The sequence below is a fragment of the Nakamurella endophytica genome (genome assembly GCF_014646215.1).
GTDB classification, from domain to species: domain Bacteria; phylum Actinomycetota; class Actinomycetes; order Mycobacteriales; family Nakamurellaceae; genus Nakamurella; species Nakamurella endophytica.
This window is the reverse complement of the sequence record NZ_BMNA01000002.1, coordinates 1-57,671: the sequence shown is the minus strand read 5'-3', so window position 1 is coordinate 57,671 and position 57,671 is coordinate 1. Positions and strand designations below refer to the sequence as shown.

The window sequence follows — 57,671 nt, the reverse complement described above, 5'->3', positions numbered from 1 at the left end:
GAGCGACCCTCTCGGCACCTGGCGGCACGCCGTGGTGGCCAAGGCGGCGGCCCACCAGTCCGGCGAGGAGATGGCCAACGACCTGGAGACCGGCGCCCGGCTGCTGGAGCGGATCGCCCGCCGGCCCGGACAGCAGCACGCCGGATCCATCCGCGCCGCGGTGGCCGCGCTGCGCGACGCCGACCTGCCGGTCGCCGAGCGGATCGGCCCGGCCCTGTCGGGCAGCCTGTGGCCAGTGCTCGTGGCCGACCCGATCCGCGAGCTCATCACCCGCTCGCCCGCCTACCAGGTCTGGGTCGACCGGCCGCTGGCCGAGTTCGGTTCCTGGTACGAGTTCTTCCCCCGGTCGGCGGGCGCGGAGGTGGACGCAGAGGGCCTGCCGCTCCGGCACGGCACCTTCGCGGACGCGCAGCGGGAGCTGCCGCGGGTGGCCGCCATGGGGTTCGACGTCGTCTACCTCCCGCCGATCCACCCGATCGGCCGGGTGAACCGCAAGGGACGCAACAACCCCGCCGAACCCGGGGGCACCGTCCATCCCGACCCGCGGGACGTCGGCTCGCCGTGGGCCATCGGCGCCGAGGAGGGTGGCCACGACGCGGTCCACCCGGAGCTGGGCACGCTCGAGGACTTCGACGCCTTCGTCGCCGAGGCCGAGCGGCTGGGGCTGACCGTGGCGCTGGACCTGGCCCTGCAGTGCGCGCCGGACCACCCGTGGGTGGCCGAGCACCCGGAGTGGTTCACCACCCGGCCGGATGGGTCGATCGCGTACGCGGAGAACCCGCCGAAGAAGTACCAGGACATCTACCCGCTCAACTTCGACAACGACCCGGTCGGGCTGTACGCCGAGGTGCTGCGGGTGGTGAACCACTGGATCTCGCACGGCGTCACCGTGTTCCGCGTCGACAACCCGCACACCAAGCCGATCAACTTCTGGGAGTGGCTGATCGCGCAGGTGCACGCGGCGCGCCCGGAGATCGTCTTCCTGGCCGAGGCCTTCACCAAGCCGGCGATGATGCACGAACTGGCCAAGGTCGGGTTCACGCAGTCGTACACCTACTTCACCTGGCGGACCGCCAAGCAGGAGCTCGTCGACTACGGCGTCGAGCTGGTCGAGGCGGCGCACTACATGCGGCCGAACTTCTTCGTCAACACGCCGGACATCCTGCACGCGTCGCTCCAGTACGGCGGCCGTGCGATGTTCGCGATCCGCGCGGTCCTGGCGGCCACCATGGTCCCGACGTGGGGCGTGTACTCGGGCTACGAGCTGTTCGAGCACGAGGCCGTGCGGCCGGGCAGCGAGGAGTACCTGCACTCGGAGAAGTACCAGCTGCGCCCGCGCGACTACCAGGGCGCGCTGGAGCGCGGGGACTCGCTCGAACCCCTGATCACCCGGCTGAACCAGATCCGTCGCGAGCACCCCGCGCTCCAGCAGCTGCAGGGACTGTGGTTCCACGGCATCGGCAACGACGACCTGCTCTGCTACTCGCGCCACGACGACCGTACGGGCGACACCGTGATCGTCGTGGTGTGCCTGCGCTCCGAGGGTCAGCACTGGGGCGAGACGGACCTGACCATGCCGGCGCTCGGGATGGACTGGAACGACCGCTTCGACGTGGTCGACGAGCTGTCCGGCGAGGTCTACCACTGGGGCGGCCGGAACATGGTCATGCTGGAACCGCAGTACCGCTCCGCGCACATCCTGCACGTCCGGCGCTGAGCCGGACCGATCCGCGACCGCAGCACGACCCTCCACCGCCACGCCGCCCGGCCGCACCGTCGCGACGGGTCCGGCGGGCGTCCGACCACCTCGCACGCCTAGAGGAACGACATGACCGACACGCTGGGACGGCCCCGGTCGACGGCCGACAGCCGGCTGCCCACCCCGCACTACGCACCGGCCGCGTCCGGCACCGCGGAAGAGCCGTCCGCGGAGCAGTTCCGCCCGGCGCGGACGCTGCCGACCGACGGCGACTGGTACAAGCGCGCGGTCTTCTACGAGGTGCTGGTCCGCGCGTTCGCCGACTCCAACGGCGACGGCACCGGCGATCTGCGCGGCCTGATCGACCGGCTCGACTACCTGCAGTGGCTGGGCGTGGACTGCCTCTGGCTGCCGCCGTTCTACGACTCGCCGCTGCGCGACGGCGGGTACGACATCCGCGACTACCGCAAGGTGCTGCCCGAGTTCGGGACGGTGCAGGACTTCGCCGACCTGGTGGACGCGGCGCACGCCCGGGGGATCCGGGTGATCACCGACTTCGTCATGAACCACACCAGCGACACGCACTACTGGTTCCAGGAGTCGCGCTCCAACCCGGACGGACCGTACGGCGACTTCTACACCTGGGCGGACGACGACTCCGGGTTCCCCGACGCCCGCATCATCTTCGTCGACACCGAGCCCAGCAACTGGACGTTCGACCCGGTGCGCAAGCAGTACTACTGGCACCGCTTCTTCTCCCACCAGCCGGACCTGAACTTCGACTGCCCGGCCGTGGGCGACGCCATGCTCGACGCCATGCGGTTCTGGCTGGACCTGGGCATCGACGGGTTCCGCCTGGACGCCGTGCCCTACCTCTACGTGCGGGAAGGCACCAACGGCGAGAACCTGCCGGAGACCCACGAGTTCCTGCGTCGGTGCCGGGCGGTCGTCGAGGAGGAGTACCCGGGGCGCATCCTGCTGGCGGAGGCCAACCAGTGGCCGGCCGACGTCGTCGACTACTACGGCGATCCCGCCAAGGGCGGCGACGAGTGCCACATGTGCTTCCACTTCCCGTTGATGCCGCGCATCTTCATGGGCGCCCGGCGGGAGTCCCGGTTCCCGATCTCCGAGATCCTCGCCCAGACACCGCCGATCCCCGAATCGGGGCAGTGGGGCATCTTCCTGCGCAACCATGACGAGCTCACCCTCGAGATGGTCAGCGACGAGGACCGCGACTACATGTGGGCGGAGTACGCGCGGGACCCGCGGATGAAGGCCAACATCGGCATCCGCCGGCGGCTGGCACCGCTGCTGGACAACGACCGCAACCTGCTCGAGCTGTTCACCGCCATGCTGCTGTCGCTGCCCGGGTCGCCGTGCCTGTACTACGGCGACGAGATCGGCATGGGTGACAACATCTGGCTCGGCGACCGGGACGGCGTCCGCACCCCGATGCAGTGGTCGCCCGACCGGAACGCCGGCTTCTCCCGGAGCGATCCGGCGCGGCTCTACCTGCCGGCGATCATGGACCCGGTCTACGGCTACCAGACGGTGAACGTCGAGGCCCAGTTGAACACCTCGGCATCGCTGCTGCACTGGACCCGCCGGATGATCGAGATCCGCAAGCAGCACCCGGCTTTCGCGCTCGGCGAGTTCATCGACCTGGGCGGGTCGAACCCGACGGTGCTGTCCTACCTGCGGCGCCACACCGGACCGGACGGCCGGACCCAGACCGCGCTGTGCGTGAACAACCTGTCCCGATTCCCCCAGCCCGTCGAGCTGGACCTGCGGGAGTACCAGGAGTGCGTGCCGATCGAGCTGACCGGTGGCACCCCGTTCCCGCGGATCGGCGAGCTGCCGTACCTGCTGACCCTGCCAGGGCACGGCTTCTACTGGTTCGACGTGACCCCGGCCGCGCCGCGGGGTCCGGAAGGGGCGTAGCCCGATGACCACACCGGAGAACACCCCCGCCGCCGGGCCGCCCGGCGACGGGCGACGACCCGTGCCGCCGCCGACGGAGGGTGTCGGCGGCGAGAGCGACGACACCCGCGGCGCCGGGGACACGGCCGCCGACAGCGGTGCCGCGGGAGGCGCCTCCGCCACGCCGGGCACCGGCGGCGGTGACGACCGGGCCGGCGCCTCTGACGAGGTCCTGGTCGAGCTGCTGACGGGCTGGATGCCGGCGCAGCGCTGGTTCTCGGGCAAGGGACGCACCCTCGGGCCCGTCGAGGTCCTCTCGCGCACGCCGGTGGCCGTGGTGCGCGGCGACGCGGTCATCGACCACGTCGTGGTCGCCGTCGACGCCGGGGGGCAGCGGCAGCGGTACCAGCTGTGGATCGGCTGGCACCCCTGGCTGCCGTCGATCCTGGACCACGCCCGGATCGGTTCGTCCGGCAACTGGACCGCCTACGACGGCCTGCAGGACGGCGAGGTCTCCGCGCTGCTGCTGGACGCGCTGGCCACCGACCGCACCGTCGGCGACCTCCGGTTCCGCCGCGAGCCGGACGCCGAGATCGACGCCACCGCGCCCGGTCTGGTGATCGGGGCCGAGCAGTCCAACACGTCGGTCATCTACGGCCAGAGTTCGATCCTGAAGATCTTCCGCCGCCTGGAGCCCGGGCCGAACCCGGACGCCGAGGTGCACCGGGCGCTGCACGCCGCCGGCAGCACGCACGTCGCGGCGCCGCTGGGCGAGATCACCGGGCCGGTCGAGGGTGTCGAGACGACGCTCGGTCTGCTGACGTCGTTCTTCGCCGGCAGCGCGGAGGGCTGGGCGATGGCCACCGCGAGCGTGCGCGACCTGATGGCCGAGGGCGACCTGCGCGCCGACGAGGTGGGCGGCGACTGGGCCTCGGAGTCCCGGCGGCTGGGCCGCGCCGTCGCCGAGGTGCACGCCGACCTGGCCGCCGCCTTCGGTACCGCCGAGCTCGGCCCCGAGGAACTGGCCGGGCTGACCGACACGATGATCGCCACGGCGGAGGACACGGCGGAGCACGTGCCGTCCATCGCGCAGGCCCTGGACCGGATCCGCGCGGCCTTCCGGGCGGCGGCCGGCGTCGGCGGCCCGGTGACCGTGCAGCGGATCCACGGCGACCTGCACCTGGGCCAGACGCTGCGGGTGCTCAACGGCTGGGCGATCATCGACTTCGAGGGCGAGCCGTCCAAGCCGCTGGACCACCGGAGGTCCCGGCACAGCCCGCTGCGGGACGTCGCCGGCATGCTGCGGTCCTTCGACTACGCCGCGCACCACTCGCTCGCCGGCGGCCCGTCCGACGCGCAGCACCTGTACCGGGCCACCGAGTGGGCGAATCGCAACCGGAACGCCTTCTGCGAGGGCTACGCGGCCGCATCGGGTGTCGACCCGCGCAGCTTCGGCCCGCTGCTCGGTGCGTTCGAACTCGACAAGGCGGTCTACGAGGTCGCCTACGAGCATGGCAACCGACCCGGTTGGGAACCCATCCCGCTGTTGGCGGTCAAGCGACTGACCGAGAGCGGACCCGTCTCTGGAGGTACATCGTGACCACCCCCCCGTCCCGCCGCCGGAAGGGCAGCGGCGCCACGCGCGGCGCCGCCCCGACCCCGGACAAGGGCGCGGCAGAGCCGGTCGCCGGCGTCGCGGGAGGCACCGACCCCGCGCAGGCCGCCGCACCCACCGCCGGCATCCCGGATCCCGCCACCGAGCGGCAGCGCTCCGGCGGCGGCCGACGTGCCGCGGACGACCCGGAGGGCGCCCCCGCGGCCGCCGACCCCGCCGGCAGCGACCCGGCCGCCGCGGCCGCACCGGCCCCCGGCACGCCGTCCGGCGACATCGCCACCGTCCCGGCGCCGGGTGGCGCCGAGCCGCCGAGCGCACCAGCCGTCGAGGTCGGGACGCCGGAGTCGGCGTCGGTGTCGGCGTCGGGGCCGGACATCCCGGAGGAGGAGCCGGCCCGCGGCTGGTCGCCGCCGCCCGGACCGGGCAACGACGTCTACGAGAAGGTGCTCGGCGGCGACACCGCGGATCCGCACGCGGTTCTCGGCATGCACCCGCAGTCGGACGGGTCGACGGTGGTGCGCACCCTGCGGCACCACGCCCGCGAGGTGACGCTGCTGACCGACGGGCACGAGCATCCGATGGTCAGTGTGTACGGCGGCATCTGGGCGGTCCAGGTCGACGGCGCGGTCGGCGACTACCGCATCCGGGTCAGCTACGGCACCGGTGACGACTCGGCGACCTATGTCGTCGACGACCCGTACCGGTGGCTGCCCACCCTCGGCGAGGTCGATCTGCACCTGATCGGCGAGGGACGCCACGAGTTCCTCTGGCAGGTGCTCGGCGCGCACGTGCGGACCTACGACACCCCCGGCGGCCCGGTCACCGGCACGTCGTTCGCGGTGTGGGCGCCCAACGCGCGCGGCGTCCGGGTCAGCGGCGACTTCGACCACTGGTCGGGTGCGGGCCAGCCCATGCGCTCGCTCGGCTCGTCGGGCGTCTGGGAGCTGTTCGTCCCCGGGGTGGGCGTCGGCACCCACTACAAGTTCCAGATCCTGGGCCAGGACCACGTCTGGCGGGAGAAGGCCGACCCGCTGGCCTTCGCCGCGGAGAACTACCCCAGCACCGCGTCCGTGGTCACCGCGAACACGCACCAGTGGGGCGACGAGGACTGGATGTCGGCCCGCACGCAGCGGGACCCGCTCGCCGAGCCCATGGCCATCTACGAGCTGCACGCCGGCTCGTGGCACAAGGGCATGCGCTACCGGGAGATGGCCGACGCGCTGATCGAGGAGCTCGCCGACACCGGGTTCACGCACGTCGAGTTCCTGCCGCTGGCCGGCCACCCGTTCGGCGGTTCGTGGGGCTACCAGGTCACGTCGTACTACGCCCCGGACCCGCGGCTGGGCTACCCGGACGACTTCCGGTACCTGGTCGACCGGCTGCACCAGGCCGGCATCGGCGTCATCCTGGACTGGGTGCCGGCGCACTTCCCCAAGGACGAGTGGGCGCTGGGCCGCTTCGACGGCACCGCGCTGTACGAGCACGCCGACCCGCGGCGCGGCGAGCAGCCGGACTGGGGGACGTTCGTCTTCGACTTCGGCCGGCGCGAGGTCCGCAACTTCCTCGTCGCCAACGCGCTGTACTGGCTCGAGGAGTTCCACCTGGACGGGCTGCGCGTGGACGCGGTCGCGTCGATGCTCTACCTGGACTACTCGCGCAAGGAGGGCGAGTGGCTGCCGAACCAGTACGGCGGCCGCGAGAACCTCGACGCCGTCTCGTTCCTGCAGGAGACGAACGCGACGGTCGGCAAGCGCGTGCCCGGCGCCGTCATGATCGCCGAGGAGTCGACCTCGTGGCCCGGGGTCACCCGACCCACCCACCTCGGCGGCCTCGGCTTCCACCTGAAGTGGAACATGGGCTGGATGCACGACACCCTCGAGTACATCTCGCGGGACCCGATCCACCGCTCCTGGCACCACAACGAGCTGACGTTCTCGATGGTGTACGCGTTCTCGGAGCAGTTCGTGCTGCCGATCTCGCACGACGAGGTCGTCTACGGCAAGGGATCGCTGTGGGGCAAGGTGCCCGGCGACGACTGGCGCAAGGCCGCCACCGTCCGGGCGTACCTGGCGTACATGTGGAGCCACCCGGGCAAGCAGCTGCTGTTCATGGGGCAGGAGCTGGGCAACCCGGCGGAGTGGAACGACGCGCAGTCCGTGCCGTGGGAGCTGCGGGAGCAGCCCCTGCACAACGGGATCCGCACCGCGGTCGGCGATCTCAACCGGATCTACCGGGCCAGCCCGGCGCTGTACTCGCAGGACTTCACGCCGGCCGGCTTCAACTGGATCGACGCCAACGACCGCGAGAACAACATGATCGCGTACCTGCGCTGGGGGTCGGACGGCTCGTCGCTGGCGTGCGTCGTGAACTTCTCGGCGGTGCCTCGCTCCGGGTACCGGATCGGCCTGCCGTTCAGCGGGGTGTGGCGCGAGGTGCTGAACACCGACTCGACGCAGTACGGCGGGTCGGGCGTGGGCAACATGGGCGCCGTGGTGGCGTCGGACCAGTCGTGGCACGGCCAGCCGGCGTCCGCGTCGATCACCGTGCCGCCGCTGGGGGCGCTCTGGCTCGTCCCCGAGTCCGCGGCTGACCACTGACCGCGGGCCCGGCCGGGCAGCGGGCAGGTCCGGCCGGCCCGCCGGGCGCCGCAGGTCCGCGCGGCGTCGGGACCGGTCCACGGTCCTGACGCTGGCGGCCGCGCTGGTGCTGGTCCTGCTCGTCACGGTCGCGACCGCGGCGGCGCAGGGTCCGGAGGCCGCGGCGGGCACGCCGGTCGCGGCGGCCCGGATCGACCCGGTGGCGGGCGGTGGTGCGGTCCGCGACGCCACCGCACCGGCACCGGGACCGGCCACCGACGGCGCGGTCGCCGGCGTGCTGGCGGACCTGGTCGAGTTCTGGCGGACCGGCGCGCCCGCCGCGCTCACCCGGCGGATGACGCCGCTGGCCGGTGGGGCGGTGGCCGTCGACTCCTCTGCCGCGCAGCTCGGGCCGGGCGGCGCGCCGTGCATCGGCGCCCCGGGCGACATCGCCGGCAACGCCTACTACTGCCCGTCCGCGGACGCCATCGTCTACGACTCGGCGGGCCTGGTGCCGGTCCTGCTGGGCCGGTACGGGGTCGCCGCGCTCGCCGCGTCGTTCGGACATGAGTACGGCCACGCCGTGCAGGCGCGGCTGGGTCCCACCGCCGCGCAGCGGTCTGCCCAACCGGCCCGCTACCCCGGGTTGCTCGTCGAGGCGCAGGGCGACTGCTACGCCGGCGCCTTCCTGGCCTGGGTGGTCGCCGGCCGGTCGGCGCACGTGCACCTGCCGCCGGAGTCGCTGCTGGTGGCAGTGGCGCCGCTGCTCGACTTCCGGGACGCGCCCACCGTCCGGCCCGACGCGCCGACCGCACACGGCCTGGCGATCGACCGGCTGCGGTCGGCTCTGGTCGGGCTGCGCCGCGGCGCAGCGGCCTGCCGAGCGCTGAACCGCGCCGCGCTGCACCCCGCGCTCGGCACGGCCGGCACCGTCGCCGACGGGGCCGCCCGGTTCCCCGACGCCGGCGCCGCGCTGGCCGCCGGCCGCCCCGGCATCCAGGCACTCGCCGCCCGGTGGTCCGCGGCGTCCGGCTCCGGGTCCACCACCGGCCCCAGGCCGTCGGGTGCGGCACCGACCGGGACGACCGGCGGCTCCGCGGCCGGGACGTCCGTCACCCCGGATCCCGCCGACCTGGCGGCGGCGGCACCCCTGGGGCAGTTCGCGGAGGCTGCGGCGCTGGCGCTCGCGGTGGGCCGCACGCTGCCCGGACGGGACGGGGCGCGGGCGTCCGACACCCTGCCCTCCTGCTTCGCCGGCGCCTGGACAGAGACGGTCTACGGCCACGCCCGGCCTGGGCAGCTCGGCAGCTGGGCAGGCGACGTCGACGAGGCGCTGGACCTGGTGCGCAGCCGGCCGGGCGCCCGCTTCGCGGACCTCGCCGCCTTCGCCGACGGCTACGACCGGGGACTCGCAGGCTGTTCCTGAGGCGGTCCCCGCGCTCGGCGCCCGCGGACGCTGCGCGGTGCGGCGCGAGCCGGGCGACGGGCCGACCGGGTGGTACGACGGTCATAGGCCTGCGGTTGGCCGGTCGTCGATGCCTCGCCCGCACACCGGACGGCGTCGTTGCGGCCGCCGCCCGGACGGACCAGGCCGGGCGGGCCGGTCCTCTACCCTTGGGCGCATGCCGGCCGCCGCCCTGGACTTCGGCGTCCTCGGCGCCGTCCGGGCCCTCCGCGACGGGCAACCGCTGGACCTGGGCGGCCCCCGCCAGCGGTCGGTCGTGGCCCGGCTGCTGATCGCCGAAGGCCGCGCGGTGTCCGCCGAGGTGCTGGTCGCCGACCTGTGGCGCTCGGACCTGCAGCCCCGGGCCATCGCGCTGCTGCAGGCGCACATCTCGCTGCTCCGCCGGGTCCTCGAACCGGACCGTGCACCCCGGTCGCCGGCCATCGTGCTGGTCACCGAACCGCCGGGCTATGCGCTGCGTGCCGGCGGCGCCGTCGACGCCGCCGACATGGCGGCCCTGACCGCCGACGGCGACAGGCTGCTGCCGGCCGACCCGGCCGCCGCGGCGGATCGGTACGCGGCGGCGGAGGCGCTCTGGCGGGGGCCGGCGTACGCCGACTTCGCCGACGAGGCGTGGGCGGCGACGGAACGCATCCGCCTCGAGGACCTGCGGCTGGCGCTCGTGGAGCGCCGGGCCACCGCCGAGCTGGCCGCGGGGCGGACACCGGACGCGGTGACCGCCCTCCGGGCGCACGTCACCGCGCACCCGTTGCGCGAGGAGGCCTGGCGGCTGCTGGCGCTGGGCCTGTACCGGTCGGGCCGGCAGGGCGACGCCCTGGGCGCCCTCCGCGAGGCCCGCGCCCGGCTCTCCGAGGACCTGGGCGTCGACCCGGGCCCCGAGCTGCGCCGGCTGGAACAGGACATTCTCGCCCACGCCGACCACCTGGTGCTCCGGACCGCCGCGGCGCCCGGGCCGGCTGGCGCACCCGGCTCCGGGAGCGGTTCGAGCCCCGCGAGCGCTGCCGGCCCCGCGAGCAGTCCCAGCCCCGCGAGCAGTTCGCGCCCCACCGGCTCGACGCCGGACGGTCCGTCCGACGCCGCTCTCTCGTCCCTGGTCGACACCGCACGTCCGGCTCGTGGCGGCGGGGCACCGCACCGCCCGACGCCGGGTGCCGAACCCACGGCGCCCGCGACGGATCCAGGCGACCCGGCAGCAGCGGCGTACCCCGCGGTCGGCGCGACCGCGGTCGGCGAAGCCACTCCGGCAATGGTCCGCGGGATCGCGCCGGCCACCGGCGACGGCACCGCACCGGCCGCCGGCCAGGCGTTCGGCCGGTCGGACGGCCTGGTGCCCCAGGTGCCTGTCACGCCACTGATCGGCCGCGCCGCCGAGGTCGCCGAGCTGTCATCCGCCGCCGACCGGGCACGGCGGGTCGGGCTGCAGGTCGCGGTCGTCGCGGGCGAGGCGGGCGGCGGGAAGACCGCACTGCTCGACCACCTGGCCGGCCGGCTGCGCTCGGACGGCTGGCGGGTCTGTGCCGTCCGCTGCCCGGAGACCGACGGCGCGCCGAGCGGCTGGCCGTGGATCGACGCCCTCCGCCGGCTCGCCGCGGACCTGCCGGACCGGCTCGGTCCGGACGCGGCGACGCTGGCCCCCTGGCTGACCGATGTGGCCGGCGACGGCGACGCCGTGGGCAGCCGGTTCCGGGTGCACCGGGCCGTCGCCGACTGGCTCGGCACGGTCGCCGGCGACCGGCCGTTGCTGGTGACGGTGGACGACCTGCACCGGGCCGACGACGAGACCGCTGCGATGACAGTGGATCTGGTCGAGACGCTGAGCTCCGCGCGGGTGCTGGTGGTGGCCGGGCACCGGCCGGAGCCGTCCCCCGGGCTGACCCGGACCCTCGCGGCGCTGGCCCGTCGCTCCCCCGCCCGGCTGGAGCTGGCCGGGCTGCGGCCGGACGCGGTGGACGCACTCGTCGACGAGTGGGCGCTGGTCGGCATCGACGCGACCACCCGCGCGGTCATCGCCGACCGCAGCGGCGGCAACCCGTTCTACGTCCGCGAGCTGGTGCGGCTGATCGCCTCCGGCCAGGACGTGGCGGCGGTGCCGGGCGGCGTGCGCGACGTGGTGCGGCAGCGGCTGGCGGTGCTGCCGGCCGAGACCGTCACCCTGCTGCGGGTCGCGGCCGTCGGCGGCCGCGAGATCGACACCGACGTGCTGCTCACCGCTGCGGCGGCCGGCGGCACGGCGCCCGACCTCGACGACGGGGCGGTGGACGCCCTCGAGCTGGCGCTGGTCAGCGGTCTGCTGGTGGAACCGGCGCCCGGCCGGGTCGGGTTCGGCCACGCCCTCGTCCGCGACACCCTGTACGACGACCTGTCCTCCGTGCGCCGCGCCCGCTGGCACGGGCGCATCGCCTCGGCACTGGAGGTGCTGCGGCCGGACGACGTCACCGCCCTCGCACACCACCACGAGTCGGCGGGGCCGTCGCACGCGGCTGCGACGGCGCGGTACGCCGCCGCCGCCGCCGACCTGGCCGAGCACCGCTGGGCCTACACGGATGCCGCCGACTGGTGGGCCCGGGCGGAGTCCGCCCGCCGCACGGCCGGACCCGACGACGTGGCCGGCGTGCTGCGGCTGCGTGCCCGGCAGATCCGCGCCGCGCAGCTCGCCGGCGACGTCGCGCGGTCGCGGAGCCTGCGGGAGGACATCCTCCCGGTCGCCGCCGCGACCGGCGACCACGAGCTGACCGCGGAGATCATCCTCGCCGCGGACGTGCCGACGATCTGGTCGCCCCGGTCCGTGCACCCGCAGGACCACTACCTGCTCGGGTTGACCCGCGCCACGGCGGACCGGCTCGCCGGACGGCCGGACCTGCGGGCCCGACTGCTGGCCGTGGTCGCCACCGAGCTGGAGGGCGACCCGGACGACGCCGGCTACCGCGCGGGTCTCGAGGCCCTCGAGGTCGCCCGGGCGCACGGCGACCCCACCGTCCTGGCCCACGCGCTGTACGGCCGGTACCTGCACACCTACCGCGACCTGGTCGACGGCATCGAGGAGCGACGGGCCGTCGGCGCGGAGCTGCTGGACCTCGCCCGGCGCCACGGCCTCGGCCAGTTCGAGGCGGCGGCGCAGCTGATCCTGCTGCAGGCCTGCTGCGCGCGGGCGGACTGGGCCGCCGCCGATGTCCACGCCGCCGACGCCGTCACCCTCGCCGAGCGGTACGGACTGCCGCTGCTGGCGGGCATCGGGCTCTGGTACCGCGGCCTGCGCCTGGCGCTCGCCGGCCGGTGGGCCGAGGCCGAGGCCGCCTACGACACGGCCAGCGCCGCGGTGAGCACCACCGGGTTCTACCGGCAGTCCGCGGAGCTGACGTGGTGGGTCTCGGTGTTCTGCCTGCGGCTGTCCGCCGGCCGGTACGCCGAGCTGCTGGACATGACCAGATCCGTGCTGGACGCCACGTCACCGGACCTGTCGGCCGAGACGGTGGAACTCCTCGCCGTGGCGCTGCTGGTCGACGGCCGGCCCGAGGAGGCCCGCGAGCTCCTCGACCGCAGCGGTCCCCCCTCCCCCGTCCGTGACGACTACTTCGGACCCGTCCGCTGGGCACTCCGGGCCATGGTCGGGCTGGGCCTGGACGACCGGGCCCGCGTCGACGCGTCCTACGCGGCACTGCTCCCGCACCGCGACACCGTCTGCGGAGCCTGGACCGCGTCCGTGGCCGTCGGTCCGACGGCGACCCTGCTCGCCCGGCTCGCCGCCCATCGCGGCGACGCGGCGGCTGCGGCCGAGCACCAGCAGGTCGCCGTCCGGGTGGCCGGATCGACCGGCAACGCCGACTGGCTTCGAGCGGCCCGGGCCGCCCTGGACGGCCCACTGTTCGAGGCACCTCGAGACGTCCCGGTGGGCGGGCACTGACAGCGGGAGCCGGCTCCGCTGTTCAGGGCACGGTTCAGGGCACGGTCACGGTTCAGTGCACGCAAAGTCCGGGCCAAGTGCCCGCGCCCAGTCTCTTCCCATGACCACGACACCCACCCCCCGCCTGCCGTTCCCCGTCACCCCGCGCCGCCCCGGCGAACCCGAGGCCGACCTCATGGGCTTCACCCTCATCCACCGGGCACTGCGCTCGGGCACCCGGCTGCTGGCGGTCGCCGTGACGTCCGTCGCCGACGGCGCTCCGTGCGACGACGCCCGCCGCGCCGCCATCGGGACGTTCGCCGACCACGTGCTCACCGAGCTGCACCAGCACCACACCAAGGAGGACGACGTCCTCTGGCCCGTCATCGCCGTCTCCGCCGGGCCGCACGTCGACCTGGACCCGCTGACCGACGACCACGCCGAGCTGCACCAGCTGCTCGAGCAGGCGACGTCGGCGCTGGCCGGCTTCCGCGCCGCCCCCGCCGCCGATCTCCGCACCGCCGCCGCGGCCCTCGGCCGGATCCTGACGACGGTGGCCGACGAGCTGGACGAGCACATCGAGGACGAGGAGGCGACGGTGTTCCCGGTCATCCGGACCTACGTCTCGCACGCCGACTTCGCGCACTGCGAGCGCAAGTTCCGCAAGGACGCCAAGCTGGGCCACCTGATCTTCACGCTGCCGTGGGTGGTCGAGCAGTGCACCGAGCAGGAGCTGGCGGCGCTGCGCTCCGACGTGCCGCTGCCCCTGCGCCTGCTGCTCCGCGCCGTCCAGCCGTCCTGGCGCCGGCGCCGGGACCTGGTGGCCGGTACCGCCGGCCGCTGAACTGCGACCTGCCGGGCATCGCCGCCGCCGATCGCGGCGCCCCGCTCACCCGGAGCACCACGGACACGGATCAGGGCCGGACCTCCACGAGGTCCGGCCCTGACGTGTGCCCGCGGGGGGTGGACGGCGGGCTCGCCGGAGTCAGGTCGTCGCCGGGTACCGCGGCGCCCGGGTCCGCCCGGGTCGGGCCAGCAGCCCCGCCCGGTACAGCACGGTGGCGGCGACGGCCAGCCCGACGGCGTAGAGCAGCCTTCCCGACGTGACCGACACCCCGCCGACGAAGAGGCCGAGCACGCCGACGACCACGCCGGCGCGCGCCGCGGCGGTCCGCCGGCTGCGTGCCGCCCACAGCAGCAACGCCGCGGCGACCACCACCATCACCCGGATCTGCAGCGACGTCCCGGCCACCGGCCCGCCGACGCGGGTCCCGATGCCGAAGGCGACGTACCCGGTGTCGCAGTAGCTGTACCCGTCGTACGTGACGTGGCAGTAGCCCGGCACCCAGGCCGAGGCCGGCGCGAACTCGAGACTGCTGTTGCGCCACGCCAGTCCGATGCTGGCGACCATCGCGGCCAGGGCGGCGGTGAGCATGCCGGCCCGTGCGCCGAGCCGGCCCGGTACCCGGACCGGGGCGGGCGTCGGCCCGCCGGCCGCGGACGGCCGGGCGGTCATCGCGGCCGGTGCGGGGACAGCCAGGCCGTCAGCGCGACGGCGCCGACGCCCAGGGTGAGCACGAACCCGGTGTTCGAGGACACCTGCGGCAGCACGACGAGGAGCCAGTACCCGACCAGGGCGCCGCCGGCGGCGGCGGTCAGGTACCAGACACCGCGCGGTGCGCGGATGGAGCCGCGCAGCGCGGGCGCCGCCACGACCAGGAGTGCGGCCAGCAGCGCGAAGATCGACCATGCAGTCTGGGTCACCCAGGACGAGGTCTTGTCGAACGGGATCGACAGCCCCAGGGCCACCAGCACGACGCCGGCGATGCCGGCAACCGTCGGCAGGCCGATACCGGCGGCGGACGGCCCGGGCTGACCCTGCGGCGGCACGGGACCGGCCGGGCCGTGCGGATGCGGGCCGTGCGCACCGTGGGGGCCGGGCCCGAATCCCGGCGCGGCGCCGTCCGGACCCTGCCAGCCGGGTGGCGGACCGTCGGGGCGCCCGGTCCAGCCCTGCGCCGGTGCCGCCTGGGGCGGGTGGACGCCGACCGGCGCTCCCGGTCCGCCCGGGGGAACCGGGCCGGGACCGGTGAAGACGGGGCGGGGCGCTTCGGAGGTCATCGCTTGCAGTCCTGTCGTGTGGGGCACCGTCGGCGACGGTGGCGGCGCAGGTGCCGCGGCGCGGCACGCCGGGGCACCTGCACCCGGGCGCCTCTGCGACGAGCCGCCGGCCCCGCCGGTTCCCTGGCCACCCGACCCGGCCCGAGCGGCGGCACGTCGCTCTCGTTTCCAGGTCCGGTCCCCTCCGCGGGAGCGCGTGCTGCGGCCCGTGCTCCGGCTCGGACTCGACACGCACGTCGGCACGCAGGTGGGCACCGCCCGGTCCGCCCGTCCGGCGGCCCCGTTCCTGCTCCCGCGGTCCGTCGCCGATCACACCCGGCGGCCCCCGTCCGACGCTCGTCCGACGGACGCGACCGGCGGCCGTGCGGTCCGGACCCGGCTGCCTGCCGGCCTACCTGCAGCCTGGTTCCTGGTGCCTCAGTACAGCGCGGCGGCCAGCCGGCGCCGGGCCGTCCGGACCGCCTCGTCGTCCACCGGGAACAGCGCGAACAGACCCAACAGGTGCTCCCGCGCGACGGTCCGGTCGTCGCCCGCCGCCCGCCGGACGGTGGCGATCAGCCGGTCGAACGCCGCGGACGCCAGGTTCGAGGCCACCTCGAGATCGGCGGCGGCGCACTGGGCGCGGACGTCGTCGGGGTGGGCGTCGGCGAACTCCACGGCGTCGTCCGAGAGGTCGGTGGTGCGGGCCAGGAAGTCGGTCTGGGCGAGCGCCGAGGCCGCGTCGGCGTTGGCCGGCTCGGCGTCGAGGATCGCCTGGTACGCCGCCCGGGCCCCCGCGAAGTCGCCCAGTTCCAGCAGTTCTTCCGCGGCGACGAAACGCGGGTCGACCGGCTCGGGCGCCGGTCCGCCGGCCGCCTCCTCGGCAGCCCGGATGCCGGGCAGCCGGTCGCGGAGGGCATCGATCAGGGACGTGATCCAGGCCCGCAGCTGGTCCTCGGGCTGCACGCCGGTGAACGCGTCGACCGGCTGCCCGCCGGCCAGGGCCACCGTGGTCGGGATGGCCTGGACCTGGAACGCCTGCGCGATCCGCGGATTGGCGTCCACGTCGACCCGGGCCAGCAGCCAGGTACCGCGCCCCTCCTCCGCCAGCCGGGCCAGCACCGGGGACAGCGTCGCGCTGCCCTGAGAACGCGCCGACCAGAGGTCGACGACCACCAGCAGCTGCGCGGACGTCTGCACCACCTCGCCGAACGAGGCCTCGGTGACGTCCACGACGTACTGCGAGCTGGGCACCGGAGGGGCCGGGGTGGCAGGCCGGGCCAGAGCGGACAGGTCGACGGCACCGGCGAAGGCCGCGGACAGGGCGGCCTGCTGGCGCGGGTCGGGTCGGGTCATGACGCGATTTTGTCACGGCCGGCCGGACCGCCCGTGCGTGCGCGGCCCGGACCCGCGCCTGGCACGACGGCTCGTCCGGCGTCCCCCGGCAGCCGGGCCGGAACGTCGACGTGGGCCGCGGGACGGGTTCGTCGCCCCGTCCTGGCGAGCGGCGCCGCAGCGTCCACGCCGGCCGGCCGGACGGGATCGGGCAGTTCGCCGGCTCCCGGAGGTCCCGGGAGCCGCCGCCGATCGCGGACGGCGGTCGCCGACCGGCCGTCCTCCGGGGTGCCGGCCGCCCGGTCGCTCCTCGCTGGGCGGGCCGGCGGTCCACGGATCGAGCGGGCCGGACGGCAGCCTCAGATGCGGGCCGGCTCGGTGTAGGTCCCCCACAGCTCCCGGAGTACCCCGCAGATCTCGCCGAGCGTCGCCTCGGCCCGCACCGCCTCCAGCATGGCCGGGATCATGTTGGCCCCCGAGCGGGCGACGTCCGTGAGCGCGGCGAGACCCCGCGCCACCGCGGCGCTGTCGCGGTCCGCCCGCCGCCGCGCCAGCAGGGTGCGTTGCTCGCGTTCGACGTCCGCGGAGATCCGCAGGATCTCGACCGGCTCGCCGACCCCGCCGGTCAGCGTGGTAACCCCGACCATGTGCTTGCGCCCGGCTTCCAGCGCCGTCGAGTACCGGAAGGCCGCGTCCGCGATCTCGCCGGTGAAGTAGCCGTCCTCGATGCCCTGCAGGATGCCGCTGGTCATCTCGCCGATCGGGTGGCGACCGGAGGGCACGGCCACGCGCGCGCGGTCCCGGATGACGTCGAACACCTCCTCGGCCTGCTGCTCCAGCCGGTCGGTCAGCGCCTCGACGTACCAGCTGCCGCCCAGCGGGTCCGCGACGGAGCAGACCCCCGTCTCCTCCATGAGCACCTGCTGGGTGCGGAGCGCGATCTGCGCGGTCCGGTCCGTCGGCAGCGCCAGGACCTCGTCGAGGGCGTTGGTGTGCAACGAGTTCGTCCCGCCGAGGACCGCGGCGAGCGCCTCGACGGCGGTGCGGACGACGTTGTTGTCCGGCTGCGCCGCGGTGAGCGAGACCCCTGCCGTCTGCGTGTGGAAGCGGAGCCACTGGGCGCGCGGATCCGTGGCGCCGAACACGTCCCGCATCCACCGGGCCCAGATGCGCCGCGCTGCACGGAATTTGGCGATCTCCTCGAAGAAGTCGATGTGCGCGTCGAAGAAGAAGCTCAGTCCGGGCGCGAACCGGTTGACGTCCAGGCCGCGCGACAGTCCGAGCTCGACGTAGGCCAGGCCGTCGGCCAGCGTGTACGCCAGCTCCTGCGCGGCCGTCGCGCCCGCCTCGCGGATGTGGTAGCCCGACACCGACAGCGGCTTGTACGCCGGGATGCGGTCGGTGCAGAACTCCATCAGGTCGCCGATCAGCCGCAGGTGCGGCTCCGGCGGGAACAGCCACTCCTTCTGCGCGATGTACTCCTTGAAGATGTCCGTCTGCAGGGTGCCGTCCAGGACGCCGATGTCGGCGCCCTGGCGCTCCGCGGCGACCAGGTACATGCAGAAGATCGGCACCGCCGGACCGGAGATGGTCATCGACGTGGTGACGTGGGCCAGGTCGATGCCCTCGAACAGCACGTCCATGTCGGCCGCCGAGTCGACCGCCACGCCGCAGTGGCCGACCTCGCCGACCGCCAGCGGATCGTCCGAGTCCCGCCCCATCAGGGTCGGCATGTCGAACGCCACCGACAGCCCGTGCCCGCCCTGCGCGAGGATCGACCGGTAGCGCTCGTTCGTCTGCACGGCGTTGCCGAAACCGGCGAACTGCCGGATCGTCCACGGCTTGCCGCGGTAGCCGGTGGCGTGCAGGCCGCGGGTGAAGGGGTACTCGCCCGGCCAGCCGATGCGGTCCAGGCCCTCCCTGCGGTCGCCGTCGGGCGGTCCGTAGACGGGCTCCAGCGGCTCCCCGGACAGCGTCGACCAGTCCGCGTCGCGGACCCGGCCGGCCTCCTCGGCCGCCTGGAACCGGTGCCGCCAGCGCTCCCGCCCTGCGGCCACCGCGTCACCGCCGCCGGCCGGGCCCGCGGCGGCCGGCGCCGGTCCGATCCGGGTCCCAGGACGCGGCCGTGGCCCGTCGTCCGGCGTGGTCGCGATGCCCGGGTCCGTCGTCGTCATGCTGTCCGCCTCTCGGTGGCCGGGGCGGGTCGCGCCTCGGCGTCACTGCCGTCGGTACCACCGAGGATATCCGACAGTCGGGCGTCCGACCGTTGGCCCCGTCGGGTCCTCCCGGTCGCCGGCCGCACGGTGTCCAGGGCCGGCGATGCCGCTGGCCAGGCTTGCTACGGTCGGGGTCATGACCGCTTCCTCCACGGCGCCGGCGCTGCCTTTCGACCCGATCGCCAAGGCCGCGCAGACGTGGGCGGAGCGCATCGGTCCGAACGGTGCCATGGCCGCGGTCACCAACGTCATGCGCGTCCAGCAGATCCTGCAGGCCGCGGTGGACGAGGCGCTCAAGCCGCACGGCCTGACCTTCGCCCGCTACGAGGCCCTCGTGCTGCTGTCGTTCTCGCGCCGCGGATCGCTGCCGATGCGGATGATGGGCGAGCGGCTGCAGCTGCATCCCACCTCGATCACCAACATCGTCGACCGGTTGGAGGCGGACGGGTTGGCCCGCCGGCTCCCCCACCCCAGCGACCGCCGCACGACGCTGGTGGAGCTGACCGACGCCGGTCGCGACCGGCTCACCGCTGCCACCGGCGCGGTGACCGGCGCCGACTTCGGTCTCCGCGGGCTGGACGACGCCGAGGTGACCGAGCTGTCGACCTTGCTCACCAAGGTCCGGCAGGCCGCCGGCGACTTCGCCTGACCGGGTCCGATCCTGGCCCGATCCCGGCCTGATCCGGGCCTGATCCGCGTCCGGTCCGCGCCGGAACCGTCCGATCCCTGCTCCGGCCGCGGACTGCCGCCGGGTCGTCCTGCTCACCCACCGTCCTGCGCCCCACCGGCCAGCCCGGCCCACCACCGGTCCGCCAGCAGGTGGACGTCGTCGAGCCCGTCGGCGGCACCGGGCGGCCGCCGGTCGAGCTCGGCGGCGAACCGGTCCGACACGGCCGCGCGGACGGCGGCGGCGATTCGGCGGCGCCGGCGCTCCTCGAGCTCGCCGGAGGTGACCAGGTGCGCGTGGTGCCGGTCCAGCACCGCGGCGACCTCGTCGATGCCGTCACCGCGGGTCGCGACGGACCGCTGCACGGGGACCCGCCACTCCCCGGGTCGCTGCCGCCCGGAACGACCGAGGGCCAGCATGCCGGTGAGCTCGCGGACCGTCGCGGCGGCGTGCTCGTGGTCCGCCTTGTTGACGAGTAGCACGTCGGCGATCTCGAGGATGCCGGCCTTGGCCGCCTGGATCTCGTCGCCCATGCCCGGCGCCAGCACCAGCAGCACCGTGTCGGCCAGCGACAGCACGTCCACCTCGTTCTGGCCCACGCCCACCGTCTCGACCAGCACCAGGTCGAAACCGAGCGCCGCCAGGGCGTCGACGGCCGCGGGCGTCGCCGCGGACAGCCCGCCCAGCCGGCCGCGGGACGACAGCGACCGGATGTAGACGTCCCGGTCGGTCGCGTGCTCGGCCATCCGCACCCGGTCGCCGAGCAGCGCGCCGCCGCTGAACGGGCTCGACGGGTCGACCGCGAGCACCGCCACCCGCCGACCGGCCCGCCTGGCGTGCCGCACCAGGGCGGAGGTCACCGTCGACTTCCCGACACCAGGCGCCCCGGTCAGCCCGACGATCCGCGCCTCCCGCTGGCGCCCGGCGAGCGCGGCCGACACCGACCGGGCGGCGTCCCCGCCGGCCTCGATCCGGCTGAGCAGCCGCGCGACCGCGCGGACGGAGCCGGCACCGGCCGCGCGGACCAGCTCGCCGCTGTCCGGGTGCACCGCCGGCGTCCGCGTCACCGGTCCGGCGGACGCTCCGGCGGACGGGGCCAGGGACGGCGCGGCGGACGGCGCCACGGCTGCGTCACCGGTCACCGGGCCGTGGCTGCCGGTCAGCGGCCGGCGGGCGACGGGACGCGCAGCAGCAGGGCGTCGCCCTGGCCACCGCCGCCGCACAGCGCCGCGACGCCGGTGCCGCCGCCACGCCGGCGCAGGGCCAGCGCCAGGTGCAGCGCCAGCCGCGCCCCCGACATCCCGATCGGATGACCGAGCGCGATGGCACCGCCGTCGACGTTGACCCGGTCCGGGTCCAATCCCAGCGCGCGGGTCGACGCGATGCCCACCGCGGCGAACGCCTCGTTGATCTCCACCAGGTCCAGCTCGGTGGGCTCGATGCCGGCCCGAGCGCAGGCGCGCCGGATGGCCTGCGCCGGCTGCAGCTGCAGCGTGGAGTCCGGGCCGGCGACGACGCCGTGCGCCCCGATCTCGGCGATCCACGGCAGGCCGCGCTGCTGCGCCAGCTCCCGGTCCATCACCACGACGGCGGCGGCACCGTCGGAGATCGGCGACGCAGAGCCGGCGGTGATCGTGCCGTCCCCGCGGAAGGCCGGTCGCAGCGTGGCCAGCGTCTCGACCGTGGTCTCCGGCCGGATGCCCTCGTCGGCGGTCACCGTGGTGGTCCCCCGACGGCCGCTGACCTGCACCGGTTCGATCTCCTCGGCCAGCACCCCGGCGTCGGCGGCCGCCGCCGCGAGCTGGTGCGAGCGGGCCGCGAAGCGGTCCTGCTCCTCGCGGGTGATCGGTTCCTGATCGTTGACCTTCTCGGTCAGCGCGCCCATGGCCTGGTCGGTGAAGTAATCCTGCAGCCCGTCGAAGGCCATGTGGTCCAGCAGCGTCACCGGTCCGTACTTGTACCCGGCGCGGGACCGCGGCAGCAGGTGCGGCGCGTTGGTCATCGACTCCATGCCGCCGGCGACCACCGTGCGGAACTCGCCGACCCGGATCAGCTGGTCCGCCAGCGCGATCGCCTCCAGGCCGGACAGGCAGACCTTGTTCACCGTGAGCGCCGGCACGGACATCGGGATGCCGCCGGCCACGGCCGCCTGCCGCGCCGGGATCTGGCCGCACCCGGCGGTGAGCACCTGGCCCATGATCACGTAGTCCACGTCCGTGGGCGCCACGCCGGAACGGTCCAGCGCTCCGCGGATCGCCGTGCCGCCGAGCTCGGTGGCGGGCACCGTCCCCAGACTTCCCGACAACCGTCCCATCGGCGTACGCGCGCCCGCCACGATCACCGTCGATCCCATGGCCGCGAAACTACCCGGCCCGGCGGGCGGAACGCGGGCGGTACGCCGACCGTCAGCGACGACCGGGCACGGCCACCGGACGGGCGGCGCCGTCCCGTCCGGTGAGCGCCATGGCGGCGCTGCGGCGCGGCCGCTCCCGCCGACCGGCGGGCCTCCGGGCCGGTGACTACGGTGGCGGCGTGGACGGTCTCGCGCGGCTCCGGGTGCTGGCGATCGACCACGTCGGCATCGCGGTGCCGGATCTCGACGCGGCGATCGCTCTGCACACGGGTCCGCTGGGCGGTCGGCTCACCCACCGCGAGACCAACGAGGACCAGGGTGTCGAGGAGGCGATGATCGGCTTCGACGGCGGTGCCGCCGTGCAGCTGCTGGCTCCGTCACGCCCGGACTCGGCCATCGCGCGGTTCCTGGACCGCCGCGGTCCGGGCCTGCAGCAACTGGCCTACCGGGTGCCCGACGTCGAGGCGGCCGCCTCGGTGCTGCGCAGCGCGGGGCTCCGGCTGCTGTACGACGAGCCGCGCCGCGGCACGGCGGGGTCGCGGATCAACTTCGTGCACCCGGCCGACGCCGGCGGGGTGCTGGTGGAACTGGTCGAGCCGGCGGCGGCGCCTGCGCCGGAGATCAGCACGCCGCAGATCAGCACGGAGGTCGGCACGGCTGAGATCAGCACCGCGGAGATCAGCACGGAGAGTCAGTAGGCGGTGGCGCCGCGTCCCCCAGCTGCGGCGGCGCGGATGGAACACTCGGGACATGAGCTCCGGTGACTGGCTGCCCACGCAATTGCCGTTCGACATCGTCCGCCGCGGGTACTCGACGGAGCAGGTCACCGCACATCTCGAGCGCCTCGAGTACGACCTCCGCATCGCGACCGCCAACCGCGACACCAGCAGCCGGCAGCTGTCCGAGCTCAGCGCGCAGCTGACCGCCGCGCAGGCCGAGGCGGACGAGCTGCGGGCGCAGCTGGACAGGGCCGCGCTGGAACCGGTGTCGATGGCGGGCCTGTCGGACCGGATGCAGCGCCTGATCCGGTTGGCCGAGGAGGAGGCCGGGGAGATCCGGGCGCGCGCAGAGGCGGACGCCGGCGAGCTGCGCGGTCAGCTCGAGACGGCGCTGACCGACGCGCGCCGGGCGCGGGCCGAATCGGACCGCGAGCTCCAGCGCGGCCGTGCGGAGCTCGCGGAGCAGGTGCGGGTCCGGATCGCGGCGGCCGACGCCGAGGCCGACGACACCCGGGCCCGTGCGCACGCCGAAGCCGGTCACCTGGTCCAGTCGACCCGCGCGGAAGCGCAGCAGACGGTGGACCAGGCCCGCGCCTACGCCGAGCAGACCCGCGCCCAGGCGGCCCGCGACGCGGACGAGGTCACCGCGCGCTCGTCCGCCGAGGCGCAGCAGCGGGTGCAGCAGGCGCGGTCCTTCGCCGAGCAGACGACCGACCGGGCCGTGCGGGAGGCGCAGGACCTCACCGAGCGGTCGACGGCCGAGGCGGACCAGGTCCGGACCGAGGCGGCACGGGAGGCGGAGCAGCTCCGGGCGCACACCCGGGCCGAGACGGACCGTCAGCTCGCCGAGGCGACCGAGGCCGCGGAGAACCTGCGGCGCACCGCCGAGGAGGCCGCCGAGCGGCTGACCGCGGAGACGGCCGCCGAGCGGGAGCGACTCGACGCGGAAAGCCTCGCCTACCGCACCCAGGTGCTCGAGGACTTCGAGATCACGATGGCCGCGCGGCGCACCGAGACCACCCGGGCGATCGAGGAGCGCGAGCGGACGTCGGTCGAGACGGCCCGGACACTGGTCGCGGACGCCACGGCAGAGGCCGACCGGCTCGGCAGGGAAGCCGCCGCGGCGGCGGCACGGCGCCACGAGGAGAGCACCGCGCAGGCTGCGGAGATCGTCGCGGACGCCCGCGCGGAGGCCGATCTCCTGACGACCCGGGCCACCACCTACGCCAACGCGCTGGTCACCCGCGCCACCGCGGAGGCGCGGCAGCGGGTGCAGGACGCCGACCGCGCGGTCGAGCACCTCCGACTGCTCCGCGCGCACATCCTCGACCAGCTGCAGTCGCTCGCCGGTCACCTGGACCACATCCGCGAGCTCGCGGCGACCGCGCCGACGCTGGTCACGCCGCCCCAGCAGGAGGGGACCCGGCCCCGCACCGACGAGTTCCCGACCGACCCCGCCGATCGGCCCACGCCGGTCGACCTGCCCGACCCGGCCGCCGCCGCGGACGCCGCCGAGGCCGAGTGGCGCGCCGCCCGAGCGGCGGGGGCCACCGGCGACCGATCCGCGGACCGGTCGGACGAGCGCACCACCGACCTGCCCACGGATCCGTCCCCGGCGGGCGCCGCGGGACCGCAGGACGGGACGGTCGGAGAGGCGACGGCCGGTGCACCGACGGCCGATGCACCGACGGACCGGTCCGGCCCACCGTCGGGCGCCGCGCCTGGGCGGTCAGCGCGGATCGCCGCCGCCGATACTGCCGCCGACGCACCGGCACCGGGCACGCCAGCAGAGCAGGACGTCCCGCGTGCCGGCGTCGTGGTGACGCCACCGGCGCAGGGATCGGCGGGGCGACGGGACGCCGGCGTGGCGCGTCAGCGTTCCGGCTCGGCCACCGCCACCGCCACCGCCCCGGAGCCGCAGGACGCAGCGCAGGCCAGCGGGCCGAGCGGTCGCCGCCGGACCTTCGGCCCCGGTCGCCGGGGCTGACCCGGGCGGCCGGTCCTCCGCGTCGACCGGGATGACCGGGCGGTTCAGGACCGGTCGCCGACCGCCACCACGGCCAGGATCTCGGGCGTCCGGGCGAGGTAGGTCCGTGCCTGCGCTCGGGTGAACAGCAGGATCGCGGCGACTCCGACGGCCGGACCCACCACCAACGCCACCCAGCCCCAGACCGGGTTCGTCGTGAGTGCCAGCACGGTGAGCAGCCCCGGGACGACGGCGGCGGCGACTCCGGCTCCGAAGATCGCGAAGCCGGCGCCGGCCGTCCTGGCCTTCTGCCCGGGGATGGATCCGGCGAACATCGAGGTCCGGCTCTGCCGGGCGGCGAAGGGCACCCGCGCGGACAGGTACCCGGCCATCGCGGTCGATCCGGTCAGGGCACCGAGGCACACCCCGAGCGCCGCGGGGAGCAGGTGCAGCTCCGACCGGATGACCGACAGCACCGTGCAGGCCACCACCACGATGGCCACGCCGGGGATCAGCGCGAAAACCGCGTGCCCGAGGGCCTCGCCACGGGCGCGCATCCGGTCGGCGAAGGCGACCATGTGCAGCCACAGGGCCGAGCCCTCGGTGCCGTACTGGTTGCCGGCCTGCGTCCCGGCCAGGACGGCGGCCAGCACCACGCCGAACACCGCCCCGGCGCCGCGGATCACCAGCAGTGGCCACACGATGGACAGGAACGCGACGATCAGCCACGGCGCCCGGCGCATGGGGTCCCGCCAGGCCAGGACGCGATCCCTCTGCACCATCAGCCACATGGTCCCGGTGACGTCGGCCGCGACCGTCCCGGACGCCGAGGCATGGGCGGGCGCCGACCCCTCCGTCGTGGACGGGACCGTCGTCAGGCTCCGGCGCAGCGCCGCCGCCCACCACCACCAGAGCAGGGCCAGGGCGACCAGCACCGTGAGGAGGCCGATCCCGGCTGCGGCCCAGCGGCCGTCGGCCACCCGGCTGGGCAGCGCGGCGAGGGCCCCCGGTGGCCCCCAGGCCAGGCTGCGGCCCACGGTGGTCAGACCGCCCTGCAGGCCCACGCTGGAACCTGCCCTGTTCAGGGTCCAGGACAGCCCCATGTACAGGACGAAGACGGCGAACCCGACCATGACGCCGAGGTCGCGGCCGCGCCGCCCGGACATGAGGCCGGACATCGCGGTCGACAGCGCCCGGGAGAATGTGACGCAGAGGATCAGCTGCACCACCGCACACGGCACCGCCAGCAGCAGCATCCACCACCGCGGCGACAGCGCCACCGCGGCGCCGAGCAGCAGCACCAGGTTGGCGACCGGCAGGTAACCCACCAGCGCCGTGGCGAGCAGCCCCCGCTGCAACGTGGCGGGCCGCAGCGGCAGCAGCGCGAACCGGGACGGGTCGACGGTCTCGTCCACGCCGAAGGCGACCAGCGGCGCCAGCCCCCAGGACAGGAACTGCGCGGAGAACAGCGTCGACACCGCGACCACCGCCGCGTCCGGCCGGGACCGCAGCAGCACCAGCCCGAACACCACCAAGCCGAGCGCCACGACGGCCAGGCACCAGCCGACGATGAGCGCGGCCCGGGTGCCACCGCGCGTCGCCCGGATCCGGCTGGTCACCAGCCGCCACTTCAGCCCGACGAAGACCCCAACCACTGCAGCCCCCCCATCCCCGCGTCGTCGGCGCCGACCAGGTGCAGGAAGGCGTCCTCCAGCGACGGCGCGGCCCCGCGCACCTCGGCGACGACGCCGGCCGCCACGATGCGGCCGCGGCTCATCACGGCGACGTGGCTGCACAGGTTCTCCACCAGCGCCATCACGTGCGACGAGAACACCACGGTGCCGCCCGCCTGGGTGTACCGGGTCAGCACCGTCCGGATCGCCCTGGCCGACACCGGGTCCACCGCCTCCAACGGCTCGTCGAGCAGCAGGACGGGCGGAGAGTGCAGCAGCGCGGCCGCCAGGGTGATCTTCTTGCGCATGCCGGTCGAGTAGTCGGCGACCAATTTGGTGCCGGCGTCGGCGAGGTCCAGCACCGCCATCAGCTCCGCGGCCCTGGACCGCACCGTCGCCGCGTCGATCCCGCGCAGCCGGCCGATGTAGGACAGCAACTCGCTGCCGGAGAGCCGCTCGAACAGGCGCAGTCCGTCGGGCAGCACGCCCATCCTGGTCTTGGCCGTGACCGGGTCGGCCCACACGTCCACGCCGGCGAGGACGACCCGGCCCCCGTCCGGACGCAGCAGGCCGGTGACCATGGACAGCGTGGTCGTCTTGCCCGCCCCGTTGGGCCCGACGAGTCCGAAGAACGAGCCGGCGGGCACGTCGAGGTCGATGTGGTCCACCACGGTGCGCCCGTCGAACACCTTGGTCAGCCCGCGCAGGGCCAGCGCCTGACCGGCGACGGACTCGACGAGCCTTTCAGCGCCCGGGTACTGCGGAAGACCGGGCGCGGCGGACGGCGGGTGCTCGCACATGGCGCTCACCCTGCCACAGCGGTCCGACACGGCCCCTGAACAGGCGCGGTGACGGTGCGTCGCGCATCGTCACCTCGCTGCCTGGCGGAGCGACACCGGCGCGCCACGGCGGATCGACACCGGCGCTGCGTCGCCACCGGCGTGCCGCGCGGCCGTAGTCTCCGGCCGACGACGAGTCGCGACTCGCTCGGACGGCCGTTCCCGCGACCCGGCGGGCCGGGCCCCGGGCGCGCGGGACGGAGGCGATCCGGATGGCGTCGAGGACCGTGCCGTGACGTCCGCGGGCGCGCCCGCCGGGCGGCGGTGGGCCGTGCTGCTGGCATCGGCGGCCGTGGCGGTCACCCTCGGGGTGCTCGTCGGTCTGGTGCTGAGCATCGGCCGGTCGACCCGGACGGGCGCGCTGACGGGTGCCCCCGAGGGAGGTGTGCTGGGCCCTTGGTCGACGGCGACCTCGACCGACCCCGGCACCGTTCCGTCGAACGGGCCGGCATCCAGTGTCGCCACCAGTCCGGCGCCCATCCAGGTCGTCGCCCCACCGCAGGCGGCGACCGGCGCGGCCGTCACCGATCAGCTGCCGATGTCGACCAGCAACCCGCCTGCCTCCCCGTCGCCCACCGGCACCGGGTCGCCGGCCGCCGCGTCCCCGCCGGCCACCACTCCCACGCCGGCCACGACACCCACCCCGGCCACGACGTCCACGCCGGCGGCGACACGCACGCCGTCGACGACACCCACGCCGTGGACGACGGACGGCCGCGCCCTCGGGGCCCGGACGGAGTCCCGACCCCGACCGTCGACCCCCGCCTCGGAAACACCACGGCCACGGTCCGGAGCGGTCCCGGCACCCGCGACGGCAAGCAGACCGAGCAGCACACCGACCGGCACCGTCCCACCATCGCGTCGCACCGTGCCGGCGACGCCGGGCTCCACGGCCACGCGGACGGACACGTCCGCGTCCGCCACACCCGCGACCAGCTCCGGATCGTCCGCCACGGCCGCCACCAGAACCGTCCCGGCAGCCGCCTGTCCTGCCCTCGGGCAGCGCATCGAGACCGCCACCGGTACCGCCTACTGCCAGCACGACCAGCGGGACGGCACCCTGCGCTGGCGGCCGGTGACCGACGGCGGCGGCTGCCTCAACCGCACCATGACCGGGACGGGCGCCGACGGCCGGCAGTACCGCTGCGCCCGCGCGTCGGACGGGCTCAACTACTGGCGGGCCGGCTGACCGGTCGGCGCGCGGACGACCGTCAGGGCAGCGGCACGAACAGCGACAGCAGGATCCAGGACACCACCGCCGAGGGCAGCAGCGAGTCGAGCCGGTCCATGATGCCGCCGTGGCCCGGGAGCAGGGTCCCCATGTCCTTGACGCCCAGGTCGCGCTTGATCAGCGATTCGGCCAGGTCCCCCGTCGTCGCCACCACGGCGAGGACGACGCCCACGACGGCACCCTCCCACCACGGCCGGTGCAGCAGGAGCGAGAGGGACAGCGCGCCGCCGACGCCGGCGACGACCAGCGAGCCGACGAACCCCTCCCACGACTTCTTCGGCGAGATGCGCGGTGCCATCGGATGCCGGCCGAGCAGCGCGCCGGCGGCGTATCCGCCGGTGTCGGAGCACACCACGCAGATCAGGAAGACCAGCACGCGCCGGGAGCCGTCGGGTGGGGCGACCAGCAGGGCGGCGAACGAGGCGAACAGCCCCAGGTAGACCAGCGCGAAGAACGACGCCGCGACGTCGACCAGGTAGCCGCTCGCGCCGCCGGCGAACCGCCAGGCGAGCACCACCAGCGCGGTGACCGCCATGCCCACGACCTGCGCCCGGTGCCCGTACGGCCAGGCCAGCACCACGGTGGCGACGCTGCCCAGCGCGACGGGGATCCACGCCAACCGGATGCCGCGAGCGGCAGCGAGGGTGCCCCGCAACTCCCAGAGGGCGGCGCCGATGGCGGCCGCGATGATCACCAGGAAGCCCTGCCGGAACAGCACCAGGCAGCCGACGATGACGACGCCCAGGCCCAGCCCGACCCCGATGGCGACGGGCAGGTTGCGACCCGCGCGGGACGGCTTCGCCGCTGTTGCGCCCGTTCCGGACTCCGCGCCCATCAGACCTCGAGCAGCTCGGCTTCCTTGTTCCGCACCAGTTCGTCCACGGCGGCCGTGTAGCGGTCGGTCACCGCCTGCAGTTCCTTCTCCGCGCGGGCGACCTCGTCCTCGCCGGACTCGCCGTCCTTGACGAGCTTGTCCAGCGCCTCCTTCGCGCGGCGCCGGATGTTGCGGACGGACACCTTGGCGTCCTCGCCCTTGGCCCGGGCGGTCCGGCCGAGCTCGCGCCGGCGTTCCTCGGTGAGCTGCGGGAACACCACGCGGATCACGGTGCCGTCGGTGCCCGGGTTGACGCCGAGGTCGGAATCCCGGATGGCCTTCTCGATGTTGCGGAGCTGGCTGGCGTCGTACGGCTTGATGACCGCCATCCGCGCCTCCGGCACGTTGATGGACGCCATCTGCGGGAGCGGCGTGGGCGCCCCGTAGTAGTCGATGACGACGCGGGAGAAGGTGTTCGGGTTGGCCCGACCCGTCCGCAGCGTGGCGAGGTCGTCCTTGGCGACGGACACCGCCTTCTCCATGCGCTCCTCGGCGTCCAGCAGCGCCTCGTCGATCTGCTCGCTCATTGCTCTCCCTGGTGCTGCTCGGTCAGGCGGGGTCGGACCCGGAGGGGGTGGACACCAGCGTGCCGACGGGCTCCCCACCCACGGCCCTGGCGATATTGCCATCGACGAGCAGGTTGAACACGATCATCGGCATCCCGTTGTCCTTGCACAGGCTGAACGCCGTCGCATCGGCCACCTGCAGGCCGCGCTCCAGGACCTCCTGGTGCGTGATGTGGTGGTACATGGTGGCACCGGCCACCCGGCGCGGGTCGGCGTCGAAGACACCGTCGACGGCCTTGGCCATCAGCACCACCTCGGCGCCGATCTCCAGCGCGCGCTGCGCGGCCGTGGTGTCGGTGGAGAAGTACGGCATGCCGACACCGGCGCCGAAGATCACGACGCGGCCCTTCTCCAGGTGCCGGACGGCGCGGCGCGGGATGTACGGCTCGGCGACCTGACCCATCGTGATGGCGGTCTGCACGCGGGTGTCCAGTTGCTGCTCCCGCTCGAGGAAGTCCTGCAGGGCCAGGCAGTTCATGACGGTGCCGAGCATGCCCATGTAGTCGGAGCGGGCCCGGTCCATGCCCTCCTCCTGCAGCTGCGCGCCCCGGAAGAAGTTGCCGCCGCCGATGACCACGGCGACCTGGACGCCGGTGCGCACCACGTCGGCGATCTGCCGGGCGACCAGCTTGACGACGGTGGGATCCACGCCGACCTGGCCGCCGCCGAACATCTCGCCGCCGAGCTTGAGCATGACCCGCCGGAACGGCCGGCGCACCCCGTCGGTCGCCGCCGTGGCGGCGTCTGTGCTGGTCATCCGGTTCCCTTCGGTGCTCCGGGCGCGGGCCGCGGTACGGCCCGCACCCGGCGGTGTGCGTCCTGCGGGCGTCCGCCGGCCGGGAACCCGGCCGGCGGACGCCGCGAAGATCAGGCCGTGCCGACTTCGAACCGGACGAACCGGGTCACCGTCACGTCCGCCTCCTGCAGCACCGCGGCAACCGTCTTCTTCGGGTCGCGGACGGAGGACTGCTCGCCCAGCACGGCGTTCTTGTAGAAGCCGTTGATACGACCCTCGACGATCTTGGGCAGCGCCGCCTCCGGCTTGCCCTCCTCGCGGGCGATGCCCTCGGCGATGCGCCGCTCCGACTCGAGCACCTCGGCCGGGACCTCGTCGCGGGACACGTACTTGGCGCTCAGCGCGGAGATCTGCATCGCGGCGCCGCGGGCGGCCTCGGCCGCCGCCTCGCCGTCGCCCGTGTACTGGACCAGCACACCGATCGACGGCGGCAGGTCCTGCGACCGGCGGTGCAGGTAGACGGCGGTGTCGCCGTCGAACTTGGCGACGCGGTTGAGGACCAGCTTCTCACCGATCCGACCGGCCAGCGCCTCGATCGCGTCGGCCACTGTCCCGCCGTCCAGCGGGGCGGCCAGCACGCCGTCCACCGAACCGTCGGAGGACTCCGCGGCCTTCGCGATCTTCGCGCCCAGCTGCTGGAAGTCGTCGTTCTTGGCGACGAAGTCGGTCTCCGAGTTGAGCTCGATCAGGGCGTGGCCGCTGGCGGCGACGAGGCCCTCGGCGGTGGTGCGCTCGGCCCGCTTGGAGGCGTTCTTCGAGCTCTTGATGCGCAGGTACTCGACGGCCTTGTCGTAGTCGCCGTCGGTCTCCTCGAGCGCCTTCTTGCAGTCCATGAATCCGGCCCCGGTGAGCTCCCGGAGCTTCTTGACGTCGGCGGCTGTGTAGTTCGCCACGGGTGGTGCGTCCTCTCTGAAACGGCCTGGAAAGTCGTGCCGGTCCGCACCGGGGTGGCCGGACGGGACCGGTGGGGGCGCGCACCGGCCGCGCCGCCGCCGTCGGCGGTGCAGCGCGGCCGGTGCGGAGCGGGATCAGCCCTGCTGCTGCGGCTCGCCCGACTCGGCGGACTCGGCGGCGGGAGCCGGCGCGGTGGCGTCCTGGGACACCTCCGCGGCGGGGGCCGCGGCGCCGCTCTCGAGCAGCTCGCGTTCCCACTCGGCCATGGGCTCCTCGGCGCCGGCGACGCCGGCCAGCCCGCCGCTGCGAGCCAGCAGACCTTCGGCGACGGCCTCCGCGACGACCCGAGTCAGCAGCGACGCCGACCGGATGGCGTCGTCGTTGCCCGGCACCGGGTAGTCGACCTCGTCGGGGTCGCAGTTCGTGTCGAGCACGGCGACGACCGGGATACCCAGCTTGCGGGCCTCGCCAACGGCGATGTGCTCCTTCTTGGTGTCCACCACCCACACCGCGGACGGGACCTTGGCCATGTCCCGGATGCCGCCGAGGGTCTTGGCCAGCTTGTCCTTCTCGCGGGTCAGCAGCAGCACCTCCTTCTTGGTGCGGCCGGCGAACTCGCCCGAGGTCTCCATGGCCTCGAGGTCCTTCAGCCGCTGCAGGCGCTTGTGCACCGTCGAGAAGTTGGTGAGCATGCCGCCCAGCCAGCGCTGGTTGACGTACGGCATGGAGACCCGCGTCGCCTGCTCGGCGATGGCCTCCTGCGCCTGGCGCTTCGTGCCGACGAACAGGATCGTGCCGCCGTGGGCGACGGTCTCCTTGACGAACTCGAACGCCTTGTCGATGTACGTCAGCGTCTGCTGCAGATCGATGACGTAGTTGCCGTTGCGCTCGGTGAAGATGAATCGCTTCATCTTCGGGTTCCAGCGCCGGGTCTGGTGCCCGAAGTGGACACCGGCGTCCAGCAGCTGGCGCATGGTGACGACAGCCATGAGCGGCCGTCCTTTCTCGTCCGTGCCCGTGCGGGCATGCGGGACCGGCGGCGGGAGGACCCGCCGAACCGGACCGCGGTTCGGTTGTCGCCCGGCGCCGGGGTGGCGACGGGCCCTGACGCCCTCGGGCACACCGCCCGCGCAGGTCGCAGCCTCGGGCTGCGGTGCGTGGGACCTCGGTGCGCGCCGGCCGGTGCGGATGGTGGTTCGTCCGCGGTGGCAACAGGGCGTGCGAAGTCGACCGACCGGAGTCGGCCGCACCGCCAGCGTACCCGCGACGGGGCCGGCGGGCGAATCGTCGCCCCTGCTCACACCGGGTGCGACGGTCGCACAACGGCCCGTCGACCGGACCCGGTGCGCACCGCCCCGTGGTGGGCCCGACGTGCACCGTCTCATTGGGTGCGCCCGGTGTGCGCCGTCCCGTGGGTGAGCCCGATGTGCGTCGTCTCGTGGGCGGGGCCGATGTGCGCCGGCCCGTCGGGCGGGCCTGCCGGGTCGCCCGCGGCCGTCCGCCCTCGGTCGCGGCCGCCCGGCGTGGATCGGTGATCCCCAACGGCCCGGGTTGTCCACAGCGGCGGCGCCCCTGGTGGAGCAGCTGCCGCTGCCCGCGCAGCATCGGCTCCCGTGACACTGCACTCCCGGATCGGACTCCTGCTGCTGCTGCTGGTGACGTTGGTCGTCCCGATGTGCTCGTCGCCGCCCCGGGTGGAGGCGGCACCTGCGGTGCGGGACGGTCGGGTGCAGGACGGGCTCAGCGCGTTCCGAGCCGGCGAGCCGACCGTCGGCGCCGGACCGCCGTCCCGGTCGGGTACCGGACACGCAGCGGCGGTGGCGCCCGAAGGGCGGATCTCCGGCGCCCGACCCTCCACGCCTCCGGAACGGCCGGTTCCCACGGGCCCGTCGGAGCGGTCGCTGTCCGCGGCGCCGACCACGTGGACGGTGTCCCAGACGGCGCGGCCCGTGCTCGTGGTCGGTCTCCAGGTGTTCCCGCCGGTAGTCGGGGTCGGGCCCGGCAGGCCGGCAGGTGACGCGGTCGGCACCGGCACGGCCCGCGCCGGACCGCGCAGCGCGGAGGCGCCGACGTCCCGCCGGTTCCGGCTGCCGCTGCCACCGCCGCCGGTGGTCCTGACGCCCTTCCGGGCGCCGGCGCACCGGTACGGACCCGGTCACCGCGGCGTCGACCTGGCCGGCAGCACCGGCGCCGCGGTGGACACGGCCGGCGCCGGCACGGTGGTCTACGCCGGACGGCTCGCCGGGCGCGGCGTGGTGTCCGTGCAGCACAGCGGCGGCCTCCGCACCACCTACGAGCCGGTGACCGCCACCGTGCACGCCGGCGAGGCCGTGACGGCCGGGCAGCTCATCGGTCGGCTGGAAGCGGGACATCCGCCGTGCGGCACCGCGAGCTGCCTGCACTGGGGGGCTCGGCTGCCCGACGGCAGCTACCTGGATCCGATGACTTTGCTCACCGGCCTGCACGTCCGGCTCAAGCCCTGGGTGTCCGGGTGAGCTCGGTACGGCCCCCGCCCGGTAGCCGGACCCGTGTGCGGCGGTCCGCCCGTCGGCCCCGGCCGACCGTGGGGCGGTCGAGAAGTCGCCATCCGGGTGGTTCAGCCGGCCGCGACCGACAGGCGTCTCCAGGACGGCCAACGCCCCGGGACGTGCCGTGGGGTCACCGGAGACGGTCCCCGGAGACACTCAGGCTCGCGGGTGCGCCTGCCGGTACACGGCTCGCAGCTTCTCGGCGGACACGTGCGTGTAGATCTGGGTGCTTGCCAGGCTGGCGTGGCCGAGCAGCTCCTGCACCACGCGCAGGTCCGCTCCACCGTCCAGCAGATGCGTGGCGGCGGTGTGTCGCAGACCGTGCGGGGCGAGCCGCGGGGCACCGGGTACCGCCCGGGTCCGGCGGTCCACCAAGGTCCGCACGGCCCGCTGGTCCATCCGGCGGCCGCGGGCTCCGAGGAACACCGCGGCACCGGACCCGTCCGTGGCGAGCTCCGGGCGGCCGACGTCGAGCCACAGGTCCAGCGCCCGCCGCGCCGGAACGCCGAACGGGACGACCCGTTGCTTCGCACCCTTGCCCATCACCGTGACGACCTGCCGCCGCCGGTCGACGTCGGTGACGTCCAGGCCGACCAGTTCGGACACCCGCACACCGCTCGCGTACAGCAGCTCCAGGACGGCCTGGTCCCGCAGGTCGAGTGCGCGCTCGCGCGCGGCCTGCGCGGGTGTCCGGTCGGCCGCACCGTCCCCCGCCGCCGCGGCACCATCGGTCCCGGCGTCGACGAGGTCGGCGGTCCCGCAATGGGAGCGCGAAGGAGGTCGCGGCGCATCCGGCGCAGCTTCCGCGTCCGCAGCAAGATCGCCGGCGACTCCCGGGCGGGCCCCCTCCGTGGCGCCGGTACCGCTGGCTGCGCTGGTACCGCCGGCTGCGCCGGTACCGCCGGTAGGGCCGGGAGGGCCGGGGGTCCTGGTGGTCAGCAATGCCGCCGCCTGGTCGGGCTGCAGGATGGCCGGCAGCCTGCGGTCCGGGGACGGCGAGCGCAACCGCGCTCCGGCGTCGGCGCGGGCGCGTCCGGTCCGCTGCGACCACGCGGTGAAGGTCCGCGCCGCCGCCGCACGCCGAGCGATCGACGAGCGGGCCGCTCCGGTGCTCCGTTGCCAAGCGAGCCAGCTGCGCAGCCCCGCGAGATCCAGATCGTCCAGGGTCACCGGACGGCCGCCGTGGAGCCGGACGAGGTGGTCGAGGAGTCCGGCGACGTCGGTGGCGTAGGCACGGACCGTCGCCGGCGACAGGTTGCGCTCGGCGTGCAGGTGGGTCAGGAAGGCCGCGCGCGCCTCTGCCAGCCCCGGCGGCAGGTCCGGAGCCTGCGCCCTGGTTCCCGACGGACTCGACATGTCACGGACAGTGCACCGGCGCCACTCGAACGGCAAGCGACGCGGCCGATCCGCCACTCGATCGTTTCTAACGCTACGTAGTTCGGTCAACACGCTCCGACATAGCTGACGGGTGATTACGGTTGGCTCCTACCCAGGACGTCGAGACGAGGAGTGCTCCCATGCGCCGAGGCCGGTGGCTCCGCCGCCGACAGGTGCACGACAGCGTCCCGGCTCCCGCACCGGCCCGGTCGGGCGGCATCCTGTCCACGCCGGAGCACCGCCCTGCCCGACTGCGACGCCTGGTCGTCTCGGCCACGACGGTGGCTCTGGTCGCCGGCCTCGCTCTGACCGGCACGGCGGCCGCCGAAGCACGGACGGAGGGTGACCCGATGCCCTCGATGAGCACACCGCTGCCCACCGCGGGCCAGCTGGCCGGCGCCGCGGCACCAGCCGCGCCGACGTCCCCGAGCGCCTCGTCCGCCGCGCAGCAGCGGGCGTGGGCCTGGTTGCGCTCGATGATGCAGTCCTCCACGGCGACCACGGGCGGCACCGTCACGCCGGCCCGGCCGTACGACGCGGCGTGGACCGGTCCCGTCCGGGGCCGGTGGACGGCCCCGTCGGGTACCACGCTGCCCGACGCCACGCCCGGGACCGTGGTGGTCGACCCGGCGATCGTCACCGCTGTCGGGGAGACCGGCTACCGGGGCGTGGTCCGCGGGAGCGTGACGCTGGCGCCGACGGCGAACCGCTGGATCATCCAGGTGTACCGGGACGAGGACGGCACCGTCCGGCAGGTTCCGCTGCAGACGCTGGTGCAGCCGGACGGCACCTGGTCGCTCGACCTGTCGTCGGTCACGGATCCGGGCGCGGGCCGCTGGGAGTTCGGTGTCCTGGACGCGACCGCTGGCTACGCCCCGTCCGGGGACCGCTGGCCTGCGGGTGCCCGCTACCCCGGCCTCGAGCTCCGGCTGTTCGCCACCACCGACCGCACCTACCCGGTCGGCACCGCGCCGGCCACGGCGGACGGCTCCTTCGAGTTCTCGTCGAGCGCACCGGGCGCCAAGTCCGTGCAGCTGGTGGACGAGCGCGGGGCCGCTCCCGTCGTTCTGGCCGAGTGGGCGCCGGACACCGGGCTGATCCGGTCGACGGCCGGCGCGGACCGCACCTACACCTACGACCAGGCGCTGGCGCTGCAGGCCGCGCTCGCCGTGGGCGACGACGCCACCGCCGACCGGCTGGCCGACGGGCTGATGGCGCTGCAGACCCCGACCGGGCCGCAGGCCGGCGCCTTCGTCTCGTCCGCCGGCCAGTGGAATCCCGCCGGCGGCCAGGCGATGTACCGCACCGGGAACGTCGCGGTCGCCACGGCCGCCCTCGTCGCCTACGTCCGATGGAGCGCCCCAGGCACCGCACGCAACCAGGCGGCCGCCACGGCTGCCCGCCGCGGCCTCGACTGGCTGGCCGCGCAGCAGACCACCGCCGGTCCGAACGCCGGGTTGCTGACCGGAGGCTTCGGCGAGGACGTCGGCGGCACCTTCGACCCGGCCGCCGCCATCGCCTGGATGTCCACGGAGCACAACCTGGACGCCTGGCAGGCGTTCACCGCAGCGTCCACCGTGCTGGCCTGCGGCGACTGCGCCCAGCGGGCCGACCGGATCCGCGCCGGCCTGCTGCAGGTGTGCTGGAACGCCACCGAGGGACGTTTCCGGCAGGGCGTGTCGGCGCAGGAACCGGACGACACCGACCCGCTCGACGTCAACTCGTGGGGCGCCCTGTTCCTCGACCGGATCGGGCGGTCCGACCTGTCCGCCCAGGCGCTCAGCCACACCGCGGCGTTCGCCGTCTCCGACGGCGGCGCCGGGGGATACCTGACCTTCCGCAGCCAGCCGTCGATGCCGCACCCCGTGCCGACGGTCTGGTTCGAGGGTTCCTTCGGTGTCGCCCTGGCCCAGCTGCGGCACGGTGACACCGTGGCCGCCGAGGCCACCGTCGGCGCCGCGGCCCCGGCCCAGCGCCCGGACGGCTCGTTCCCCGCCGTCACCACCGCCGACCCGGCGACCGGCTACACCAACGACTCCTCCACGGCGGCGACGGCATGGTTCCTGCTGGCGACCGCGGACGGCGACCGGGGCATCTGGCGCTGACCTCGTCCCGAGGTCGGCGACGAGGACGGTCGCGCCGCAGATGCCCGGGCCGGGCTCACCCGGCACGACGCCAGGTCCCGCCGCCGTGCCGCGCCGCCAATGCCCGCACCTCGAGCAGCCCCAGTGCCGACAGCACGGCCGGCGCCGGGACGCCGGAGTCCTCGGCCACGTCGGCGACCGTCCGCGCCCGTCGCGGATCCAGGGCGTCGTAGACTCGGAGGGCCTCCGGGTCGAGCCCGTCGGTGGGACGGTCCTCGTCGATCGACCACAGCCCGTCCTGCGCCGCCGACCGGTCCGGTCGCAGCAGCGACAGGACGTCGTCGGCCCCGGTGACCAGTAGGGCCGCGCCGTCGGCGATGAGCCGGTGGCACCCCACCGACAGCGCCGACGTGACGGGGCCGGGCAGCGCCATGACCAGACGGTGCAGTTCCGCGGCCTCGCAGGCGGTCGACAGCGTCCCCGATCGCCGCCCCGCCTCGACGACCACCGTGCCGGCGCCGAGCGCGGCGATCAGCCGATTCCGGACCAGGAAGCGGTGCCGAGCGGGCCGGGTACCGGGCGGGTACTCGCTCACCACCGCACCGGCCGCGGCGACCGCCTCGATCAGCTCCCGGTGGGCGACCGGGTAGGCCTGGTCGATGCCACACGCCAGGACGGCCACCGTCGCGGTGCCCGGCACGGCCGCGGCCAGCGCGCCGCGGTGCGCCGCCGCGTCGATACCGAACGCGGCCCCGGAGACGACCGTCAACCCGGCCGCCGCCACCCGATGGCCGAGATCCGTCGCCAGCCGCTGCCCGTAGGGCGTGCTCGCCCGTGACCCGACCACCGTGATCCCGTCCGACGGCAGCGCGGACAGCGACCCACCGCGCACCCACAGCGCCACCGGATCCGCGCGCTGCCCGGCCGCGCGCGGGCCGCGGGTGCGCAGCGCGGAGACCGCCGCGGCCGGCCACTCGGGATCCTCGGGGACGACCAGTCGCGCACCGACCGCCGCGGCGGACGCCAGGTCGGCGGCGACCAGGTCGCCCAGCTCGCCCGCCGACCGGCCCGCGAGACGCGCCGCGGTGGCGGACAGGACGTCGTCGTCGACCGCGCCGGCGCGGATCCGCTGCCAGGCGTCGACCGGACCGCGGCGGTCGATCAGCCGCAGCACCGCGGGCGCCGGCGGCTCGGCGACCCGGAGCAGCGCGGCCCGTGCGCACCGGACCTCGCTGTCCACGCCGCCGCCGGCGACACGGGGACCGTCGGCCTCGACCGTCCTCTCCCGCGCAGCGGCGGTCATGCCGCCTCCCCGCAGCGCAGTGCCAGCGCCGTCGCGACGTCGGTCTCGCCGGGTTCCGGGCGCCCGGCCAGGTCGGCGCTGGTGAAGGCCAGCCGGAGCACCCGGTCGTACCCACGACCGGTCAGCACCCCGCTGTCCGCCGCCCGGTGCAGCAGCGCCGCCGCCCGACCTCGGGGACGCCAGGCACGTCGGAGCTCCGACCCCGGCACCTCGGCGTTGCACCGCCAGGGCCGGCCGGACCAGCGCTCCGCCGCCCGGTGCCGGGCCGCCCGGACCCGCTCCCGGATGGCCGCGGACGGCTCGGGGTCGCCGACACCGCGTCCCGTCGCGCCGGCCCCCGACCCGATCGGTGGATCGTCGAGACCGGCGGTCAGCGCCGCCGGGTCGAGCGGCGGCAGGTCTAGCCGGATGTCGACCCGATCCAGCAGTGGCCCGGAGATCCGGCCCAGGTAGCGCCGACGGACCTGGCTCGGGCACGTGCAGTCGACGTCCTTGGCGGCCGCGCACGGACACGGGTTCGCGGCCAGCACGAGCTGGAACCGGGCGGGGAACCGCACGGCACCGGACGCCCGGGCCACCAGGACCAGTCCCGACTCCATGGGCTGGCGCAGCGCGTCCAGCACGGTGGGCCGGAACTCCGGCGCCTCGTCGAGGAAGAGCACGCCGCGGTGGGCGAGGCTGACGGCTCCGGGCCGGATGAGGCCGGATCCGCCGCCGACGACGGCGGCCAGGGAGGCCGAGTGGTGCGGGTCGACGAACGGCGGCCTGGTGATCAGCGGGGTCGACTCGTCCAGCGAACCGGCGACCGAGTGCACGGCGGTGACCTCAAGCGCGTCCGCCGGGTCCAGCGGCGGCAGCAGGCCCGGCAACCGTGCCGCGAGCATGGTCTTGCCGGCACCCGGCGGCCCGATCATCGCCAGGTGGTGCCCGCCGGCCGCAGCCAGCTCGAGCGCCACTCTGGCTTCGGGCTGGCCGAGCACGTCGGCCATATCCGGTCCGGAGCCGTCCGGCGGGGCCGCGGCCGGTCCGGGCACGCTCAGTCCCGGTGCGGCGCCGCGCAGATGGTCGACCAGATCGCGCAGGGTGTCGACGCCGCGGACCTGCATCCCGGTGGCCAGCGCCGCCTCGGACAGGTTGCCGTGCGGGACCACCGCCGCCGTCCGGCCCGCCGTCCGTGCCACCAGCAGGCTCGGCAGCACCCCGCGCACCGGCCGGACACTGCCGTCCAGGCCGAGCTCGCCCAGCAGCACCGTCTCGCCCAGGGCCTGCGGGCCGACGACGCCCGCGGCCGCCAGCAGCGCCACGGCCATCGCCAGGTCGTACCCGGCGCCGCGCTTGGGCACCCCGGCCGGTGACAGCGCCACGGTGATGCGCTTCTCCGGCCACTTGTGGCCAGAGTTCAGCACCGCCGCGCGGACCCGGTCCCGGGCCTGCACCACCGCCGCGTCGCCCAGCCCGATCACCGTCGTCCCGGGCAGCCCCGGCGCCAGGTCCGCCTCCACCGCCACCAGCTGGCCGGTCACCCCGGACAGCGCCACCGACCACGTCCGCGCCAGCGCCATCAGAACGCCGCCCGCACGTGCTCGACCGTCGGCGGCACACCAGGCCGGCACAGCACCGCCACCACGTCGAACCGCACGCGCACCCACCGGTCCACGTGCTGCGACAGGTACAGCTGCGCCAACCGGCGCAACCTGCGCCGCTTGTCCGGGGTCACCGACTCCGCCGGCGTCCCGAACCCGGTCCCCGACCGGGTCTTCACCTCGCAGAAGACCACCTGATCGATGCCGTCCGTGGCCACCACGTCGATCTCGCCCTCGCGGCACCGCCAGTTCCGCGAGATCACCACCAGACCCTGCCGTTCCAGGAAGCCGACCGCCAGGTCCTCACCCCGCCGGCCCAACTCGTCCGTCGTCGCCGTCACACGCCCGTCCCGTCCCACCCGGCCGCCACCACCGACGACCACCCGGACGACAGACTCACCCGACCCCCGCCCACCCGACCAACCCGCCGAAAGCAGGTGTGGACAACAACTGTCGATGGGGACAGCCGGTGGCCTACACGGGCGGGAGTCGGAACGCACCGGCCCTGCAGGGATCGGCGCCGGAACACGCCGATGGCCGCCGCGGCCTGTGCCGCGACGGCCGCCGACCGTCCTTCATCCCGGCCGCACCGGGCGGCCGGGGGTCCTAGTTGAGCCGCAGCGTCGGCAGGTACTGCGGCGCCTTGCGGATCTTGGTCGCCTGCTCCCAGGCGTACGCCAGGCCGAGCAGCTTGGGCTCGGACCACTTGCCGGCCATGAAGGACACGCCGACCGGCAGGCCGAACGAGTAGCCGGCGGGCACGGTGATGTTGGCGTACCCGGAGATGGCCGCCGGGCTCGACGAGCCGAGCAGGAAGTGGTCGCCGTTGATCAGGTCCGTCGGCCAGGCCGGCGAATTGGTCGGGGCGATGATCGCGTCCAGCTTGTACCGGGCCAGGGTGTCGTCGATCGCGTGCTGCGCGACGGTCCGGGCGTTGCGGCGGGCCGCCTGGTACGCCGGATCCGTCAGCGGCCCGCGGGCCTGCGCCTGCAGGAAGATCTCCTGGCCGAAGTACTTGAGCTCGGCATCCGCGTGGCGGTTGTTGAAGTCGATCAGGTCCTGCAGCGTCTTCGGGTACTTGGCCGACGTGTAGGTCTGCAGGTACGCGGCGATGTCGTGCTTGAACTCGTACTGCAGCGCGGTGTTCTCGTCGGCGTACGCCGCGTCGATCGGCACGTCGGCCGGGTCGACGATGGTCGCGCCCAGAGCCTTCAGCCGGGCGATGGTCTGCTCCATGATGGCGTCGGTCTCCGGGCTGACCCCGAAGTTCCCGGCCCGCCACACCCCGAGCCGCGCGCCCTTGAGCGAGCCGGCCTTCAGGTACCGGGTGTAGTTCGTGGTGACGTGGCCCTGCTGGTACCGGGTCCACGAGTCCTTGGCGTCGACCCCGGTCAGCGCCCCCAGCAGCACCGCGGCATCGGTCACGTTGCGGGCGATCGGCCCGGCGGTGTCCTGCTGCGCGGAGATCGGGATGATGCCGGACCGGCTGGCCAGGCCGAGCGTCGGCTTGATGCCGACCACCCCGTTCTGGCCGGACGGGCACACCACCGATCCGTCGGTCTCGGTGCCCACGGCCACCGTGGCGAGGTCCGCCGCAGCGGCCACCCCCGAACCGGAGCTCGAGCCGCAAGGGTTGCGGTCCAGGACGTACGGCATGTTGGTCTGCCCGCCGACCCCACTCCACCCGCTCGACGACTGGTCACCGCGGTAGTTTGCCCACTCGGACAGGTTGGTCTTGCCGATCACGATGGCACCCTGCGCCTTGAGCCGGCGCACGATGAACGCGTCGGGCGGGGTGCTGCCGGCGAGCGCCAGCGAGCCCGCGGTCGTCGGCATCCCCGTCGTGTCGATGTTGTCCTTGACCAGCACCGGGATGCCGAGCATCGGCCGGCGGTCGCCGTGCTTGCGGGCGGCGTCCGCGGCCGCGGCCTCCGCCATGGCCGACTTGCTGACCGTGATCACCGCGTGCAGCTTGGGGTTCAGCAGGGCGATGCGCCGCTCGTAGAAGGCCACCAGCTGGCGCGACGAGAGCCGGTGCCGGTTCATCAACGCCTGCAGCTGCGGGATCGTCGTCTTGTCGACGTCGATGCCGGCCACCTTGGTGTTGGTGGGCGTGACGTGCTGCGCGTGCACTGCGCCGGCCGGTACGGCCGCCGCAGGTGCCGCAACAGCGGCTGGGGACGGTGCCGCCGCCGCAGGGGGCGTCACCAGGGCCGCCAGGCACAGGACGCCGGCTCCCACACCGGCCAGGACACGACGACGGGAACGGGCCATCGGACCGCCTCTCACGAGTGGCTCACACGGAATTCACAACGCTCGCCCGACCGTTCCACGGGTGTCAATGGCCGGATCGCGGCCCGCGGGAGGTCTACCCGTCCGGCCCGTGCGTGTCACCGGACGGTCACGCAACGGCGTCCGCGATCCGGTCGAGCGGGTCCACCGTGATGCGACCGGCGGCGTGTGACGACAGCCGTGTCGGGGTAGGCGCGGTGACGGCCCGCGGTCCGCCCGGCGGGGTTGGTCGAACGACCGGCGGCCGGCCCACAGGACGCCAGCCCGACCAGCGGACCGGACCAGCGTGCCGGCCGTCACCGCGACAGCTGGATCAGCGGCAGCGCCGGCACGAGGACCGTGGCACGCCTGGAGCCGGACGCCCGGTGATCACCGGCGCAGCCAGGGGCCAGCGGCACGGGATCGGGGCCACGGCCGGCCGCGGACCGCCTCGGATCAGCTGAACTTCTCGCCTTCCGGCAGCGTCAGGTCGGGCTTCTCGAGCTCCTCGACGTTCACGTCCTTGAAGGTGATCACCCGCACGTTCTTGACGAACCTCGCCGGCCGGTACATGTCCCACACCCACGCGTCGGACATCCGTACCTCGAAGTACATGTCGCCCTCGGTGTTGCGGACCTGCACGTCGACGGCGTTGCACAGGTAGAACCGGCGCTCGGTCTCCACGACGTAGGAGAACTGACCGACGATGTCGCGGTACTCGCGGTAGAGCTGCAGCTCCATCTCGGTCTCGTACTGCTCCAGATCCTCCGCGCTCACGCCGCTCCTCCCGCATCCGGATCGCCACCGGCCGGCCGCCTGTCGGCGGCGGCGCGGACACCAGCGCCCATCATCGCTCACCGCCGGCGGCATGAGGCACGTCCACCCCGGGCACCGCCGCCGGACGGTCACCGGACGCCGGGTCCGGGTCGTGCTCCGCGTCCTCGGCACCGCGGAGCCGGGGCTCGACCGGCGGGCCGTCCGGGTCCGGGACACCGTCGTCGTCGAGCATGCCCAGCTCGAGCGCCGCGGTGCCGGAGACCGCGCCACCCGCGAGCGGCAGCCGCCAGCTACGACGGTGCAGCACGCTCGGGCCGTGCCGGCGCAGCGCAGTGATGTGCTCCGGTGTCCCGTAGCCCTTGTTCACCGCGAACCCGTACGGCTCGTGCCGGTCGGCGACCTGGCACATGAAGGCGTCGCGCTCGGTCTTGGCCAGCACGCTCGCGCCCGCCACCCCGGCGCAGGTCAGGTCCGCCTTGATCCGGGTCCGCACGAGCGGCGGGACGGCGGCGAGTCCGGCGGCGCGTTCGGCCGGCAGCACCGGCAGCCGGCGCACCCGCAGTTCGCCGGTCTCGTCACCACTGGCCGGCAGGACCGGCTCGGGTTCGTCGAACAGCGCCGGATCCGGCTCGGTGAGGTAGTCGTAGTTGCCGTCCAGCAGCACCGCATCCACCGGCCCGGCCAGCGCCGACAGCGCTCGCCGCGCCGCCAGTCGCAGCGCGGCGATGATCCCGATGGCGTCGATCTCCTCCGCGGACGCGTGCCCGACGGCGAACTCGCGGGCCCAGCGCCGGATCGTCGGCACCAGTGCCTCGCGGGCGGCGGGGGTCAGCAGCTTGGAGTCCTTGAGGCCGGCCGGCACCCGACCGATCCCGCCGGTCACCACGACGACGCCGACGCTGACCGGGCCCGCCAGCGCGCCACGGCCGACCTCGTCCATCGCCGCGAGCCGGACGCAGCCGTCCCGCAGCAGCGACTTCTCCACGCGCAGGTCCGGACGGCTGCCCAGCGGCTTCGACCCGGTGCGGGCAACGGCGCGCCGCGGCCCGCCGGGCGCAGCCGCGCGTCCCCGGACGGGCGACGACCGGCCGCCCTGACCGGTTCGGCCGGACGGGTGCGGTCGACCGGACGGGTCCGGGCGGCCGCTCCGGTCCGGCTCCGCCACGTCGCTCCGGGGCGGCACCGTGCTGGTCACGAGGCCTCCTGCGCCGCCCGCCGTGCCGCCCGGCGGGCCCGACGGGCGCGCCGGCGGGCGGGTCGCAGCGCCCACCCGCCCCGCAGGGCGCCGGTCAGCAGCAGTCCGCCCGCGGCCGGCACCGCGGACGACGCCGGTGCGGACAGCGCCTGGGCCTGCGGGTCGATGTCCGGGTCGCCGATGGTGTGCCACCGGGACGGCGGCATGACGATGAAGATGGCCTTGCCGATGACGTTGTCCTGCGGGATCGGCCGGTTGCAGCCGTCGCCGTTGACGTTCGCCGCCTGGTAGGCCTTCTCCCCCTCCGGGGTCAACCCCCAGCACAGGAACGACGAGTCCGACGACTCGGACCGGTGGTCCCCCATCACCCACAGCTGCCCGGCGGGCACGGTGTACGGCGCGAAACAGCGCTCGGACTCGTAGTGCTGCCTGTCCGGGCTGACGGCGCAGTCCTGCGTGCCGGGGGTGAACGGCAGCGGCTCGTACAGGTAGGGCTCGACGAGGGATCGCCCGTCGACGGTCACGTTGCCCTGGTCGTCGCAACAGGCCACCGTCTGGCCGCCCACGGCGATCACCCGCTTGACGAAGTCCTTCTCGTTGGGCGGCGCGATGCCGATCACCGACCCGAGCGACTGCAGCAGCTTGCCGAACCAGTTGCTCGGACCCGGGATGTCCGCCTCGGGCGCCCAGGTGTCCGGGCCCTTGAAGACCACCACGTCACCGGGGTGCGGGTCGCGGAAGTCGTAGACGATCTTGCTGGCGAGGATGCGGTCGCCGCCCGACGAGACACCGTGCAACGTCTGCTCCATCGAGCCGGACGGGACGTAGTAGACCTTCGCGATGAAGGTCTGGATCAGGAACGTCAGCACGAAGGCGACGACCAGCAGGATCGGCAGCTCGACCCAGAAGGGCCGCTTGGCCTTGCGGTTGCGCCGATCCGACATCCGGCGCCAACGCTCGACGGACGCGGCGTGCACGGCGTCGCCCGAGGCGTCGCGCGCAGCGTCGACGGGCGGCTGCGGGACCGCTGCGGTGGTGTCGGACGGCGTCGCCGGATCGCGGGCCGCATCCTGGGCACTCGCCGGGAGACCGGCCACGGCGGCATCCGGGGTATCGTCCAGCCCCGCGTCCCGCGGGCCCGGTACCGGCGCCGCCGGATCGGCCGGCGCCGGACCGCTCACCGCACGGCCGTCGACCGGACCGGAGGCCTCGGGCCGCACGACCGGGTCCTCGATCGGTCCGGTCCCCTCGTGTCCCGTCCGGCCGACCTGGTCGCTCACCACCGCAACGTTACGGTGTCGCTCATCAGCTCTCGGTGTGCCGTGGCCGACGGGTCAGCGCGCGGTGTCGCGCTTCTCCTTGATCTTGGCGGCCTTGCCGCGCAGTTCGCGCAGGTAGTACAGCTTCGCGCGGCGCACGTCGCCGCGGGTGACCAGCTCGATGCGGTCCAGGTTCGGGGAGTGCACCGGGAAGGTCCGCTCGACGCCGACGCCGAAGCTGACCTTGCGCACGGTGAAGGTCTCCCGGATGCCACCGCCCTGCCGGCGGATGACGTGACCGGCGAAGACCTGCACGCGGGAGCGGTTGCCCTCGATGACCTTGACGTGGACCTTGACGGTGTCCCCCGGGCGGAAGTCGGGCAGGTCGTCGCGCAGCGAGGCGGCGTCGAGGTTGTCCAGGGTGTTCATGTCGCAGTCCTCACTGAAGTCAAGCGTCGAGATCTCGTCCGGTCACGGACCGTCCGGGAGTGGCCGGTCCGGAAGGGCTCCCAGGGAGCCGAATGCGCGGCGCGCGTCGTCGCGCGGCAACCGCTCCATTCTGCCAGACCCGGGGCGACCAGGTGAAATCGTCGCCGCGGCCGCTGCTGCCGCCGCAGGTCAGCCCGGTGACGGGCCGGGCCGGTCGGTCGCGTCCGGTGCCGGTCCCGCCGGTGGGCGGTGCGGGCGCTCCTCGGCCAGGACCGCGCGGTCGGCGGCGTCGAGGGTCGCCGGGTCGAGCCGGGCGACCAGGTCCGGCCGCCGCCGGGCGGTGCGGCGCAGGGACTCGTCCCGGCGCCACCGGGCGATGGCGGCGTGGTTGCCGGACAGCAGCACCGGAGGCACTGCCAACCCGCGGAACTCGACCGGCCGGGTGTAGGCCGGGTGCTCCAGCAGGCCCGGGGAACCCTCGCCGAAGGAATCGGTGACCGCCGACTCGGGGTTGCCCAGCACGCCGGGCAGCAGCCGGGTCACCGCCTCGATCACCACCAGGGCGGCGACCTCGCCGCCGGCCAGCACGTAGTCGCCGATCGACAGCTCCAGGACCTCGACCCGGCGGGCGGCGTCCAGCACGACCCGCTGGTCCAGTCCCTCGTAGCGGCCGCAGGCGAAGACCAGGTGCTCCCGACGGGCCAGGTCCGCCGCGGTCGCCTGGCTGAACGGGTGACCGGCCGGCGTCGGCACGACGACCGTCGCGCCCGCCGGCGCGACGTCGTCCAGCGCGGCGGCCCAGACGTCCGGGCGCATCACCATGCCGGCTCCGCCGCCGTACGGGGTGTCGTCGACGCTGCGGTGCCGGTCGGTGGCCCAGCGCCGCAGGTCGTGCACCTCCAGCTGGATCCGGCCGTCGGCGACGGCGCGGCCGAGGAGCGACTGCCGCAGCGGCGCCAGGTACTCCGGGAAGATCGAGACGACGTCGAGGCGCACGGGGCTACCGGGCGAACATGCCGTCCGGCGGCGTCACCACGAGCCGGCCGGCCGCCAGGTCGACGACGGGGACGATGGCCCGGACGAACGGCACCAGCTCCTCGCTGCCATCGGGCCTGGCCACCTCGAGCACGGGCGCGGCCGGCGGGTGCAGCACGCCGGTCACCTGCCCGAGCAGCTCGCCGGCCTCGTCGTGGACCGCCAGGCCGACGAGCTGGTGGTCGTAGAACTCGTCGTCGTCCGTGGGCTCGGGCAGCTCGTCGGAATCGACGGTGAGCACGGTGCCGCGCAGCTGCTCGGCGGCCGTCCGGTCGGGGACGCCGGCGAACGCGACGACGAGGACGCCGCCCGACCGGCGGGAGCCCGCGACGGTCAGCGGGCCGCGCCCGGCCGGCTCGGTCACCAGGACCGAGCCGGCCGCGAAGCGCGTGTCGGGATCGTCGGTCTGCGGGGTCACGGTGACCTCACCGCGCACCCCGTGGGGCCGGCCGATCCGGCCGACCTGGACCTGCGTCACCGCGAGCGGGTCAGCGGTCGGTGTCGACGACGTCGACGCGGATGCCCCGGCCGCCGACCGCGGACATCACGGTGCGCAGCGCGGTGGCCGTCCGGCCGCCGCGGCCGATCACCTTGCCGAGGTCGTCCGGGTGCACCCGGACCTGCAGCGTGCGCCCGCGGCGCCCGGTGGTCAGGTCGACCCGGACGTCCTCGTCGTGTTCGACGATGCCGCGGACCAGGTGCTCGAGCGCCTCGGCCAGCATGCTCACTGCTGATCGGCCGCCGTGTCGTCGGCCGGCGCGGCCGCTGCCGCGTCCCCGGCGCCCTCGGTGCGGCCCGCGCGCCGGCGCGGGGTGGTGGCGGACGCCGAGGTGTCCGCGCCGACCGCGGCCAGCGCGGCCTCGTAGCGGGCGCGCTTGTCGACCCGCTCCGGCTGCGGGCGCAGGGTGCCCTCGGCGCCCGGCAGGCCCTTGAACCGCTGCCAGTCGCCCGTGACCTTCAGCAGGCCCAGGACGGACTCGGTCGGCTGCGCACCGACGCCGAGCCAGTACTGCGCTCGCTCGGAGTCGATCTCGATGACGCTGGGGTCGGCCTTGGGGTGGTACTTGCCGATCGCCTCGATGGCCCGGCCACCCCGACGGGTGCGGGCGTCGGCGACGACGACGCGGTAGAACGGCTCGCGGATCTTGCCGAAGCGGGCGAGCTTGATCTTGACAGCCACGGTGGTGACGTACTCCTCGGATGTGGTGGCGGGGTCCGCCGCTGCAGCACTCCCGGGCGGGTGGGGCACCGATCCGGGACGCGCCGATGGGCGGCCACGCCCGGAGAGAGGGGCCGGACGCAGCCGTGACCGGATCATTCTGCCAGATCGGCCGCCGCCCGGGGACCAGCCGTCCCGGTCGCGGGGCGGCCCGCGGCACCGACTCGCCGGCCGGCTCCCCGGCCCGCGACGGCGGCGGTCAGCCGGCGGCGACGGGCGGCAGGTGGCGGCCGGCGCGCACGACGCCGGACCGCAGGACCGCCGCGGGGGCGCGCAGGCCGGCCAGCGCCGCCCGGTCCCGCGCCGGGTCGGTGTCGAGGACGAGCAGATCGGCGGGGTCGCCGGGGCGGTAGCTGCCCAGCCCGAGCCAGGCCCGCGCGTCGTGGGCCGCCTGCCGGAGCACCTGGCGCGGCGGGATGCCGAGCTCGGCCAGCGCCTGCACCTCGTCGACGATCCGGCCGTGCTCGACGTACCCGCCGGCATCCGTGCCGGCGTGCAGCACCACACCCGCGTCGGCGGCCCGGCGGTAGGTGTCCCGGCTGCGGGCGTACAAGTCGCGCATGTGCCGGGCGTACGTCGGGTAGCGGCCGGCGGCGTCCGCGAACGACGGGAAGTTGGCGATGTTGATCAGCGTCGGCACCACCCGGACGCCGCGGGCGGCGAGCACGACGATGCTGTCGTCGGTCATGCCGGTGCCGTGCTCGACGCAGTCGACGCCGGCCGCCAGCATCCGGTCGAGGCCGTCCTCGCCGAAGACGTGGGTGGTGACCCTGGCGCCGCCGGCATGGGCGACCGCGATGGCCTGCGCCAGCACGTCCTGCGGCCACAGCGGGCTCAGGTCGCCGACGGCCCGGTCGATCCAGTCACCGACGATCTTGATCCAGCCGTCGCCGTAGGCCAGCTGCCGGCGCACCTCGTCGACCAGCTGGTCCGGCTCGACGTCGACGCCCAGCTCCCGGATGTAGCGACGCGGGCGGGCGATGTGCCGGCCGGCCCGGATCAGCACCGGCAGATCGGGCCGGCCGACCAGCGGCCGGGTGTCGATCGGCGAGCCGCAGTCCCGGATGGCGAGCACGCCCGCCGCGAGCTCGGTCCTGGCCTGGTCCTCGGCCTCGGGCAGGGTCGCCGCGCCGGCCGTGGAGTACCCGATGTGGCAGTGCGCGTCGACCAGTCCCGGCAGCACCCACCCGGACAGCTCGACGACCTCGCCGCCCCGGTCGGCGCCGTCCCGGTCCGGAGGATCGACGAACACGCCGTCCCGGACCCACAGGTCCAGCTCCTCGCCGGTCGCGGCGTCGGTCCCGCGGACGCGCACCGGCGCGGCGCCCGTCCGGCCGCGGTGTCCTGGTCCCGGGGTCGACCCGGTCACCGCGGCGGCTACTTCTTCGGCAGCTTGAGCTTCGACGGGTCGAACCCGGGCGGCAGCTGGTCCAGCCCGAAGTTGGCCGGCATGCCCTGGCTGAACGGAGCGCCGGCGGGCAGCCCGGGCGCCCCCATGCCGGGACCGCCGAGACCCGGGAAGCCGGCCGGCAGGCCGCCCTTGACCTTGGGCGGTGTCGGCCCGCGACCCACCGGCTTGCGGCCCTTCTTGCCCTTGCCCTTGGCGACCTTGCGGGTGGACCGGGTGCCGGGCAGGCCGAACCGGCCGGCCATGGCGGTCATCATCTTCCGGGCCTCGCCGAACCGCTCGACCAGCGAGTTCACCTGGGCCACCGTCGAACCCGAACCGTTGGCGATGCGCTTGCGCCGGGAGGCGTTGAGGATCCCCGGGTTGCGCCGCTCCTCGGGCGTCATCGACTGGATGATGGCGGCGGTGCGGTCGATGTCGCGGTCGTCGACCTGGGCCAGCGCGTCCTTCATCTGACCCGCGCCCGGGAGCATGCCGAGCAGACCGCCGATCGGGCCCATCCGGCGGATCATCATCATCTGCTGGAGGAAGTCCTCCAGGGTGAAGTCGTTGCCCGCCAGCTTCGCGGCCATCTCCTCGGCCTGGTCGGCCTCGAAGACCTGCTCGGCCTGCTCGATGAGGCTGAGCACATCGCCCATGCCCAGGATCCGGCTGGCCATCCGGTCCGGGTGGAAGACGTCGAAGTCGCCCAGCTTCTCGCCGGTGGACGCGAACATGATCGGCACGCCGGTGATCTGCCGGACGGACAGTGCCGCACCACCGCGGGCGTCGCCGTCCAGCTTGGTGAGCACCACGCCGGTGAAGCCGACCCCGGACGCGAAGGCCTCGGCCGTGGTGACCGCGTCCTGGCCGATCATCGCGTCCAGCACGAACAGCGTCTCGTCGGGCTGGACCGCGTCGCGGATGGCCGCGGCCTGGGCCATCATCTCGGCGTCCACGCCCAGCCGGCCGGCGGTGTCCACGATCACCACGTCGTGGTGGGCGTCGATCGCCCGGTCGACGCCGGCGCGGGCCACGGCCACCGGGTCGCCGACGCCGTTGCCGGGCTCCGGCGCGAAGACCGCGGCGCCGGCCTGCTGGCCGACGACCTCGAGCTGGGTGACCGCGTTCGGGCGCTGCAGGTCGCACGCCACCAGCAGCGGGGTGTGCCCCGAGTTGCGCAGCCAGAGCGCCAGCTTGCCGGCCAGCGTGGTCTTGCCGGAGCCCTGCAGGCCGGCCAGCATGATCACCGTCGGGCCGGTCTTGGCGAACGTCAGCCGGCGGGTCTCGCCGCCGAGGATGGCGACCAGCTCCTCGTTGACGATCTTGATGACCTGCTGCGCGGGATTCAGCGCCTGGGAGATGTCCGCACCGGTCGCCCGCTGCTTGATCGCCGCCACGAACGTGCGCACCACCGGCAGCGCGACGTCGGCCTCGAGCAGGGCGATCCGGATCTCGCGGGCGGTCGCGTCCACGTCGGCCGGGGACAGCCGGCCCTTGCCGCGCAGGTTGGCGAAGACCCCGGCGAGCCGGTCGGAGAGGGTGTCGAACACGGGAGCCAGGCTAACCGCTGCGCCGGTGCGGGGTCAGCCGCCCAGCGCGGCCGACACCGCGGCGACCACGCCGTCCACCCGGTCGGGCGGCAGCGCGGAGCCGTCCGCGGACAGCAGGTAGAAGACGTCGACCACGTCGGCGCCCAGGGTGTGCACGCGGGCCGCGGTCACCGTGGCACCGGCCTCGGCCAGCGCGTGCGCCACCGTGTGCAGCAGGCCGGGGCTGTCGTGGGCGCGGACCTCGAGGACCGCGGCCCGCTCCGACGCGCCGGCCACCACCTGCACGGTGGGCGGCGCCGCGACCCCGCGCCGGCGTGCCGGGCTGCGTCGCGCCAGCCGCGCCGCGATGTCCAGCGTCCCGTCCAGGGCGCGGACCAGGTCGGCGCGCAGGGTGTCGGCCTCCGGCGGGTCGCCGAACTCGGGCGTCACCGACCAGGTCTGCAGACCCATCCCGTCGACCGTGCGCAGCGCGGCCGCCCGGATCGTCAACCGGTGCACGGTGAGCACACCGGCGGCGGCGGCCAGCAGCCCGGGTCGGTCGCGGGCGGCGACGGTGACGTCGTACCCGCCGGGCGTGCGGGCGATCACGATGCCCGGTCGCCCCGCGGCGACCAGGTCGCGCTCGGCCGGGGACAGGTCCGCGGCCTCCGGAAGGGTCTCCCCCGCCAGCGCCTGCCGGACCCGCCCGGCCAGGTACCGGACCTGGCCGTCCTTCCACGCCGACCACGCGGCCGGCCCCGCCGCGCGGGCGTCCGCCTCGGTCAGCGCCTGCAGCAGGTCCAGCGTCGCCGCGTCGCCCACGGCGTCGACGACCGCTGCGACGGTCGCCGGGTCGTCCGGGTCGCGCCGGGACGCCGACTCGGCGAGCAGCAGGTGGTGCCGCACCAGCGTGCGCACCACGTCGACGTCCTGGGCCGGCACGCCCATCCGGTCCAGCCAGCTGCCGATCAGCTCGGCGCCGACCTCGCTGTGGTCGCCCGGCAGCCCCTTGCCGATGTCGTGGAAGACCGCGGCGAGCAGCAGCAGGTCCGGCCGGGACACCCGGCGCACCAGACCGGCGGCGTTCACCGCGGTCTGCATCAGGTGCCGGTCGACCGTGTAGACGTGGATCGGGTCGCGCTGCGGCAGGGACCGCAGCCGCTCCCAGCCCGGCAGCAGCCCGGCGATCAGCCCGGCCTGGTCCAACCCCTCCCAGACGGTGAGCATCGGCTCACCGGCACCGAGCAGGGACAGGAACGCGTCCAGCGCGGGGCGCGGCCACGGCTCGGGCAGCGCCTTGCCGGTCCGCGCCAGCCGCACCACGGTGGCCGGGGAGACCGGTATGCCGGACTGCGCGGCCGCGGCCGCGGCGCGCAGGGTCAGCGTCGGGTCGGCCGACGGGTTGACCGACCGGGCGAGCACGGCCTCGCCGTCCTGCTCGACGACCCCGTCGGCCAGCGGTGTGCGGTCCGGCCGCCGGACGAACCGGCCCCCGACGTCGGCGATGCGACCGGGACCGGACGCGGTCAGCGCCCGGTGCACCCGGTGCCAGGTCAGGTCGCCGGCGTGCACCACCGTCCGCCCGATCCCGGAGACGTGCTTGAGCAGCACGTCCCGGTCGTCGAGCCCGAGCGCGGCGGCCACCTGGTCCTGGTCCTGCTGCTGCAGCCGGTCGGTGGCCCGGCCGGTCACCTGGTGCAGCGCGTCCCGGACGTCCAGCAGCGCGGACCGCGCCTCCTCCAGACCCTGGTGGGGGCAGTCGGTGACCCACGACGCGGCCACCGCCCGCATGACGCCCAGGTCGCGCAGGCCGCCGCGGGACTCCTTGAGGTCGGGCGTGGTGGCGAACGCCAGCTCGCCGCTGCGGTCGGCCCGTTCCCGGCACGACGCCAGCAGGGCCGGCAGCCGCTCGGCCGCGTCGGCCCGCCAGTCGGCGAGCACCCGGCGGTGCAGCGTGGTGGCCAGGTCGGGGTCGCCGGCGATGTGCCGGAGGTCGAGCATGCCGAGCACCGCGGGCAGGTCGACCCGGGCGACCTGCCGGGCGCCGCCGACCGAGCGCACCGAGTGGTCCAACCGGATGCCGGAGTCCCAGATCGGGTACCAGAGCCGCTGCGCGAGCATCTCGGCGTACGAGGCGGGGGTCTCCGTCGAGTGCAGCAGCACCAGGTCGAGGTCGGAGAACGGCGACAGCTCGCCGCGGCCGAAGCCGCCGACCGCGACCAGCGCCACCCCGCCGACGTTCACCCCGGCCTCGGCGGCCAGCTCGACGAGCCAGCCGTCGGTGAGACGGGAGAGGGCCCGCCGCCGGGCCTGACCGGTCAAACCGGCCCGGTCCAGCAGCGAGGCCCTCGTCCCGGCGAACCCGCTCGGGCCGGACCGGCCCGCTGCGGCTCCTGCGACCATCGGCTACAGGGCTTCCAGTCCGCGCTCGCCCGTGCGGACCCGCACGACGTTGTCCACGGTGGTCGCCCACACCTTGCCGTCGCCGATCTTGCCGGTCCGGGCCGCCCGGACCACCACGTCGACCACGTCCTCGGCGTCCTCGTCGTCGACGAGGATCTCGACGCGCACCTTGGGCAGCAGCTCCACGGTGTACTCGGCGCCGCGGTAGACCTCGGTGTGGCCACGCTGCCGGCCGTAGCCGGAGCTCTCGGAGACGGTCATGCCCTGGACACCGAACGCCAGCAGGGCGGCACGGACCTCGTCGAGCTTGAACGGCTTGATGACGGCGGTGATCAACTTCATGCGTGGACCTCCTGGCTGGTCGCCGTGGCGAGGTGGCCGGACGGGATGGCACCGCTGGACGACTGCATGTCGAACTCGTACGCGGACTCCGCGTGCTCGTTGACGTCGATGCCCTCGACCTCGGCGTCCTCGGAGACCCGGAAGCCGATGGTCTTCTCGATGATCGTGCCGAGGATGAACGCCACGACGAACGAGTAGGCCAGCACGGCGACCGCACCGAGCGCCTGCTTGCCCAGCAGGGTCAGGCCTCCGCCGTAGAACAAGCCGTCGACGGCCAGCGAGTTGACGCTGGTGGTCGAGAACAGGCCGACGAACAGCGTGCCGACGATGCCGCCCACCAGGTGGACGCCGACCACGTCGAGCGAGTCGTCGTAGCCCAGCTTGTACTTCAGCCCCACCGCCATGGCGCAGATGGCGCCGACCAGGACGCCCAGCACGATCGACGCGCCGGGGGTGATGAAGGCGCAGGCGGGGGTGATGGCGACCAGCCCGGCCACCGCACCGGAGGCGGCGCCGACGCTGGTCGGCTTGCCGTCCCGCAGCTTCTCCACCAGCAGCCAGCCGCCGAGCGCGGACGCCGTCGCCACCTGGGTGTTCATGAAGGCCAGGCCGGCGAGACCGTTGGCGGCGAGCGCGGACCCGGCGTTGAACCCGAACCAGCCGAACCACAGCAGGCCGGCGCCGAGCAGCACCAGCGTGACGTTGTGCGGGCGCATCGGGTTGCGGCGGAAGCCGATCCGCCGGCCGAGCACGATGCACAGCGCGAGACCCGCGGCACCGGCGTTGATGTGGACTGCGGTGCCACCGGCGAAGTCCTCGACGCCCAGGCCGGCCAGCCAGCCCTTGGTACCGCCGAGCAGGCCGAAGTCGAACACCCAGTGCGCCACCGGGAAGTAGACGACGATCACCCAGAGGGTGACGAAGATCGACCAGGACAGGAACTTGGTGCGGTCGGCGATCGCCCCGGAGATCAGTGCCGGGGTGATGATCGCGAACATCAACTGGAAGGCCGCGAACACGATCACCGGGATGCCGTCGCCGGTCCCGAAGAACTCGACGTTCGCCAGCGCCGCCTGGGACAGGCCCTTGAACGAGAAGTCGCCCACGAAACCGCTGCCGCCGGACGAGGCGAAGGCCATGTTGAAGCCGAACAGGGCCCACAGCACGGTGACGATGAAGATCGTGAAGAACGACATCATCATCATGTTGAGGGTGCTCTTGGCACGGGTCAGACCGCCGTAGAAGAAGGCGAGACCGGGCGTCATCAACAGGACGAGGGCGCTGCTGGCGAGGATCCAGGCGGCGTCGCCGGCGTTCACCGCCACCGGGTCCGCCGCTGCGGGCAGCAGCGACGTCACTGCAAGGTGCGGGACCATCAAACCTCCAGGCAGGGGACGGCGAGGGTCCGGCCAGACCCTCCAACGCGCCCAGAATCCCGAGGACGTGTTTCCGCGGTCGCCCGGGCGTGTTTCGCCTCCGTGAACTCGGCCAGGCACGGGTTTCGGGTCTGTGACACCGCGGTGACGACGCCGTGTCCCTGCGTCGCCGAGGTCCGACGGTTGGCTGCGGCGGGCGGCGGACGGCCGTCCGAGCGGGCCGGGCGCGACGGCCGGTGGACGCCGCCGGTGGACGCCGCCCGTCGGCCGCGGCCGTTCGGACCACCGGTCCGCCGCGGCCACCGACCGCTCGCACCCGCGGTCGGTGGCAGCCGCCGGAGACCGTCCCGGTGCGCGGCCCGCGCGGCTGCGGCTCAGTCGCCGAGCAGCGCGTCGACGAAGGCGTCGGCCTCGAACGGCGCCAGGTCGTCCGGGCCCTCCCCCAGACCGACGAGCTTGACCGGGACCCCGAGCGCGCGCTGGACGGCGACGACGATGCCGCCCTTGGCGGTGCCGTCGAGCTTGGTGAGCACGATGCCGGTGATGTCGACCACCTCGGCGAAGACCTTGGCCTGGACGAGCCCGTTCTGGCCGGTGGTGGCGTCCAGCACCAGCAGCACCTCGTCGACCTCGGCCTGCTTCTCGATGACCCGCTTGACCTTGCCCAGCTCGTCCATCAGGCCGGTCTTGGTGTGCAGCCGGCCGGCGGTGTCGACGACGACCGCGTCGGCGCCCTCGGCGATGCCCTGCTTGACCGCGTCGAACGCCACGGCGGCGGGGTCGGCGCCGGCGGCGCCGCGCACCACGGTGGCGCCGACGCGGGAGGCCCAGGTGGCCAGCTGGTCGGCGGCGGCGGCGCGGAAGGTGTCGGCGGCGCCGAGCACGACGGTGTGGCCGTCGGCGACCAGGACGCGGGCCAGCTTGCCCGTGGTGGTGGTCTTGCCGGTGCCGTTGACGCCGACCACGAGCAGCACGGCCGGGCGGCCGTCGTGGGCCAGCGCCCGCACCGACCGGTCCTCCAGCGGGCCGGCCGGCGTGGTCTCGACGGCGTCGATCATCACCCGGCGCAGCATCGCCCGGGCACCGGCGGCGTCGACCACGCCCCGGGCCGCCACCTCCTGCCGCAGCCGCTCGGTGATCTCGACGGCGGCGGCAGCGCCGAGGTCCGCCATGAGCAGGGTGTCCTCGACCTCGGTCCAGGAGTCCTCGTCCAGCGTGCCGGCACCCAGCAGGCCGAGCAGCGACCGGCCGAACGCGTTCTGCGACCGGGACAGCCGGCCGCGCAGCCGGCTCAGCCGGCCGGTGGTCGGGTCGATCTCCTCGAGCTCGACCTCCTCCGGCTCGACCCGCTCGGCGGCGACCGGCGGGGCCGCCGGTGCAGCCGGTTCGGCCGGTGCGGTCGGTGCAGCCGGTGCGGTGTCCGGCGGCGCGACCGGCGCAGCGGTCCCGTCGAGGTCCGGGAGGGCCGTGCCGGATGGGACGGTCGGGACGGTGGACGCCGCGGTCCCGCCGGCTGCCGTCCCGGTGCCGGGGGCGTGCGGTGCCGTCGGGGTGGCCGGGCGCGGGGGCGCGCTGACCCTGTCCTGCGGGGAGGCGGGAGCCGTCCCCTCCGGCCGGGTGGTCGGGGGCTGCGTCGGGGCGGCCGGCCGGGCGGGCGGACGCTGCACCGGCGGCGCGGTGGCCACGTCGGCGTCGGGCAGCGGCACCTCGACGACCGTGGGCCGCACGGAGTCGCGGGGCACCGCGGCGTCGTCACCGACGCCGGGCTGCCCGTCGACCTCGGTGCGGTCACCGGCCGGGTGCGCCGGCGCCAGCGGCACGGACGCCGGCGCGTCGGTCGGCCGGTCGGACCGCGGGCGCGGCGCCAGCGCCGTGCCGCCGCTGCCCTGCGAGAAGGAGATGGAGCCCTTGGAGCGGTAGCCGCCGCGGACCGGTGGCTGGTCTTGCGCGGCGGTGGTCTGCGCGGGTGCGGCCGGCCGCGCGAGCGAGATGCGGCGCCGGCGGCCGAGCACCGCACCGATCACCAGCAGGGCGACGACGACCACGACGACGACGATGAGGATCCAGACCCAGGCGGACACGCCCTGCATTCTCTCAGAAGCGGGCCGGGCGCCCGGCGGCGCTAGCTGTACCCGGCCATCAGGTTGGTGCCAGTCGGCTGAGTGGTGGGAGGCCGCCGAGTGCGCT

Annotated in this window: 46 protein-coding genes and 1 pseudogene (1 of these 47 running past the window's edge); 13 read left to right on the top strand and 34 right to left on the bottom strand. The window is 74.8% G+C overall.

Features of this window, described 5'->3' with window-relative positions:
* From IEY37_RS03935 to IEY37_RS03905, 7 genes are all read left to right on the top strand, one after another.
* Positions 1-1,717: the 3' portion of an alpha-1,4-glucan--maltose-1-phosphate maltosyltransferase gene (locus IEY37_RS03935; RefSeq protein WP_229673792.1), read on the top strand. 308 nt of this gene lie to the left of the window's left edge; 1,717 of the gene's 2,025 nt are visible here — the last part of the coding sequence; the start codon falls outside the window, past its left edge; the stop codon is at positions 1,715-1,717.
* Between the two features lie 111 nt (positions 1,718-1,828).
* The gene (gene treS / locus IEY37_RS03930; RefSeq protein WP_188940250.1) at positions 1,829-3,640 is read left to right on the top strand and encodes a maltose alpha-D-glucosyltransferase; all 1,812 of its coding nucleotides are present in this window, start codon (positions 1,829-1,831) and stop codon (positions 3,638-3,640) included.
* 4 nt (positions 3,641-3,644) lie between these two features.
* On the top strand, positions 3,645-5,219 hold the full coding sequence (locus IEY37_RS03925; RefSeq protein ID WP_229673790.1) for a maltokinase N-terminal cap-like domain-containing protein: 1,575 nt from the start codon (positions 3,645-3,647) through the stop codon (positions 5,217-5,219).
* Positions 5,220-5,608: 389 nt separating this feature from the next.
* Positions 5,609-7,831, top strand: coding sequence for a 1,4-alpha-glucan branching protein GlgB (glgB, locus tag IEY37_RS03920; protein WP_373298263.1), 2,223 nt, complete (start codon positions 5,609-5,611; stop codon positions 7,829-7,831).
* A 106-nt stretch (positions 7,832-7,937) separates the two neighbouring features.
* On the top strand, positions 7,938-9,236 hold the full coding sequence (locus tag IEY37_RS03915) for a hypothetical protein (RefSeq protein WP_188940249.1): 1,299 nt from the start codon (positions 7,938-7,940) through the stop codon (positions 9,234-9,236).
* A 196-nt stretch (positions 9,237-9,432) separates the two neighbouring features.
* Positions 9,433-13,176, top strand: a complete 3,744-nt coding sequence (locus tag IEY37_RS03910; protein ID WP_188940248.1) for an ATP-binding protein — start codon at positions 9,433-9,435, stop codon at positions 13,174-13,176.
* 100 nt (positions 13,177-13,276) lie between these two features.
* The gene (locus tag IEY37_RS03905) at positions 13,277-13,999 is read left to right on the top strand and encodes a hemerythrin domain-containing protein (RefSeq protein WP_188940247.1); all 723 of its coding nucleotides are present in this window, start codon (positions 13,277-13,279) and stop codon (positions 13,997-13,999) included.
* Between the two features lie 141 nt (positions 14,000-14,140).
* On the opposite strand, the gene IEY37_RS03900 is transcribed toward IEY37_RS03905, so the two are convergent.
* From IEY37_RS03900 to icmA, 4 genes are all read right to left on the bottom strand, one after another.
* Entirely contained in the window at positions 14,141-14,671 is a 531-nt protein-coding gene (locus IEY37_RS03900) for a hypothetical protein (protein WP_188940246.1), read from the bottom strand.
* The gene (locus IEY37_RS03895; protein WP_188940245.1) at positions 14,668-15,276 is read right to left on the bottom strand and encodes a hypothetical protein; all 609 of its coding nucleotides are present in this window, start codon (positions 15,274-15,276) and stop codon (positions 14,668-14,670) included. The genes IEY37_RS03900 and IEY37_RS03895 overlap by 4 nt, the downstream gene beginning before the upstream one ends.
* A 417-nt stretch (positions 15,277-15,693) precedes the next feature.
* Positions 15,694-16,611 (bottom strand): tetratricopeptide repeat protein, encoded by a 918-nt coding sequence (locus tag IEY37_RS03890; RefSeq protein WP_188940244.1) that lies wholly within the window; start codon positions 16,609-16,611, stop codon positions 15,694-15,696.
* A gap of 338 nt (positions 16,612-16,949) precedes the next feature.
* The gene (icmA, locus tag IEY37_RS03885) at positions 16,950-18,764 is read right to left on the bottom strand and encodes a coenzyme B12-dependent isobutyryl-CoA mutase large subunit (protein ID WP_188940243.1); all 1,815 of its coding nucleotides are present in this window, start codon (positions 18,762-18,764) and stop codon (positions 16,950-16,952) included.
* Between the two features lie 178 nt (positions 18,765-18,942).
* Between icmA and IEY37_RS22450 the strand changes: the two genes are divergently transcribed.
* A complete protein-coding gene (locus IEY37_RS22450) occupies positions 18,943-19,455 on the top strand; it encodes a MarR family winged helix-turn-helix transcriptional regulator (RefSeq protein WP_188940242.1) in 513 nt (170 codons plus the stop codon).
* A gap of 113 nt (positions 19,456-19,568) precedes the next feature.
* On the opposite strand, the gene meaB is transcribed toward IEY37_RS22450, so the two are convergent.
* Together meaB and IEY37_RS03870 are read right to left on the bottom strand one after the other, a co-directional pair.
* Positions 19,569-20,573: a methylmalonyl Co-A mutase-associated GTPase MeaB gene (gene meaB, locus IEY37_RS03875; RefSeq protein ID WP_444543377.1), complete on the bottom strand. Its 1,005-nt coding sequence runs from the start codon at positions 20,571-20,573 to the stop codon at positions 19,569-19,571.
* Positions 20,574-20,632: 59 nt separating this feature from the next.
* Entirely contained in the window at positions 20,633-21,826 is a 1,194-nt protein-coding gene (locus tag IEY37_RS03870) for an acetyl-CoA C-acetyltransferase (RefSeq protein ID WP_188940241.1), read from the bottom strand.
* Positions 21,827-21,936: 110 nt separating this feature from the next.
* Here IEY37_RS03870 and mce point away from each other — a divergent pair, with 110 nt between their 5' ends.
* Positions 21,937-22,524: a methylmalonyl-CoA epimerase gene (gene mce / locus IEY37_RS03865; RefSeq protein ID WP_188940780.1), complete on the top strand. Its 588-nt coding sequence runs from the start codon at positions 21,937-21,939 to the stop codon at positions 22,522-22,524.
* Here mce and IEY37_RS22745 read toward each other — a convergent pair.
* Positions 22,471-22,620 (bottom strand): annotated as a pseudogene (locus tag IEY37_RS22745) (hypothetical protein); the annotation flags it as partial. The gene mce and the pseudogene IEY37_RS22745 overlap by 54 nt on opposite strands.
* Here IEY37_RS22745 and IEY37_RS03860 point away from each other — a divergent pair.
* The gene (locus IEY37_RS03860; RefSeq protein WP_188940240.1) at positions 22,577-24,532 is read left to right on the top strand and encodes a coiled-coil domain-containing protein; all 1,956 of its coding nucleotides are present in this window, start codon (positions 22,577-22,579) and stop codon (positions 24,530-24,532) included. The pseudogene IEY37_RS22745 and the gene IEY37_RS03860 overlap by 44 nt on opposite strands.
* Positions 24,533-24,576: 44 nt before the next feature.
* Here IEY37_RS03860 and IEY37_RS03855 read toward each other — a convergent pair whose 3' ends face one another.
* From IEY37_RS03855 to IEY37_RS03845, 3 genes are all read right to left on the bottom strand, one after another.
* The gene (locus tag IEY37_RS03855; RefSeq protein ID WP_188940239.1) at positions 24,577-26,130 is read right to left on the bottom strand and encodes a hypothetical protein; all 1,554 of its coding nucleotides are present in this window, start codon (positions 26,128-26,130) and stop codon (positions 24,577-24,579) included.
* A gap of 11 nt (positions 26,131-26,141) precedes the next feature.
* Positions 26,142-26,984 carry an ABC transporter ATP-binding protein gene (locus IEY37_RS03850; protein WP_188940779.1) on the bottom strand — a complete coding sequence of 281 codons (843 nt, stop codon included), beginning with the start codon at positions 26,982-26,984 and terminating at the stop codon, positions 26,142-26,144.
* Positions 26,985-27,551: 567 nt separating this feature from the next.
* Positions 27,552-27,719, bottom strand: a complete 168-nt coding sequence (locus IEY37_RS03845; protein ID WP_188940238.1) for a hypothetical protein — start codon at positions 27,717-27,719, stop codon at positions 27,552-27,554.
* A gap of 172 nt (positions 27,720-27,891) precedes the next feature.
* Between IEY37_RS03845 and IEY37_RS03840 the strand changes: the two genes are divergently transcribed.
* The gene (locus IEY37_RS03840; RefSeq protein WP_188940237.1) at positions 27,892-28,212 is read left to right on the top strand and encodes a hypothetical protein; all 321 of its coding nucleotides are present in this window, start codon (positions 27,892-27,894) and stop codon (positions 28,210-28,212) included.
* 22 nt (positions 28,213-28,234) lie between these two features.
* On the opposite strand, the gene IEY37_RS03835 is transcribed toward IEY37_RS03840, so the two are convergent.
* The 5 genes from IEY37_RS03835 to rpsB all read right to left on the bottom strand — a co-directional run bounded on the left by IEY37_RS03835 (position 28,235) and on the right by rpsB (position 32,373).
* Positions 28,235-29,089 carry a phosphatidate cytidylyltransferase gene (locus IEY37_RS03835; RefSeq protein WP_188940236.1) on the bottom strand — a complete coding sequence of 285 codons (855 nt, stop codon included), beginning with the start codon at positions 29,087-29,089 and terminating at the stop codon, positions 28,235-28,237.
* Positions 29,089-29,655: a ribosome recycling factor gene (gene frr, locus IEY37_RS03830; RefSeq protein ID WP_188940235.1), complete on the bottom strand. Its 567-nt coding sequence runs from the start codon at positions 29,653-29,655 to the stop codon at positions 29,089-29,091. The genes IEY37_RS03835 and frr overlap by 1 nt, the downstream gene beginning before the upstream one ends.
* A gap of 22 nt (positions 29,656-29,677) precedes the next feature.
* Positions 29,678-30,451: a UMP kinase gene (gene pyrH, locus IEY37_RS03825; RefSeq protein WP_188940234.1), complete on the bottom strand. Its 774-nt coding sequence runs from the start codon at positions 30,449-30,451 to the stop codon at positions 29,678-29,680.
* 110 nt (positions 30,452-30,561) lie between these two features.
* Positions 30,562-31,383 carry a translation elongation factor Ts gene (tsf, locus tag IEY37_RS03820; RefSeq protein ID WP_188940233.1) on the bottom strand — a complete coding sequence of 274 codons (822 nt, stop codon included), beginning with the start codon at positions 31,381-31,383 and terminating at the stop codon, positions 30,562-30,564.
* 135 nt (positions 31,384-31,518) lie between these two features.
* Positions 31,519-32,373, bottom strand: coding sequence for a 30S ribosomal protein S2 (rpsB, locus tag IEY37_RS03815; protein WP_188940232.1), 855 nt, complete (start codon positions 32,371-32,373; stop codon positions 31,519-31,521).
* A 624-nt stretch (positions 32,374-32,997) separates the two neighbouring features.
* Here rpsB and IEY37_RS03810 point away from each other — a divergent pair.
* Entirely contained in the window at positions 32,998-33,879 is an 882-nt protein-coding gene (locus IEY37_RS03810; protein WP_229673778.1) for a M23 family metallopeptidase, read from the top strand.
* 189 nt (positions 33,880-34,068) lie between these two features.
* Here IEY37_RS03810 and IEY37_RS03805 read toward each other — a convergent pair whose 3' ends face one another.
* Positions 34,069-35,268, bottom strand: a complete 1,200-nt coding sequence (locus tag IEY37_RS03805) for a tyrosine-type recombinase/integrase (RefSeq protein WP_188940231.1) — start codon at positions 35,266-35,268, stop codon at positions 34,069-34,071.
* A 161-nt stretch (positions 35,269-35,429) separates the two neighbouring features.
* Between IEY37_RS03805 and IEY37_RS03800 the strand changes: the two genes are divergently transcribed.
* Positions 35,430-37,394 (top strand): hypothetical protein, encoded by a 1,965-nt coding sequence (locus tag IEY37_RS03800; protein WP_188940230.1) that lies wholly within the window; start codon positions 35,430-35,432, stop codon positions 37,392-37,394.
* Between the two features lie 55 nt (positions 37,395-37,449).
* On the opposite strand, the gene dprA is transcribed toward IEY37_RS03800, so the two are convergent.
* From dprA to ftsY, 18 genes are all read right to left on the bottom strand, one after another.
* Positions 37,450-38,676 carry a DNA-processing protein DprA gene (gene dprA / locus IEY37_RS03795; RefSeq protein WP_188940229.1) on the bottom strand — a complete coding sequence of 409 codons (1,227 nt, stop codon included), beginning with the start codon at positions 38,674-38,676 and terminating at the stop codon, positions 37,450-37,452.
* Positions 38,673-40,238: a YifB family Mg chelatase-like AAA ATPase gene (locus IEY37_RS03790; RefSeq protein WP_188940228.1), complete on the bottom strand. Its 1,566-nt coding sequence runs from the start codon at positions 40,236-40,238 to the stop codon at positions 38,673-38,675. Before IEY37_RS03790 ends, dprA begins: the two co-directional genes overlap by 4 nt.
* Positions 40,238-40,600, bottom strand: coding sequence for a YraN family protein (locus tag IEY37_RS03785; RefSeq protein ID WP_188940227.1), 363 nt, complete (start codon positions 40,598-40,600; stop codon positions 40,238-40,240). The genes IEY37_RS03790 and IEY37_RS03785 overlap by 1 nt, the downstream gene beginning before the upstream one ends.
* Before the next feature lie 265 nt (positions 40,601-40,865).
* Positions 40,866-42,392: an amidase gene (locus tag IEY37_RS03780; RefSeq protein ID WP_229673776.1), complete on the bottom strand. Its 1,527-nt coding sequence runs from the start codon at positions 42,390-42,392 to the stop codon at positions 40,866-40,868.
* Positions 42,393-42,986: 594 nt separating this feature from the next.
* The gene (locus IEY37_RS03775; protein ID WP_188940225.1) at positions 42,987-43,307 is read right to left on the bottom strand and encodes a DUF2469 domain-containing protein; all 321 of its coding nucleotides are present in this window, start codon (positions 43,305-43,307) and stop codon (positions 42,987-42,989) included.
* A 70-nt stretch (positions 43,308-43,377) separates the two neighbouring features.
* On the bottom strand, positions 43,378-44,292 hold the full coding sequence (gene rnhB / locus IEY37_RS03770) for a ribonuclease HII (protein WP_229673774.1): 915 nt from the start codon (positions 44,290-44,292) through the stop codon (positions 43,378-43,380).
* A 206-nt stretch (positions 44,293-44,498) separates the two neighbouring features.
* Positions 44,499-45,446, bottom strand: a complete 948-nt coding sequence (lepB, locus tag IEY37_RS03765; protein WP_188940776.1) for a signal peptidase I — start codon at positions 45,444-45,446, stop codon at positions 44,499-44,501.
* 390 nt (positions 45,447-45,836) lie between these two features.
* Positions 45,837-46,190 (bottom strand): 50S ribosomal protein L19, encoded by a 354-nt coding sequence (rplS, locus tag IEY37_RS03760; protein WP_188940224.1) that lies wholly within the window; start codon positions 46,188-46,190, stop codon positions 45,837-45,839.
* Between the two features lie 189 nt (positions 46,191-46,379).
* Complete coding sequence (gene trmD / locus IEY37_RS03755) at positions 46,380-47,186, bottom strand: tRNA (guanosine(37)-N1)-methyltransferase TrmD (RefSeq protein WP_188940223.1); 807 nt, start codon at positions 47,184-47,186, stop codon at positions 46,380-46,382.
* A 4-nt stretch (positions 47,187-47,190) separates the two neighbouring features.
* The gene (rimM, locus tag IEY37_RS03750) at positions 47,191-47,703 is read right to left on the bottom strand and encodes a ribosome maturation factor RimM (protein WP_188940222.1); all 513 of its coding nucleotides are present in this window, start codon (positions 47,701-47,703) and stop codon (positions 47,191-47,193) included.
* A 10-nt stretch (positions 47,704-47,713) separates the two neighbouring features.
* The gene (locus tag IEY37_RS03745) at positions 47,714-47,953 is read right to left on the bottom strand and encodes an RNA-binding protein (protein WP_188940221.1); all 240 of its coding nucleotides are present in this window, start codon (positions 47,951-47,953) and stop codon (positions 47,714-47,716) included.
* Positions 47,950-48,405: a 30S ribosomal protein S16 gene (rpsP, locus tag IEY37_RS03740; protein WP_188940220.1), complete on the bottom strand. Its 456-nt coding sequence runs from the start codon at positions 48,403-48,405 to the stop codon at positions 47,950-47,952. The genes IEY37_RS03745 and rpsP overlap by 4 nt, the downstream gene beginning before the upstream one ends.
* A 238-nt stretch (positions 48,406-48,643) precedes the next feature.
* Positions 48,644-49,813 carry an amidohydrolase family protein gene (locus IEY37_RS03735; RefSeq protein WP_229673768.1) on the bottom strand — a complete coding sequence of 390 codons (1,170 nt, stop codon included), beginning with the start codon at positions 49,811-49,813 and terminating at the stop codon, positions 48,644-48,646.
* 8 nt (positions 49,814-49,821) lie between these two features.
* Positions 49,822-51,384 (bottom strand): signal recognition particle protein, encoded by a 1,563-nt coding sequence (gene ffh, locus IEY37_RS03730; RefSeq protein WP_188940219.1) that lies wholly within the window; start codon positions 51,382-51,384, stop codon positions 49,822-49,824.
* 33 nt (positions 51,385-51,417) lie between these two features.
* The gene (locus IEY37_RS03725; protein WP_188940218.1) at positions 51,418-53,766 is read right to left on the bottom strand and encodes a [protein-PII] uridylyltransferase; all 2,349 of its coding nucleotides are present in this window, start codon (positions 53,764-53,766) and stop codon (positions 51,418-51,420) included.
* Positions 53,767-53,769: 3 nt separating this feature from the next.
* Positions 53,770-54,108, bottom strand: a complete 339-nt coding sequence (locus tag IEY37_RS03720; protein ID WP_188940217.1) for a P-II family nitrogen regulator — start codon at positions 54,106-54,108, stop codon at positions 53,770-53,772.
* A complete protein-coding gene (locus tag IEY37_RS03715; protein ID WP_188940216.1) occupies positions 54,105-55,484 on the bottom strand; it encodes an ammonium transporter in 1,380 nt (459 codons plus the stop codon). The genes IEY37_RS03720 and IEY37_RS03715 overlap by 4 nt, the downstream gene beginning before the upstream one ends.
* A gap of 374 nt (positions 55,485-55,858) precedes the next feature.
* Positions 55,859-57,565, bottom strand: coding sequence for a signal recognition particle-docking protein FtsY (ftsY, locus tag IEY37_RS03710; protein ID WP_229673765.1), 1,707 nt, complete (start codon positions 57,563-57,565; stop codon positions 55,859-55,861).
* Positions 57,566-57,671: the final 106 nt, after the last annotated feature.

Coding starts and splice junctions, on each gene's coding strand:
- treS (WP_188940250.1), top strand. CDS start 1,829: ATGACCGACACGCTGGGACGGCCCCGGTCGACGGCCGACAGCCGGCTG.
- IEY37_RS03925 (WP_229673790.1), top strand. CDS start 3,645: ATGACCACACCGGAGAACACCCCCGCCGCCGGGCCGCCCGGCGACGGG.
- IEY37_RS03910 (WP_188940248.1), top strand. CDS start 9,433: ATGCCGGCCGCCGCCCTGGACTTCGGCGTCCTCGGCGCCGTCCGGGCC.
- IEY37_RS03905 (WP_188940247.1), top strand. CDS start 13,277: ATGACCACGACACCCACCCCCCGCCTGCCGTTCCCCGTCACCCCGCGC.
- IEY37_RS03900 (WP_188940246.1), bottom strand. CDS start 14,671: ATGACCGCCCGGCCGTCCGCGGCCGGCGGGCCGACGCCCGCCCCGGTC.
- IEY37_RS03895 (WP_188940245.1), bottom strand. CDS start 15,276: ATGACCTCCGAAGCGCCCCGCCCCGTCTTCACCGGTCCCGGCCCGGTT.
- IEY37_RS03890 (WP_188940244.1), bottom strand. CDS start 16,611: ATGACCCGACCCGACCCGCGCCAGCAGGCCGCCCTGTCCGCGGCCTTC.
- icmA (WP_188940243.1), bottom strand. CDS start 18,764: ATGACGACGACGGACCCGGGCATCGCGACCACGCCGGACGACGGGCCA.
- IEY37_RS22450 (WP_188940242.1), top strand. CDS start 18,943: ATGACCGCTTCCTCCACGGCGCCGGCGCTGCCTTTCGACCCGATCGCC.
- IEY37_RS03870 (WP_188940241.1), bottom strand. CDS start 21,826: ATGGGATCGACGGTGATCGTGGCGGGCGCGCGTACGCCGATGGGACGG.
- mce (WP_188940780.1), top strand. CDS start 21,937: ATGGCGGCGCTGCGGCGCGGCCGCTCCCGCCGACCGGCGGGCCTCCGG.
- IEY37_RS03860 (WP_188940240.1), top strand. CDS start 22,577: ATGAGCTCCGGTGACTGGCTGCCCACGCAATTGCCGTTCGACATCGTC.
- IEY37_RS03850 (WP_188940779.1), bottom strand. CDS start 26,984: ATGTGCGAGCACCCGCCGTCCGCCGCGCCCGGTCTTCCGCAGTACCCG.
- IEY37_RS03835 (WP_188940236.1), bottom strand. CDS start 29,089: ATGGGCGCGGAGTCCGGAACGGGCGCAACAGCGGCGAAGCCGTCCCGC.
- frr (WP_188940235.1), bottom strand. CDS start 29,655: ATGAGCGAGCAGATCGACGAGGCGCTGCTGGACGCCGAGGAGCGCATG.
- pyrH (WP_188940234.1), bottom strand. CDS start 30,451: ATGACCAGCACAGACGCCGCCACGGCGGCGACCGACGGGGTGCGCCGG.
- rpsB (WP_188940232.1), bottom strand. CDS start 32,373: ATGGCTGTCGTCACCATGCGCCAGCTGCTGGACGCCGGTGTCCACTTC.
- IEY37_RS03805 (WP_188940231.1), bottom strand. CDS start 35,268: ATGTCGAGTCCGTCGGGAACCAGGGCGCAGGCTCCGGACCTGCCGCCG.
- IEY37_RS03800 (WP_188940230.1), top strand. CDS start 35,430: ATGCGCCGAGGCCGGTGGCTCCGCCGCCGACAGGTGCACGACAGCGTC.
- dprA (WP_188940229.1), bottom strand. CDS start 38,676: ATGACCGCCGCTGCGCGGGAGAGGACGGTCGAGGCCGACGGTCCCCGT.
- IEY37_RS03790 (WP_188940228.1), bottom strand. CDS start 40,238: ATGGCGCTGGCGCGGACGTGGTCGGTGGCGCTGTCCGGGGTGACCGGC.
- lepB (WP_188940776.1), bottom strand. CDS start 45,446: ATGTCGGATCGGCGCAACCGCAAGGCCAAGCGGCCCTTCTGGGTCGAG.
- rplS (WP_188940224.1), bottom strand. CDS start 46,190: ATGAACACCCTGGACAACCTCGACGCCGCCTCGCTGCGCGACGACCTG.
- IEY37_RS03725 (WP_188940218.1), bottom strand. CDS start 53,766: ATGGTCGCAGGAGCCGCAGCGGGCCGGTCCGGCCCGAGCGGGTTCGCC.
- IEY37_RS03720 (WP_188940217.1), bottom strand. CDS start 54,108: ATGAAGTTGATCACCGCCGTCATCAAGCCGTTCAAGCTCGACGAGGTC.
- IEY37_RS03715 (WP_188940216.1), bottom strand. CDS start 55,484: ATGGTCCCGCACCTTGCAGTGACGTCGCTGCTGCCCGCAGCGGCGGAC.